Below are 56,748 nucleotides of genomic sequence, written 5' to 3' on the forward strand. Positions count from 1 at the left end.
TCGCGTCGTAACCCTCGCGCATCGCCTTGGTGGAGAAGTTGGTGTGCGCGCCCGCGCCGTTCCAGTCGCCCTTCACCGGCTTGGGGTCGAGGGTGACCGAGACATCGAAGTCCTCGGCGGTGCGGTAGAGCAGCCAGCGGGCCACCCACAGCTGGTCGGCGACCTCGATCGGCGACAGGGGGCCGACCTGGAACTCCCACTGGCCGGGCATCACCTCGGCGTTGATGCCGGAGATGGACAGGCCCGCGGCCAGGCAGTGTTCGAGGTGCTGCTCGACGATGTCACGGCCGAAGATCTCGTCCGCGCCGACACCGCAGTAGTAGCCACCCTGCGGGGCCGGGAAGCCGCTCTGCGGGAAGCCGAGCGGACGGTCGCCCTCGAAGAAGGTGTACTCCTGCTCGATGCCGAAGAGGGGAGCCTGCGCCGCGAAGCGTTCGGCAACCACCGTCAGCTCGGCACGGGTGTTGGACGCGTGCGGGGTGCCGTCGGTGTTCAGGACCTCGCACAGCACCAATACGTCGTCGCCGCCTCGGATCGGGTCCGGGCAGGAGTAGACCGGTTCGAGCACGCGGTCCGAGGCGTGGCCCTCTGCCTGGTTGGTGCTGGAACCGTCGAAGCCCCAGGTGCTCGGCTCGGCGCCGTCAGCCAGGACCTTCGTCTTCGACCGCAGCTTGGCGGTCGGCGACGTGCCGTCGATCCAGATGTACTCAGCGCGGTAACTCATGATTCTTCTTTCCGGTGATTTTCGGGACAGGGAAGATCCCGGCCCCGTCTCATGGGGTGATGGCTCTGGGGGTGCGGCAGATCGGTGGCGCGAGTTCGCCCGGGATCCGCTTCGCGGTCAGGCAGTCTGCTTCCTGGCTCTGGTGGACGCGGCCTCGCTGTCGGTCGCCCGCTTCAGGGCTTTGCCGACCTGGGTGTGGCGTCCCTTCTCCGCGTCGCTCAACGGCGTGCCACCCCAACGGTCGACGGCCGCGAGCTCGGCACCCTGCTGCAACAGGTACGCGACGACGTCGACATGCCCCTCGGACGCTGCCAGGTGGAGCGCCGTGCGCCCGTCGTAGTCGCTGGAGGAGGGCATGACTCCGGAGGCCACACAGGCCCGTACTCCGTCGAGGTCGCCCTTGCTGGCCGACCACAGCAGCCGCATCGTTCCTTCGATCGCCGACTGGTTCTTCTTCAGGCGTGGGTCACGCTTGCTCCCCTGGTCGTCGCCCACGAGGGAGTCGTACACGTGGAAGTTGTACCTGGCGACCAGTTGCTTGCAGAACTCGATGCCGCGCACGGAGTTGCCCAATGAGTCGAGCCGGGGTGACCAGATGGCGATCCCCATGACCTGGGGCACGACGAGCATGAGGGCACCCGAGACCCCGCTCTTCGCCGGCAGCCCGATGGTGAAGGCGAACTCACCGGAGTAGTCGTACATGCCGCAGGAGGACATGAGCGAGAGGCATTTCTGTACGGTGTCGGTGGAGAAGACCCGGTCACCCGTGAGCGGCACGACCCCGCCGTTGGCGAGGGTGGAAGCCACGGAGGACAGCGCGGCACCGTCGAGTTCGACGGAACAGCACTGAAAATAGAATTCCAGGGTCTGGATCAGATTCGTGCCGACCGGGAAGGCACCGTGCTCGCGCATGAAGTAGCCGAGGGCGAAATTGCGGTCAGCCGTCTGTCGCTCCGAGAGGTAGACGGCGTTGTTGAAACCGATGGGGCTGCCGCCCGCCAACTGGCGCCAGGTGTCCGCGACGTAGTCGAAGCGGTCGGCGATGTCGAGTGAGGGCTCGATGAGTGAGCAACTCATGATGGCACCAGAGTTGATCATGGGATTGTGCGGGAGTCCGTTCCCGTTCACCGACAGTTCGTTGAAGCCCAGACCGCTCGGTTCACGGCCCACGTGCCGGTGGACCACATCGGCGCCGTGTCCCTCCAGCGTGAGGCAGTAGTTGATCGGCTTGCAGACCGACTGCACGCAGAAGTTCACGCCGACGTCACCGATCGTGAAGCGTTGACCGTCCACCGTGCAGACGGCGATGGCGAATTGGTCGGGAGGTACCCGTCTCAGCTGGGGGATGTAGTCCGCAACCTTCCCCCGCTTGTCGGGCAGCAGACTCTCGTAGATCTCGGTGATGTCCGCCGTGAAGGAGGCGAAGTCCGGGATGACGAGTTCGCCGGTGATGGCCCGGGCCAGCAGAGCCTCGTTCCTGTGGCACAGTTTGGTGAATCCCGCGAGGTCCAGCAGCTGTTCGCCAGGGGCGCCCGACGCGTCCTGCCCGGCCCACAGGTGCCCGAGGCGTGGGTCGTCGGGGGTGATGCCCGCCTGACGGAGCCGGTCGATGATCTCATTCCGGCTTATGCATCCGTCTGCGTCCTTCTTGAACGACTGGAACAGCTCGCGCACCATGTCGGGATCTCCTGACGTGGGCTTCACCGAGACATGCTGAGCGGTCGCGGCGTGAGAACGGGTACCGGCGCGCCTCACTTTGTGATCGCCTCCCGTTTCGCCCATGGCGGCACCTCTTTCATTCGCATCCGTGCTCCCCGAAGCACTGCTGTGTGATCTCACCTCACAATGCCGATGATGTCCGTGCAAGCCACAGGACCACCTATGGTCAAACCCTTCGGTACGTAAGTCGCCCGCATGGTCAGCGCCTCTCGGTGACACCGAGGTTCCTTCACCGCCCACCGAACCTTCAACCTGCACGGAACCGAAGTCTTTGTCCTCATCGGTGGTGGCAGGTTGTCGCGTCACCGTGTCAATTGATCACATGGGCATCGGAGTTCGGCCGACGACCGCATTTCACCGTCCCTGGCGATCCGGGACGCGGTTCCATCCATCAGGAGAAACAGATTTGAACAGCGCAGACACCGCCTTCGTATTGATCAGCGCCGCGCTCGTCATGTTGATGACGCCCGGTCTCGCGTTCTTCTACGGCGGCATGGTGCGGGTGAAGAGCGTCCTCAACATGCTCATGATGTCCTTCGTCTCGCTCGGCATTGTCACGGTGCTCTGGGTGCTCTACGGGTACTCGCTCGCATTCGGTGACGATCTCGGGGCCGGACTGCTGGGCGGCTTCGACCACATCGGACTCAAGGGCATCGACGCCGGCACGTTGACCAATGGCAAGGACGGCATCCCGGTCTTCGCCTTCGCACTGTTCCAGCTCATGTTCGCCGTCATCACTCCGGCTTTGATAAGCGGAGCCCTTGCCGACCGAGTGAAGTTCAGTGCCTGGGCGGTCTTCATCAGCCTGTGGGTCTCGCTGGTGTATTTCCCTGTCGTCCACTGGGTGTGGCAGGCCGACGGCTGGCTGTTCAAGCTCAAGGTGATCGACTTCGCTGGTGGGGCAGCGGTCCATATCAACGCCGGCGTCGGCGCACTCGCAGCGGTGTTGGTGGTGGGCAAGCGGATCGGGTTCAGGAAGGAGCCCATGCGTCCTCACAGCCTGCCTCTGGTCATTCTGGGTGCGGGGCTGCTGTGGTTCGGGTGGTTCGGGTTCAATGCCGGTTCCGCCTTGGCGGCCAATGGCGCGGCGGCCACCATGGCTCTGAACACGCAGATCGCCGCAGGCGCCGCGATGCTCGGCTGGCTGGCTTGTGAGCGGGTCCAGCAGGGTGCGTTCACCACCCTGGGCGCTGCTTCCGGGGCGGTCGCCGGTCTGGTGGCCATCACTCCGTCGGGCGCGCACGTCAACGCCTTCGGAGCGATCCTCATCGGCGTGGTGGCGGGTGTGCTGTGCTCCTGGGCGGTAAGCCTGAAGGACAGGCTGGGCTACGACGACTCCCTGGACGTCGTCGGTGTCCACCTGGTGGGCGGCCTGGTCGGCACCCTGCTCGTGGGAGTCCTGGCCATCAATGGCGTCGGCGGCCTGGGGCAGTTGGGCAGGCAGGCGATCGGCGCGTTCTCGGTGATGGGCTTCTCCTTCGTCGTGTCCTGGATCCTTGCGAAGACCGTCGACGCCACGATCGGGTTCCGGGCCGTCGAGGAGGACGAGACCTCTGGGGTCGACCGGGCCTTCCACGCCGAGAGCGCCTACGACTTCACCCTGTTGGGCGATTCGTTGGCCGAGCACACCACGGTGCTCGTCGGCGGTACCGACGCGACGATCACGCTCGGGCGGCAGAAGACGGGTGGATGAACGAAGTTCATCCCGGCGGCGGCGCCTAGGCGTCCTCCAGCCCCCAGCTCTGGATCCGGCGCGGGTGGACCCGGATCACCTCCTCGCTGAGGTGCGGGCCCAAGTCGTGTGGTCCGGTGAGGAGTTCGGCCTCGCCGCGGATGTCGATGCCGCGGACCTTCCAGGGCTTCACGCTGACGACGTCGTCGACGACCAGCGCGATCTTCGGATTCTTCCGGAGGTTGCGCCACTTCTTCGTGGTGCCCATCGCGTACCCGCCGATCAGGATCGTCCCGTCGTCCTGCGGGAAGAACCCCACGGGGTTCGCCTGCGGCTGCCCGTGCTCGTCGACGGTGGCCATCCGGCCCAGCCGCTGCGTGCGCAGGTACGCGCGTTCGGCCTCGCTGAATTCGGTCATGACGGCAGCCGAACACGCCCGGCCGCCCGGCACATCGGCTCAGCGCCCTAGGACGCTCGCCCTGGTACGCCGCGCGGACCGTCGGTCTCGTACGCCATGCGGGTGTCATGGGTGGTGATGTGCCGTCCGTCTCCCGGTCCCGTGTGTCACCGTCACCTCCGGCGGGCCATCGGGAAGGGCGGGCGCACACATGCTCAAGGGTGGACGGGTCCTGGTGCCCCGGGGCGGACGGGTGTGCGCGGTGGCGCTGCTGGCCCTGGTGGGCACGACCGTCCCGGCCACCGCCGACTCCCTCCCGCCCACCGTCGACTCCGCGCCCGCGCACTGGACCGGCACCTGGGAGACCGCGCCCTCCGGCACCACGCCCGCCCTGCCCGGCGCCGCCGTCCGCAACGTCGTGCACACCAGCGTCGGCGGAACGGCCCTGCGCATCCGGCTGAGCAACCGGCTCGGCACCTCCCCTCTCGTGCTCGGCGCGGTCACGGTCGCCCTGCGCCGGGCGGCCGGCCCGGACGCCGTACCGGGCTCGATGCGCACCGCCACCTTCCACGGTGCCCCCACGGCCGTCGTCCCGGTCGGCAGCGACCTGGTCAGCGACCCGGTCCCGCTGGCCGTACCGGCCGCCGCCGACCTGCTCGTCACGGTGCACACCCCGGGCGACTCCGGCCCCGCGACCTTCCACCGCACCGCCCTGCAGACCAGCTACGTGGCCGCCCACGGCGACGGCCGGGCGGCCGACGAGGACGGCGCCGCCTACACGGCCACCACCGCCCACTGGTACTACGTCACCGGCGTCGACGTCGACGGTCCGGCAGCCGGCAGCGTCGTCGCGTTCGGCGACTCCCTCACCGACGGCAACGGCTCCACCCCCGACGCCAACCACCGCTGGCCCGACCTGCTCGCCGAACACCTCGGCCCGCGCCGGTACGGCGTCCTCAACGCCGGGATCTCCGGCAACCGACTGCTGCGGGACGACGTGGCGCCGAGCGCGCTGTCCCGGCTCGACGACGACGCGCTGTCCCGCTCCGGGGTGCGCCTGCTGGTCGTCCTGGAGGGCATCAACGACATCAAGGGCACCCCGGCGGCCACCGACGCGGACGCCTTCGCGGCGGCCTACCGCACGATCGTGGCCCGCGCCCACGCGCGCGGCATCCCCGTCCTCGGCGCGACCCTCACCCCGTACGGCGGTTACCCCGCCTACACGGAGACCGGGGAGGCGGTACGGCAGCGGGTCAACGCCCTCATCCGCGCGGGCGGCCTCTTCGACGCGGTCGCCGACCTCGACGCCGCCGTCCGCGACCCGGCCCGGCCCGAAAGGATCCGGGCCGCCTACGACCCCGGCGACCATCTGCACTTCAACGACGCGGGCATGCGGGCGCTGGCCGACAGCGTCGCCCTGGCCGGCTTCGGGCAGCCCGTCAGCCCCGGATGACCGCGGTGAGCCACGCCGCCGCGATCAGCAGGCAGGCGAACAGCTCGGCCAGCACACTGGACCCGCCCGAGCGCATGGTCGTCCGCAGCGCGGCCATCGCGCCCCCGTGGCTGCCCAGGCGCAGGCGTTCGTGCAGGTAGATCCCGGCCATGAAACCGGGCACCGCGCCCAGCACGGGCACCACGACGAAACCGAGGAGCGCACCGAGCCCCGCGTACACCGCCATCCGGGGCGTGGCGCCGCTCTCGCGCAGCCGGCGCGGCGGCAGCGCCCAGCGCACCACCTGGGCGAGGAACAGCACGAGGGTGGCGCCCACCAGGACGCCCCAGGCCACCGGCCGCGGATCCGTCAGCGCCCACCACAGCACCGCGGCCCACACCAGCCACGAGCCCGGCACCCCGGGCACCAGCACTCCGCACAGGCCGAGCACGATCACCAGGCCGACCAGCAGGAGTTCCCACACTCCCATCTGCCCAGCGTGCCGGAGCACGGGAGCGGGCGCAGGTCACGGACGGGTCAATCCCTGGCGTCCCTGACGTCCCGGGCCACCCAGCCCCGCTCGTAGGCGTGCCAGCCCAGTTGCAGCCGCGTCGTCACGCCGGTCAGCTCCATCAGCCGTTTCACCCGCCGCTGTACGGTCCGCAGGCCCAGGTCGAGCTGTTTGGCGACGCTCGCGTCGGTCAGCCCGGCGAGCAGCAGCGACAGGACCTCCAGGTCGGTGGTGTCGGGGCCGTCCGGCTGTTCCTCGGTCACCCCGGACGCGCCGAGCCGCAGCGGCAGCGCCTGCCGCCACACCGACTCGAACAGTCCGCACAGCAGCTCCAGCAGGCCGCTGGCGTGCACGACCAGCGCGGCCGGTCCGGCGGTGCGCGAGGTGAGCGGCACCATGGCCAGGGAGCGGTCGGCGACCACCAGCTTGGTCGGCACCTGTTCGACGACCCGGACCTGTTCGTCCCGGCCCAGCGCCGCGGTCAGCTCGGTGATCCCGTCGGGCAGGTCGAGCACCGCGCGCTCGACGACCACCCGGTAGCGGACCCCGCGCCCGGCGGCCTGCTCCTCGGCGTCGTTGTCCATGCCGGAGACGACCAGCGGGTTGCCGGTGACCAGCGCGCACACCTCGTCGCTCGCGCCGAGCTGGAGCTGCAGGAAGCGAAGCGCTGGGTGACCGCCGCCGCCCCGGTCACCACCTCGACCAGGTCGTGCACGGCGGGCTCGGCGGCGGCCGCCCGGTACTCCTCGGCGAGCAGCGCGGTGGCCAGCTCGGCCTTCTCCAGCTCGTGCCGCTGCTGGGTGAGCAGCGCGCCCAGGGCCACGCCGGGCGGGGCCGCGACCCAGCGGCCCGGGCGGGCCGAGGACTGGGCCGCGAGGCCCTGCCGCTCCAGCCGGCGCAGGGCGCGCTCGGTGTCCTGCTCGCCGAGTGTCAGGCGCCGCGCGAGATCGGGCACGTCGGCCGCGCCCACGGACACCAGTGCCCGGTACGCCGCCTCGTGCGTCTCGTCCAGCCCCAGCGCTGCCAGCATCAGCCCCTCGTCCCTCCCCGCCCCACGGTCCAAAGGCGGGCCGCGGTGGCGGAAACCGGCCACGGCGCAAACCCGCCGCGGCCCATCATCGCCGTACCACCGGTCACTCCGCCAAGGTGACGTCACCGCAGAGTTGATCACGGCGCCGGGCACGGACGGGTGCGGGGAAAGTGGTTCACGCTCTGGGTCCCTGGATGTCGCCGGGCGGTCCTCCCGTGGGGGGTGGGGCCGCCCGGCGGCCAGGACGGTGGCTTGTAAAGCCCACGCGGACCGCGCTGTTCGCGTGGTCTTGACGCGTACCGCCTTGATTCGTACGGGAGTTCACCGGATCCCTCGACGCGCCGTTCGCGGGGCGCGGGTGCGCCGGTTTTTCCGGATGCCCCGTTTTCATGCGGCCCGTGCGGTGGACAATTAGGGGCATGAGTCAGCAGGGGGGTAGGCCCACCCGTCAAGAGGACGACTGGTGGGGGGAGTTGTACGACGACTCCACCGAGGACACCGGGGCCACGGCCACGGGTGATTCGGTGGACGACCGGTTCGCCTCGGCGTCGGACACGCTGGGTGGGCGCCGGGCTGCGGGGCGGCAGCCGCGGGACGGGGACGAGGGGCCATCGCGCCCGCGCGCGCCCTGGGAACCGCCGCCCGCGCCCCCGCCGGGCCCGGCGGCCGTCCCGCCCGGCCCGAAACCCCCGGGGTTCACCGACCTCCCACGCCCCGACCGCGCCCCCACGGACACCCCCGCCCCGGAGGCCCCCGCCGCCCGGACCGCACCCGAACCGCCCCGCCACCCCCCGGCGCCCGCGCCCAGCGCCGCGGCGCCCTCCCCGGGGGATCTGGACCTGGGGGATCCCGACGCCCTCTCCCGGGACGACGGCCCCACCGACGCGCCGGCCACCGAGTTCGTCCCACCGGACCCGGACGCCCCCGCCTTCGCCCCCGCGCCGGGCGGCAGGCACGCCGCCACCCGGCTCGACCTTCCCGTCCCGCCGCCCGCCGCCACCGTCGACTACGTCGGGTCCGGGCCGCCCACCTACGACGCCGAGCCGACCGCGCTGCCGCCCGCCGACCCGGACGGACTGGACGATCTCGTGGCGGACACCGTCCTCGACGGGGCCCACTACGGGGCCTGCACCCTGCGGGCCGTGTCGGTGCGCGGGGACTCGGCGCGGTACCGGGGGGAGCCACGGCGCGACGCGCTGCTCACCGCGCGGTTCGGCACGGGGGAGCAGGCGCTGGTCCTCGTCGCGGTGGCCACCGGCGCCCGGGCCACGTCCGGGGCGCACCGGGCGGCCGCCGAGGCCTGCCGGTGGATCGGGCGGGCCGTGGGCCGCAGCCACCAGCGGCTCGCGGCGGACATCCTGGCCGCCCGGCGCGGCGATCTGAAGTCGGGGCTGCACCGGCTCACCGACCGCAGCCTCGGCAAGCTGCGGGCCAGCGCCACCGAGCAGGGCGTCGATCCGGACGAGTACGCGGCCAGCCTGCGCTGTCTGCTGCTGCCCGCCGATCCGCAGTGCCGGACCCGGGTGTTCTTCGGCGTCGGAGGGGGCGGGCTGTTCCGGCTGCGGGACGGGGAGTGGCAGGACATCGAGCCGAGCGTCAGCGCCGCCGACACCACCGGCGAGGCCGTCGTCGGGTTCGGCGCGCTGCCCGCCGAGACGCCCGAGGGCGACCGGCTCACCATGGACCTCGGCATCCCGACGCCGCCGAGCCCGTACGAACTCGCGCCGGAACCGCCCCGCGAACCCTTCCGGTTCCGGGCCTCGGTAGCCCGGCCGGGTGACGCGCTGCTGATGTGCAGCGGCGGCCTGGCCGACCCGCTGCGCGGCGAGCCCGCCCTCTGCGCCTATCTGGCCCGGCGCTGGTCGGGCGGCACTGCGCCGGGCCTGGCCGCGTTCCTCGCGGACACCCAGGTGCGGGTCAAGGGGTACGCCGACGACCGCACGGTGGCCGCGGTCTGGGAGGCGTAACCGCGACCCCTGTGAATTCATGGAATCCGCGGGGCACTGACGGACACGCCGGAGACGAAGGGGCACGCGAGAGCCATGGCCAAGCAGAACGTCGCCGAACAGTTCGTCGACATCCTCGTCCGGGCCGGGGTGCGCCGGCTGTACGGCGTCGTCGGCGACAGCCTCAACCCGGTCGTCGACGCCGTGCGCCGCAACTCCGCGATCGACTGGATCCACGTACGGCACGAGGAGACGGCCGCCTTCGCGGCCGGCGCGGAGGCCCAGATCACCGGGAAGCTCGCGGCCTGCGCCGGCTCCTGCGGCCCCGGCAACCTGCACCTCATCAACGGCCTGTACGACGCCCACCGCTCCATGGCCCCGGTACTCGCCCTCGCCTCGCACATTCCGTCCAGCGAGATCGGCCTCGGCTACTTCCAGGAGACCCATCCCGACCAGCTGTTCCGTGAGTGCAGCCACTACTGCGAGCTCATCTCCAACAGCAAGCAGATGCCCCGGCTGCTGCAGACCGCCATCCAGCACGCGATCGGACGCAGCGGGGTGAGCGTGGTGGCCCTGCCGGGCGACATCGCCTCCGAGCCCGCCCCGGAGAAGGCCGCCGAGACCGCCCTCGTCACCTCGCGGCCCACCGTGCGCCCCGGCGACGCCGAGATCGACCGGCTCGTCGAGATGATCGACCGGGCCGACAAGGTCACCCTGTTCTGCGGTAGCGGCACCGCCGGCGCCCACGCCGAGGTGATGGAGTTCGCCGGGAAGGTCAAGTCCCCGGTGGGGCACGCGCTGCGCGGCAAGGAGTGGATCCAGTACGACAACCCGTACGACGTCGGCATGAGCGGTCTGCTCGGCTACGGCGCCGCCTACGAGGCCACCCACGAGTGCGACCTGCTGATCCTGCTCGGCACCGACTTCCCGTACAACGCCTTCCTGCCCGACGACGTGGCCATCGCCCAGATCGACGTACGGCCCGAGGTGCTCGGCCGCCGCTCCCGCCTCGACCTGGCCGTGTGGGGTGATGTGCGCGAGACGCTGCGTTGTCTGATCCCGCGCCTGAAGCCCAAGGAGAACCGGCGCTTCCTCGACCGGATGCTGAAGAAGCACGCGGACGCGCTGGAAGGGGTCGTGAAGGCCTACACGCGCAAGGTCGAGAAGCACGTCCCGATCCACCCCGAGTACGTGGCTTCCGTGCTGGACGACATGGCCGACCAGGACGCCGTGTTCACCGTGGACACCGGCATGTGCAACGTCTGGGCGGCTCGCTACATCTCGCCCAACGGCCGCCGCCGCGTCATCGGTTCCTTCTCGCACGGCTCGATGGCGAACGCGCTGCCGATGGCGATCGGCGCCCAGTTCGTCGACCGGCGCCGGCAGGTCGTGTCGATGTCCGGCGACGGCGGGTTCTCCATGATGATGGGCGACTTCCTGACCGCGGTGCAGTACGACCTGCCGGTCAAGGTCGTCCTCTTCAACAACTCCTCGCTCAGCATGGTGGAGTTGGAGATGCTGGTCGCGGGACTGCCCTCGTACGGCACCACGAACGTCAACCCCGACTTCGCCGCCGTGGCCCGCGCCTGCGGCGCCTTCGGCCTCAGGGTCGAGAAGCCCAAACAGCTCGCCGGCGCCCTGCGGGACGCCTTCCGGCACCGCGGCCCGGCCCTGGTCGACGTCGTCACCGACCCCAACGCGCTGTCCATCCCCCCGAAGATCAGCGCCGAGATGGTCACCGGCTTCGCGCTCTCCGCCTCGAAGATGGTGCTGGACGGAGGTGTGGGACGCATGGTCCAGATGGCCCGTTCCAATCTGCGCAACGTGCCCCGGCCCTGACCGGAACCGCGCGGTACGGAACCGGTGGATTCCGGCCAGATTCGCGGGGCCGTAGAGCCTCTCGGGACAAGGAACCGGACGCCCTGATGCCGCGCCGGACGCGGCCGGATCGGCGGAGCGGAATCGGTAGGCCCTTGACGGGACGCCCGTGGCGGCGTACAGCGGGGCCCACGTCCGGAACCCCGGTGCGCTCGTGGTCCAGCCCGCGTGGAGCCGCGCCGCAGTCGTGGCCGAAGAGCCGGTTGTTGACTTTTCGACATGACTGCCCCGGTGTGGACGGGGCATGGATCCCCGTGAACGTGTTCGATCAGGAGGGGTACCGGCAACAGCGTGCGGGCGGGGGTCATGAAGAGGCAGGCACGAGGAGGCGGTCCCGCGACCATCGGGGCCTCCTCGGTGAAGTCAGTGGGGGAAGAGACCGACAGCGCGACGGAACGGGAACCGGCACACCCACCGCAGTTGAAGCGCCGGCTGGAGCGGGCGGACCTGCGGGAGGTGCCGGCGGCACGCAGAGCACTGCGCGAACTCCTGCGGCACTGGGGGAAACCGGGGCGCTCCGAGATCGCGGAACTGCTCACCAGCGAACTCGTCACCAACGCCCTCGTCCACACCGACCACGACGCCGTGCTGACGGCGGTCGTCGGGCCGCGTGGACTGCACGTGGAGGTACGGGACTTCGTCGCCCGCCGGCCCCGGGTGTGCGCACCGAGCCCCGACGACGACGCGCACGGCCGGGGTCTGGTGCTCGTGCAGTCGCTGGCGGACGCGTGGGGCGTACGGGCGCACGGCGTGGGGAAGTCGGTGTGGTTCGAACTCGACGCGGAAGCCGCGTGACCAAAGGGGTGGGGGCGTGACCGTCAAGGTCACGCCCCCACCCCGGATGTCGTGCGACCGGTCCTAGCCGAACTGCTGCTCCAGATCCTTGAGCTTGCGCTCCAGGGAGTCGAGTCGCGGCAGGGCCATGGTGTCGTCCTCCGCGGTCAGGTCGACGGTGATCGGGTCAGACCCTTTGCGGACGGGCTGAAGGGAGGGCCGTGAGCGTACGGGCAGTTGCTCCGGCGCGGATATGGCAGGCTCCGCGGTGACCTGACCGGAATCGCGTTCCAGCTGCATCTCCACCTGCCGGTCGCCACCCCGGCCGACGAAGCCGCGGTGCCCCCGGCTGATGGCCTTGAGCTGGGCGCGCTCGACCCGCTGCTGCTCGCGGCGACGCAGTCGCGTCTGCTCCTTCTGGCGCTGGTCCTCGCGCACCTCCTCGACCGCCTCGTCCAGGCTGCGCACGCCCTCCAGGAGCATCAGCGACCAGGCCTTGTAGGTCTCGCGGGGGGCCCGCAGCCAGCGGACGATACGGATCTGCGGCAGTGGACGCGGCACCAGCCCCTGCTCGCGCAGCGCGGCGCGGCGGGTCTGCTTCAGCGCGCGGTCGAAGAGCACGGCCGCGGACAGCGACATGCCGGAGAAGAACTGGGGCGCGCCGTCGTGGCCCATGCCCCGGGGCGCGTGCACCCAGTTGAACCAGGCCGCTGCACCCGCGAACGTCCATACGAGGATCCGGGAGCCGAGGGCCGCGTCGCCGTGGCTGGCCTCGCGCACCGCGAGGACCGAGCAGAACATGGCCGCACCGTCGAGGCCGAACGGCACCAGGTACTCCCAGCCGTTCGTGAGGCCGAGGTTCTGCTGGCCGAAGCCGACCAGGCCGTGGAAGGAGAGTGCCGCGGCGACCGCCGCACAGCAGAACAGAAGGACATAGGAGGCGGTGCCGTATATGGCCTCCTTGCGCCGACGGCGCTCCTCGCTGCGCTCCCACGAGTCGTCCGCGCTCGCGTCCTTCCCCGAGGAGCGCTTACCGCGCGCAAGCACCGCAACCGCCGCCAGCATGCCCAGGAGCAGGACGGCGCCCGGAAGCAGCCAGTTCAGCGATATGTCTCTCATCTGGGGTCCCTTGCATTGGGATAGGGCGTAACGCCCGCCATAGTGGCCCAATTCCACCGGCCCTCAGGGGGTTTCGGGGCAAGAGGCCGCCAAGGAAGTGCAAGGGGATGCCCAGGGCGACGTTCTGCTCGAACTGCCGCTTGAGGGGCGGGAGTTGAGTTCGAATAAGACTACCCGTACGGATGGTTCCGCGGAAAGTTCCCGCGACACGTGAGGAAGTTGTGAATTACCTGTCCCCGAACGGGTGTCCCAGCCGTGGACGATCCTAGTGGATGCCGGGCCGTGCTCTGTGCCATCGACGTACCTGAGGGAGCGTCAAGCAACAGTCCTGGCAGTCGATTTGGCGACACGGTCGGCCGTGCCGGTGCGCGGGCAGGTCGCACAGATGTCCGGTGGCCGCAGCGTGTAGAACATGCAGCAGCTCACCCGGTCCCGGGTGCACTCCGCCCCGCCGTGCGGACCGGCGGACTCACGGAAGGCGGCCGAGCCGACGTACGGGCTCGTCGCGCCCGGCAGCAGCAGCTCCAGCTCGCGCACGGCCCGCCGCTCCTCGGTCCCGCCGAGCAGCCGTGCGACGTACCAGAGCCCCTCGATGAGCTCGTCGGTCGCCATGCCCCACAGGGCGCGCCCGCGCCGCCGCAGGCGCGGCCCGAACCCGGCGAGCACGGGTTCCAGGTGCTCGGCCACCGCCGCCCGCACCTCGGCCCGCAGCGCCTCCTCGTCGGGCACGACGACGCCGCCCGGCAGTGCCGCCGCCGGGTCGCCCGGGAGGCAGGCGAAGGAGACGGGGCGTGCGGCCATGCGGCCGGCGGTGCGGTCGTACGAGACGTTGGTCACGGGGAACCGGGGCGCGCGGCGGTGCAGGAACCACGGCACGGTGATCAGCAGGCAGGCCGGCCAGGCGTACCGGTGCAGGCCGAAGCTCGCCAGGACGTCCGGGCGGGCCCGCTGTCCGTAGTCCCGCAGCACCTGCGCCTCGTCCCACCCCAGGAACCCGTCGAGGGCGCCGCCGCCCTCGGCGAGCGCGGCGGCGGTCACCCAGTCGTTTCCGCGCGGGACCGCGTCCTCGGGGCCCACCTCCGTGACGGTCAGTCCCGGGTGGACCTCGCTGAGGCAGGCGTACGCGGCGGAGACGGCCGAGGCGGGAGCGGGCATGGCGGAACCATCGATCAGCGATCGCGAACCAAGGAGGCAGGTAAGGCTTACCTTATCTGCTCCGTCAGGGGTGCGATCGGATATTGATTCGAAGTTTGAACTATTGCCTCGTGCGCCTAAGGTGCTTGACGGACAAGTAACAACCCGTCGTTAATGACCCGAGTGCCCACAGTCGGAGGAGGACCCCGTGAAGCAGCACGCGCACGGCTCCGCCGTGACGGGGGCACCGGACCGTACCGAGGGCGTGACCCGGGTGCCGGCGCAGCCGCGGGCCGAGGACGTGACCCGGGAGCGGGACACCTCGGTGCCCGAGGCGCGCGGCGAACACACGCACGGTGAGCGGCCCATCCCGCAGCCCCGGGTCGTCGTCCAGCGCGCCTCGGTGCGCGGGCAGATACTCGACGCGCTGCGCACCGCGCTGGTCACGGGGGAGCTGACGCCCGGCGAGGTGTACTCGGGGCCCACGCTCGGCGAGCGGTTCGGGGTCTCCGCCACGCCCGTGCGGGAGGCCATGCAGCAGCTCGCGCTGGAAGGCGCGGTCGAGGTCGTGCCGAACCGCGGGTTCCGGGTCGTCGAGCGGGGTGCGCGGGAGCTGGCCGAACTGGCCGAGGTCCGGGCCCTGATCGAGGTCCCGGTCGTGCTGCGCCTGGCCCGTACGATCCCCGCCGAGCGCTGGGCCGAACTGCGCCCCCTCGCCGAGGACACCGTCCGCGCCGCGTCCTCCGGCTGCCGCGCCACCTACGCCGAGTCGGACCGCGCCTTCCACGGCGCGGTCCTGGCCCTGTCCGGTAACGAACAGCTCGTCCACATCGCCCAGGACCTGCACCGCCGGTCCCAGGGGCCCCTGGTCGGCGGCCCGGCCCGGCCCGTCCGCATCGACCTCCTCGCGGACGCGTCGCACCACATGGCGCTGCTGGAGGCCCTGACCGCACGGGACCTGGACACGGTCCGGGCGCTGGTGGGGGAGCACTTCACCGCGGGCGTGTGACGCCTCCCCGCGCCCCTCAGGCCGTGGCCGCCCCCGGCGCCGGCGGAGCCAGCTGGCGGGCCAGCCAGGTCGGTACGCCCCCGAGCAGCCGGTACAGCCGTCGCGCCTCCTCGCGCAGCCGGGACGCCTCCGGCTCGGCCTCGGTGTCGGCGAGGGAGGCCAGCGCGGGGGCCGTACCGACCAGGTAGCCCAACTCCTCCCGGATCCGCAGGGATTCCGCGAAGCCGTGCCGCGCCTCGGCCAACTCGCCCTCCCGCAGGGCGAGTCCGGCCAGGTGGCGCCAGGTGAAGGACAGCAGCAGCGGGTCCGAGTGCGCGGTCGCGGCGGCGTGCGCCCGGCGGTAGGCGGCGCGCGCCGCCTGCGGGGAACGGGCCAGGTTCTCGGCGAGCAGACCCCGGCGGAAGTCCAGCAGGGCCCGCCCCGCCGCGCCCGGCGGAATCAGGGCGGCCGCCCTGCCGAGCGCGGCCCGCGCCTCGTCGGCCCGGTCCCGCACCCCGTGCAGCGTGGCGGCGTACGCAAGTTGCCCGCGTTCACAAGCGGCCGCGCCGCGCTCCTCGTCGGTCCGGGCCTGCGCCTCGGCCGTACGCAGCGCGTCCTCGGCCTCCTCCCAGCCCCGCTCGGTGTACAGACACCGTTCGACCAGCAGCCCGGCCCGTTGCAGCGAGGCCGCCGGGCCCTGTGGTGGGAGCAGCGCTGCCGCGTCGGCCCAGCAGGCCCGCGAGCGCAACCGCCATATTGCGGTCTGGAGAGGATCGTCACCTGCGGTCGTTCCGTTACCAGACATGGCGGGATGCGCCACGTTGCCCTCCCCGAGCACGCCATCGAGCTGTTGAGTGGTGGCGGCATTCCAACACCAATCTCCCGGCCGGGCCAAGAGGGTGGGTGAAGGATTTCACAAAGTCGTGGGGCCCGGGGGCCACTTGGCCTACAGCCGCCCCACGTCCGTGTGACCTCAGCTCATGCGCAGTGCCAGGAAGAAATCGAGCTTGTCCTCCAGCCGGGACAGGTCCCGGCCCGTCAACTGCTCGATCCGGCCGACGCGATAGCGCAGCGTGTTGACGTGCAGGTGGAGACGGGTGGCGCAGCGGGTCCAGGAGCCGTCGCAGTCCAGGAACGCCTCCAGCGTCGGGATCAGCTCGGCGCGGTGGCGGCGGTCGTAGTCGCGCAGCGGGTCCAGCAGACGGGCCGTGAAGGCGCGGCGGACGTCGTCCGGCACGAACGGCAGCAGCAGGACGTGGGACGCCAGCTCCTGATGACCGGCCGCGCACACCCGGCCCGAGCGGGCCGCGGCGACCCGGCGGGCGTGCCGGGCCTCCTCCAGGGCCCCGCGCAGCCCCTCCGCCGAGTGCACGGCCGCGCTGACGCCGAGCGTGAGCCGCCCGTCGTCGTCCAGACCGGCCGCCAGCGGGTCCCGTACGGACTCCAGGAGCGCGTCGGCGAGGATCCCGGCCTCCGAGCCGTCGTGCTCGGTCGAGACGGCCGGCAGCGGGACCAGCGCGATGGCCTCGTCGCCGGTGTGCGCGACGGCGATGCGGTCGGAGGGCTCGGGGCCGGTGGCGAGGGGATCGACCAGGATCTCCTCCAGCAGCGACTGGGCGACCGGGCCGCCCTCGACCTGTCCGCCGTCCCATTCGACGCGGGCCACGACGACCTGCCAGTGCGGGGCGGCCCCGAGACCGGGCAGCAGCACCGGCGCGGCCACCCGAAGGCGCGCGGCGATCTCGGCGGGCGCGGCACCCGTCTGCACCAGCTCCAGGACCTCCTGGGCGAGCCGCCGCCGCACCGTGCGCGAGGCGTCCCGCCGGTCCCGCTCGACCGCGATCAGCTGCGCGACGCCCTGGAGCAGGTCGAGCCGCTCCTCGGGCCAGTCACCGGCGTCCGCCTCGACGGCGAGCAGCCAGTCCGACAGCACCGTCTCGCGCACGTCCCGGGCGGCCTGCGGGGAGCGGCCGCTGCTGCGGATCGAGAAGAGCGAGTACGCCGTCCCGTCCAGCAGGAGGCGATGCGGTCCGCGCCGGCCCGAGCGGACGGCCGACAGGTGTTCGGCGGAGAGCCGGGCGCAGATCTCCGGCGGCAGGTCCGGGCCCGCGACCTTGGAGCCCGCGATGAGCCGGCCGGCGGGGGAGAGCACCCAGGCCCGCAGGTCCAGGTCGGAACCGAGCAGGTCCAGGACCACGTCCGGGCCGCCGCCGGCCGGGCCCGAGGTCATCATCCGGCGGTGCCGGTCCACCACGGCCGCCAGGTCCCCGGCCCGCTCGCCGCTGACCTGCCGTACGACGTGCTCGGTGATCGTCGCGAAGGCCACCGACTCGTGCACCGCGAACAGCGGCAGCCGGTGCCGGGCGCAGGCCAGCATCAGGTCCTCCGGCACGGCCCCGAGCTCGGCCTCACCGGCCGCGAGCGCCGCCACCCCGGCCTGCACGAGGATGCGGACGAAAGGCTCGGAGTCCGCGGCGTCCCGGCGCCAGGCCAGGCCCGTCAGCACCAGCTCGCCGCCGGAGAGGTAGCGGCTGGGGTCCCGCAGGTCGGTGGTCATGACACCACGTACGGTGCGGTCCAGCTCGTCCTCGCCGCCGAGCAGCCGCAGGCCCAGCGCATCGGTGTCCAGCAGTGCGCGCAGCCGCATCTCGTCGCCGCCGTTCCTTGTCTCGAAATCTACGATGAATCTTGGTGGGAGCCGTAGGAGGGACCCGGCGCGAGGGCACGGGAGCCGCGCGCTTCGGTTGCCAGGGCGTTTCCTGCGTTTCCACAGGAAAACGAAGAGGTTACTGATGACCTCCGTTCATACGAATCTACAAGATGCCCGCCCTGGCCAGCCAACTCCTTCATGGTTTCAGTGACTGACCCCGTCGGAGCACTGCGCTGTGTACTGACTCCACTCCGCGTTAACAGCACATGAACGAGCCGGGCCCGCCGCACACGGATTGGCTCAATCCGAAAGACCCACGAGACGAAGAAGAGAGCCGGTCATGGACTTCCTTCGCCCCGCCAGCTGGGAGGAGGCGCTCGCCGCGAAGGCCGAGCACCCCACCGCTGTGCCGATTGCGGGTGGCACCGATGTGATGGTCGAGATCAACTTCGACCACCGCCGGCCCGAGTACCTGCTCGACCTGAACCGCATCGGTGACCTCTACGAGTGGGAGGTCGGCGAGGACACCGTACGGCTCGGTGCGTCCGTCCCGTACACCCGGATCATGGAGAACCTGCGCGCCGAGCTGCCCGGCCTGGCCCTCGCCTCGCACACGGTCGCCTCCCCGCAGATCCGCAACCGCGGCGGCGTCGGCGGCAACCTCGGCACCGCCTCCCCGGCCGGCGACGCCCACCCCGCGCTGCTCGCGGCGGGCGCCGAGGTCGAGGCCGAGTCGGTGCGCGGCACCCGGCTCATCCCGATCGACGCGTTCTACACCGGCGTGAAGCGCAACGCGCTCGCCCCCGACGAGCTGATCCGCGCGGTCCGTATCAAGAAGGCCGACGGCCCGCAGCAGTACTCCAAGGTCGGCACCCGCAACGCCATGGTCATCGCGGTCTGCGCCTTCGGTCTGGCCCTGCACCCCGAGACCCGCACCGTCCGCACCGGCATCGGCTCCGCCGCCCCCACCCCCGTTCGGGCGAAGACCGCCGAGGACTTCCTGAACGCGGCGCTCGAAGAGGGCGGCTTCTGGGACAACGGAAAGATCATCACCCCGTCGGTCGCCAAGCAGTTCGCGGACCTGTGCTCCGCCGCCTGCAACCCGATCGACGACGTCCGCGGCACCGCGAGCTACCGCCGGCACGCGGTCGGCGTCATGGCCCGCCGGACGCTCACCTGGACCTGGGAGTCGTACCGCGGCACCCGCCCCGCCTCGGAGGGAGCTGCGTAATGCGCGTCAACTTCACTGTCAACGGACGCCCCCAGGAAGCCGACGACGTCTGGGAGGGCGAGTCCCTGCTCTTCGTGCTGCGCGAGCGGCTCGGGCTGCCCGGCTCCAAGAACGCCTGCGAGCAGGGCGAGTGCGGCTCCTGCACGGTTCGCCTGGACGGCGTGCCGGTGTGTTCCTGCCTCGTCGCGGCGGGCCAGGTGGAGGGCCGTGAGGTCGTCACGGTCGAGGGGCTCGCGGAGTTCGCCAAGCAGCGCTCCTGTGGGACGGGCGCCTGCGGCACCTCGCTGCAGGACGCGCAGCTGGGGGTCCCCCCGGGCGAAGCCTGGGGGAGGCAGGCCAAGGGCACCGACTCGCAGACCGGCGGGGGCCAGGAACTCTCCCCCATCCAGCAGGCGTTCATCGACGCCGGAGCCGTCCAGTGCGGCTTCTGCACCCCGGGTCTGCTGGTCGCCGCCGACGAGATGCTGGAGAACAACCCCAACCCGAGCGACGCGGACATCCGCGAGGCGCTGTCGGGCAACCTGTGCCGCTGCACGGGCTACGAGAAGATCATGGACGCGGTCCGCCTGGCGGCCGCCCGGCAGGCAGAGGCGGTCTGACCATGCCGACGAACGGCGCTCCCACCAAGATCACCCAGGGATCCCAGACCAGGGGCGGCATCGGCGAGTCCACCCTCCGCCCGGACGGCACCCTCAAGGTCACCGGCGAGTTCGCGTACTCGTCCGACATGTGGCACGAGGACATGCTCTGGGGCCAGATCCTGCGCTCCACGGTCGCGCACGCCGAGATCGTCTCGATCGACACGGGCGAGGCCCTCGCCACGCCCGGCGTGTACGCCGTCATGACGTACGACGACCTGCCGACCGACGTGAAGAACTACGGCCTGGAGATCCAGGACACCCCGGTCCTCGCGCACGGCAAGGTTCGCCACCACGGCGAGCCGGTCGCGATCGTCGCCGCCGACCACCCGGAGACCGCGCGCCGCGCCGCCGCCAAGATCAAGGTGGAGTACCGGGAGCTGCCCGTCATCACCGACGAGGCCTCCGCCACCGCCCCGGACGCGATCCTCGTCCACGAGAACCGCGACGACCACCACATCGGCCACGTCCCGCACCCCAACATCGTGCACCGCCAGCCGATCGTGCGCGGTGACGTGGCCCGGGCGGCGAGGAAGGCCGACGTCGTCGTCAAGGGCGAGTACTACTTCGGCATGCAGGACCAGGCCTTCCTCGGCCCCGAGTCCGGCCTCGCCGTGCCGGAGGAGGACGGCGGCGTCCACCTCTACATCGCCACCCAGTGGCTCCACTCGGACCTGCGGCAGATCGCCCCGGTCCTCGGCCTGCCCGAGGACAAGGTGCGCATGACGCTGGCCGGCGTCGGCGGCGCGTTCGGCGGCCGCGAGGACCTGTCGATGCAGATCCACGCCTGCCTGCTGGCCCTGCGCACCGGCAAGCCCGTCAAGATCGTCTACAACCGCTTCGAGTCCTTCTTCGGCCACGTCCACCGCCACCCGGCCCGCCTGTACTACGAGCACGGGGCGACGAAGGACGGCAAGCTCACCCACGTGAAGTGCCGCATCGTCCTGGACGGCGGCGCGTACGCCTCCGCCTCCCCGGCCGTGGTCGGCAACGCCTCCTCGCTCGGCATCGGCCCCTACGTCGTCGACGACGTCGAGATCGAGGCCATCGCCCTCTACACCAACAACCCGCCCTGCGGCGCCATGCGCGGCTTCGGCGCGGTCCAGGCGTGCTTCGCCTACGAGGCGCAGATGGACAAGGTCGCGAAGCGACTGGGTATGGACCCGGTGAAGTTCCGGCAGCTCAACGCGATGGAGCAGGGCACCATCATGCCGACCGGGCAGCCGGTCGACTCCCCGGCCCCGGTCGCCGAACTGCTGCGCCGCATCACGGCGATGCCGCTGCCGCCGGAGCGCCAGTGGGAGAGCAGCGAGGGCGCGGACGTACGGCAGCTGCCCGGCGGTCTGTCCAACACCACCCACGGCGAGGGCGTCGTCCGGGGCATCGGCTACGCGGTCGGCATCAAGAACGTCGGCTTCTCCGAGGGCTTCGACGACTACTCGACCGCGCGCGTGCGGATGGAGGTGGTCGGCGGTGAGCCGGTGGCCACCGTGCACACCGCGATGGCGGAGGTCGGCCAGGGCGGGGTCACCGTCCACGCGCAGATCGCCCGCACCGAGCTCGGTGTCACCCAGGTGACCATCCACCCGGCCAACACCGAGGTGGGCTCGGCGGGTTCGACCTCGGCCTCCCGCCAGACGTACGTCACCGGCGGCGCCGTGAAGAACTCCTGCGAGCTGGTCCGGGAGAAGGTCCTGGAGCTGGGCCGCCGCAAGTTCGGTACGTACCACCCGGCTTGGGCGACGGCCGAGCTGCTGCTCGAAGGCGGCAAGGTCGTCACCGACGGCGGCGAGGTGCTCGCCGACCTGGTGGACGTCCTCGGCGACGAGGCGGTCGAGATCGAGGCGGAGTGGCGGCACCGGCCGACCGAACCGTTCGACCTGCGCACCGGCCAGGGCCACGGCCACGTCCAGTACTCCTTCGCCGCCCACCGCGCGGTCGTCGAGGTGGACACCGAGCTCGGCCTGGTCAAGGTGATCGAGCTGGCCTGCGCCCAGGACGTCGGCAAGGCGCTCAACCCGCTGTCCGTCGTCGGCCAGATCCAGGGCGGTACGACCCAGGGCCTCGGCGTCGCGGTGATGGAGGAGATCATCGTCGACCCGAAGACGGCGAAGGTCAGGAACCCCTCCTTCACGGACTACCTGATCCCCACCATCCTCGACACGCCGACCATCCCGGTCGACGTCCTCGAACTCGCCGACGACCACGCCCCGTACGGGCTGCGCGGCATCGGCGAAGCACCCACCCTGTCGTCCACCCCGGCCGTCCTCGCGGCGATCCGGAACGCGACCGGGCTGGAGCTCAACCGCACGCCGGTACGACCGGAGCACCTCACCGGCACCGCGTGACAAGCCCTCCGGGCGGCGCACGGAACGTCACACACTCCGAGCCGCCCGGAGTACACCCCCACCTCTTCGGGCTCCGCTCCGCTCGCGGACCCCGAAGCAGCACCCCCCGTTCGTCTCGGGCCGTCCCCCGGGTCGTGCACATCCCAAATCCCGCCGAACGCCGACGGCGCCGGCGGGTGCCCCTGTGAACCTTGGGAGACGGCACCATGACCCAGCAGTCAGTGGAGCCCAGGACCACCGCCGACGACGCGGGCGCGGGAACCCGCGTCCCGGCCGGCCGGTCCTGGCTCGACCGCTACTTTCACATATCCCAGCGGGAGTCCACGATCGCGCGCGAAGTGCGCGGCGGCGTCACCACCTTCATGGCGATGGCGTACATCCTCCTGCTCAACCCCCTGATCCTGTCCGGCAAGGACGCGGCGGGAGACACGCTCGGCCAGAAGGCCCTGATCACGGCGACCGCGTTCGCGGCCGCCCTCACCACGCTGTTGATGGGCTTCGTCGGCAAGGTGCCCCTGGCCCTCGCCGCCGGCCTGTCCGTCTCCGGCGTCCTGTCCTCGCAGGTCGCCCCGCAGATGACCTGGCCGCAGGCCATGGGCATGTGCGTGATGTACGGCGTGGTCATCATGCTCCTGGTCGTCACCGGCCTGCGCGAGATGATCATGAACGCGATTCCGCTCGCGCTCAAGCACGGCATCACCATGGGCATCGGCCTGTTCATCGCCCTCATCGGTTTCTACAAGTCCGGCTTCGTGCACCAGGGCAAGGCCACCCCGGTCTCCCTCGGCCCCGCGGGCGAACTCGCGGGCTGGCCGGTCCTGCTGTTCGCGGGCACCCTGCTGCTCATCTTCCTGCTGCAGGCCCGGGGGATCCCCGGCGCCATCCTGATCGGCATCGTCAGCGGCACGATCGTCGCGGCGGTCCTGAACGCCGCCGGGGTCATCGACCCCAAGCAGTGGGCCGCCGGCGCGCCCGAACTGCACGGCGGCGCGGTCTCCATGCCCGACTTCTCGCTCTTCGGACACGTCGAGTTCGGCGGCTGGGGCAAGGTCGGCGCGATGACCGTCGGTATGATCGTCTTCACGCTGGTGCTCGCCGGGTTCTTCGACGCGATGGCCACCATCATCGGCGTCGGCACGGAGGCGAAGCTCGCCGACGACAAGGGCCGGATGCCGGGCCTGTCCAAGGCGCTGTTCATCGACGGCGCCGGCGGCGCGATCGGCGGTGTCGCGGGCGGCTCCGGCCAGACCGTGTTCATCGAGTCGGCGACGGGGGTCGGCGAGGGCGCCCGCACGGGTCTCGCCTCGGTCGTCACCGGCCTGTTCTTCGCGGCCTGCCTGTTCTTCACCCCGCTCACGGCCATCGTGCCGCAGGAGGTCGCCTCCGCCGCCCTGGTCGTCATCGGCGCCATGATGCTGATGAACGCCCGGCACGTGGACTGGGCCGACCGCGCCACCGCGATCCCGGTGTTCCTGACGGTCGTCCTGATGCCGTTCACCTACACCATCACCACGGGTGTGGCCGCCGGCGTCATCTCCTACGTGGCCATCAAGGCAGCTCAGGGCAAGGCCCGGGAAATCGGGGCCTTCATGTGGGGCCTGACAGTCATCTTCCTGGTCTATTTCTCCCTCAATCCCATTGAGAGCTGGCTGGGCGTGCACTAGCCGCTCGCGCAGGACCCTCTTCACAACCGCTGTCAAGGAGACCGAGAGATGCTGGACATCGCCGAGGAGCTCAACCGGTGGGTCGAGCGGGGACGCGACTTCGCCGTGGCCACCGTGGTGGCCGTCGGCGGCAGTGCCCCGCGTCAACCGGGCGCCGCCCTCGCGGTGGACGCCGACGGCACCGCCATCGGCTCGGTCTCCGGCGGCTGTGTGGAGGGCGCCGTGTACGAGCTGTGCCGGCAGGCGCTCCAGGACGGGGAGCCCGTCCTGGAGCGCTTCGGGTACAGCGACGAGGACGCCTTCGCCGTCGGCCTGACCTGTGGCGGCGTCATCGACATCCTCGTCACTCCGGTACGGGCGGCCGATCCCGCCCGTCCGGTGATCGCCGCCGCGCTGACCGCCGCCGCGCGAGGGGAGGCGGCGGCGGTCGCCCGGATCGTGTCCGGACCGGCCGATCTGATGGGCCGGGCGCTGCTGGTACGCGCCGACGGCTCGTACGAGGGCGGCCTCGGCGGACACCCGGAACTGGACCGCACGGTGGTCGGCGAGACGGGGGCCTTCCTCGACGCCGGCCGCACCGGCACGCTGGAGATCGGAGAGCAGGGCTCGCGCTGCGGAGCACCGCTCACCGTCCTGGTCGAGTCCTCGGTACCGCCGCCCCGGATGATCGTCTTCGGCGCGATCGACTTCGCGTCGGCACTGGTCCGCATCGGCAAGTTCCTCAACTACCGCGTCACGGTGTGCGACGCCCGCCCCGTCTTCGCGACCGGGGCCCGCTTCCCCGAGGCCGACGAGATCGTCGTCGAATGGCCCCACGAGTACCTGGCGCGTACGGACGTGGACGCCCGTACCGTCCTGTGCGTGCTCACCCACGACGCCAAGTTCGACGTACCACTGCTGCAGCTGGCACTGCGTCTTCCCGTCGCCTACGTCGGCGCGATGGGATCCCGGCGCACCCACCTGGACCGCAACGAGCGGCTGCGCGAAGTCGGCGTGAGCGAGCTGGAGCTGGCCCGGCTGCGCTCCCCGATCGGATTGGACCTCGGGGCCCGCACGCCCGAGGAGACCGCCCTGTCCATCGCCTCCGAGATCGTCGCCAACCGGCGCGGCGGCAGCGGCGTTTCCCTCACCGGCGCGCACACGCCGATCCACCACGACGCGGCGTCGCGGGCGGCGGCCCGCATCGGCTCGGTGGCGTGAGCCGGCGCCGGCGGAAGTCGGAGCGCCCGGCCCGCTCCCCCGCGAAGCCGTCCCGGTCCGGGCGCCGAAGGATGATGGAAACCCGGCGGCGGCCGTCGTACAGCGTCATGTGACGCACTCGGCCTCACTCGTCGGCCCATCGGCGCAGCCCGGCCAGATTGAGCACGATCGTGCGCCCCCGGCCGGTCGCCACCAGGCCCTCGTGCTGCATCGCCCGCAGACAGCGCACCACCGACTCCCTGGACGCCCCGGCAGCGGCGGCCAGTTCGTGCTGGTTGACCTGGACGGCTATGGCTCCCGGCGGGGTGTCGGAGGCGGACGAGCCGTGCCGTAACGCGAGCTTGACCAGCAGACTGGCCAGCCGGGCCCGGGTGGTGTGGGCGCCCTGCTCCGCGCGCAGCAGGTCGGAGTCGCGCAGCCGGGTCACCACGCTGTGCAGCACGGACAGGCACAGCCCGGCGTTCCGCTCCAGCAGCCGCAGGAACACCTCCGCGGAGATCACCACGCCCTCGACGCGCCGCATTGCGGTGACCGTCGCGCCCCGGGGCCGGCCGTCGACGCAGGAGAGCTCGCCGACCAGTTCCCCGGGGCCGCGCAGGGCCAGCAGGCTGGTGTAGCCGTTGGTCGAGTCCACGGTGGCCTTCACCAGGCCGCCGGTGAGCAGCACCACGAAGTCGGCCGGCTCGCCCTCCCGGATCAGGACGTCCCCCCGGTTCCAGCGGCGGAGGTGCCCCGCGCGGCGCAGCAGCTGGAGTTCCTCGCCGGTGAAGTGCTCCGCCGCCGCTGCTTTGCGCCGCGTCAGCCCGCGGTGGCTCGTCTCGGTCATACCCGCCCACTTTCCCCGCCCGGCCGCTGTGGTGCGCCCCGGCGCACCGCCGCACCGGGTGCCGGCCGCGCGGTTCCCCGCCGGCAACTCTCCACCGCCGCCCGCGCCGTGCCAAGGGCCGGGTGTCGGTGCCCCAGGACCGCCCCGCCTCTTCCGGCCGTCCTGCCTGTTCTTCCGTCCTCCCGGGAGGGCGCGGCGGTCCGTGTCCGCCCGGCGCCGGCAGGCCCCGGACCCGGTCGGCGACGGCCGTCTTGTCCGGCAGGAACGCCAGCGCGAGTCGCATCGTGACCAGGTCGAAGCCCGCCCGGGGCAGCCGCGCCGTCACCTCGGCGGCGTCCGCGAAGTCCAGGCGACGGGTGGACAGCCGGGGTTCCAGGTCGGCGTACCGGTCGCGGGTCGCGGCGACGGCGGCCTCGGACCAGTCGACGGCGAGGGTGCGGTGTCCGAGACCGGCGAGCACGGCCGCGTACGTCCCCAGGCCGCACCCCACGTCCAGGGCGCGGGCACCGGCCCGCGGCGGTACGGCCCCGGCGAGCGACCGCGCCTCGTGCGCGTCGACCCGGCGAAAGCCGTTCCCGGCGGCGAAGTGCCGGTCCCAGTGGTCCCGTTCGGAGGTGCCAGCCACCATCATGGCGTGCGTAGCAGCTTGTTGACCGCTCGGCCGAACACCACCCTGGCCGTCCGCTCCAGCAGCGGATCGCAGAACGCGGGCAGCGGGCGGAACCGCAGCTCCTCCCGCCACAGCACCCGGGTACGTCCCCCGGGCCCCGGCCGCACCTCCAACTCGGCCCAGCCGAGGACCGTCCGGCCGCGCTTGACCAGACGGCACAGGCCGGGCTCGCCGTCGTGCGGCGGGCGCCAGACGGTGACCTCCATCGGATCGCTGAGGGAGAGCGGGCCGAGGCCCGTACGGGCCACGAAGCGGGTGCCCTGACGGGTCGGCGGCTCGGTCGTCACGACGACCCGGGTCAGCGGGACCGTACCGGCGTGCCGCGGCCACTCCGTGAGCCGACGCCAGGCCTCGTCGATCGGCAGCGGTGCCGTGCGTTCGAGCAGGAAGATGGCCACTCGACGATCTTAGGAAACCGCAGGCCGCGATGGGGGGCCCAGTCGTCTCGGACAGGTGAACTAGCCGGTCCTTCGGCGACGGGCGTAGGCTTGACGGTGCGGCGGGATCCCGTGCGATCCGGGCGGTGCGCAGCCGCGTTCTCCTACCATTCCTCGTACGGGCGGGCACTGCGCCTGCCCCCAGGGGGAGTTGGTCGTCATGTCGTTGAAGACCTATGGCGTACTGATCACACGGGCGGTCGACACCCGGCGCGAGGGCGCCGTCGACACCCCGCACTACCAGATCCACCTCACGGACGACACGGGCACGCACTACCGTGCCTCGGTCAACGTCCTGTCGCAGCAGCGTCCCGCGGACCTGCTCTACCTCGTCGACGAGGACTTCCAACACCCGCTCACCACCCGCCTGGAGGGTCTCCCCAGCGGCTGGAACACCCTGCCCTCGGGTCCCGGCGGACCCAACCTGGACTTCGTGCGCGGGAACCTCTTCGACCCGGGCAAGATGCGCACGCTGCCGCCGGACGTGTCCGGACCCGACAACGACCTCGCCGACCTCCTCGACCACTACGTGCGGCGCGCGGTCGACGACCGGGACGCCCGCATGTACGTCTTCGGTGAGCGCTTCGGCCCCGAACCGAAGGTCAAGGACAAGGTGTTCGGCTTCCTGCCGGGCAACGGCGTCCACGACATCCACATGAACCAGGGCAACAGCGGCCGCTTCCGGGGTGACGACGGCGTCTGGCAGGACGGCGGGCTCCTCGTCCACTTCCCGGGCCAGAACCGCTGGGTGGGCATCTTCCTCGCCTTCCAGAGCCAGTCCTGGCACACGGACGACGTCACCGGGCAGCCCCTCGACGAGGTCGACGGCAGGCGTCCCGAGCAGGCCGGCGTCCAGCCCGTGCGGATCGTGGCCGCGCTGGTCAATCCGCTCGGCCCGACGCCCGAGGCGGAGAACGTCACGCTGCTCAACGCCTCGCCCGACCCGGTCGACCTGACCGGCTGGCAGCTCGTCGACCGGGTCGGCAAGCGGGCGGCGGTGCCCGCCGGCGCGCTCGCCCCCGGCGTCTGTCTGCCGGTGGCCCTGTCCAACGGCGTCCAACTCGGCAACCACGGCGGCGAGATCACCCTGCTCGACGCGGGCGGCCTGAAGGTGCACGGCGTCTCGTACACCGCCGAGCAGGCCACCCGGGAGGGCTGGACGGTGGTGTTCTGACCCCGTCCGGCCGGTCGCCGGGCTACGGCCGGTAGACCTCGCCCGGCTTCGCCTTCCCGGGTGCCGGCAGCTGAGGCACGGTCACGAAGACATGGCCGCGCGACTTCAGGGCGTCGATGATGCCGGGCACGGCGGGCACGGTGCCGTCGTAGATGTCGTGGAGCAGGATGATCCCGTCCCGGGACGCCTGCTCCAGGACGCGCCGCTTGATCAGCACGGAGTCGGTGGGCGTGTAGTCCTTCGCGGTCACGCTCCACAGCACCTCCGCGAGGCCCGGCTCACGGCTGATCCGGTGGACGGTCGCGTTCGTCCGGCCCTGGGGCGGGCGCATCAGGGTGGTCCTCGCGTATCTGCTTCTCCGATATCCGGGTCAGGATCTTGTGGTCCCAGGTGTGGCTGGCCACCTCGTGCCCCTCGGCGGCCATCCGCCGGACGAGCTCCGGGTACTTCACCATGTGCCGCTTGCCGAGCAGGAAGATGGTCGCCGGGACCTGCTTGTCCTCGAGGATGTCCAGCAGCCGGGCCGAGTGCTCGCTGGGCCCGGCGTCGAAGGTGAGCGCGATGCTCCCCCAGAGGGGGCACCCCCATTCACTCCGACTTCGCTCCCTTCGCCTCGCGGCAGTCGACGGTCCCGAACCGGGCCGCCTGCCCGGTGGCCGACGCGCGGGCGGCGCTCGGCGCGGTCGTGTCGACCTCGGCGCAGCCGGTGAGCGCGAGCGCCAGACAGGCGAGGGCGGCGATCGGGGTTCTTCTCAGGCTTCTTTCCGGGCTTCTCGGTCGGCAGAGGCATGCCGGGACTATACGTGGCGAGTATAGATGTGGTGTATAGCCGGGTGCGGGAGTCGTATCACCATGGAAGGTGAGGACCGACCTCCACCCGAGAGGACGACCCATGCTCTTCCAGGACCGCAGGCAGGCCGGACGCGAACTGGCCGAACGGCTCCGCATCCAGCAGGAGAAGGGCAACCTGCCGGACCCCGTCGTCCTGGCCCTGCCCCGGGGCGGCGTCGCGGTGGCCACGGAGGTCGCGCGGGCGCTCGGTGCCCCGCTCGACGTACTCCTCGTCCGCAAGATCGGCGCCCCGCACCACGAGGAGTTCGGCGTCGGCGCCATCGCCGGCGACGACCCCCCGCTCTACGACACCCAGACCCTCGACAGCCTCGGTCTGACCGAGGAGTCCCTCGCGCCGAAGGTGGAGCGGGAGCGCAAGGAACTGCACCGCCGCGAGGACCGCTACCGGCAGGGCCGCCCGCCGCCCGAACTCGCCGGCCGCACGGTGATCGTCGTCGACGACGGACTCGCCACCGGCTCCACCGCGCGCGCCGCCCTCCGTCACGTACGGCGCCGCTCGCCCGCGCACCTCGTCCTGGCCGTCCCGGTCGGCGCGCCCGAGTCGGTCGGCCTGCTCAGGGGCGAGGCCGACGAGGTGGTGTGCCTGCACCAGCCGCGGGCCTTCTCCGCCGTCGGCCAGTGGTACGCCGACTTCGGACAGCTGACGGACGACGACGTGCTCGACGCGCTGTACGGGCCCTGAGGCGCCGTACGGGCAGTGGGGAGGTACGGGCGTGCCGGAGATGACTGAGCAAGAGGCGCGACGGCGGTTCACCGGGGCCCGAGTCGCCCGGCTGGCCACGGTGGACGAGGCGGGCCGCCCCCATCTGGTGCCGGTGGTGTTCGCCGGGCAGGGCACCGACGGGATCGTGACCGCCGTGGACCGCAAACCGAAGACCACGACCCGGCTCAAGCGGCTGCGCAACATCGCCGCCCGGCCGGACGTGTGCCTGCTGGCGGACGCGTACGACGAGGACTGGGAGCGGCTGTGGTGGGTGCGGGCCGACGGAGCGGCCAGGGTGCTGCTGCCCGACGCCGCCGACCCGGCCGAGCGGGACGCCTGCGCGGCCGCCGTGACCGTACTGCGGGACAAGTACCCGCAGTACTGGGACGCCCCGCCGCACGGTCCGGTGATCGCGGTCACCGTCCGGCACTGGACCGGCTGGCGGGCCCAGTGCGCCGCCGTCATCGACCCTCCGGGCCTGCATCCGGCAACGGACTGACCGCGTGCACCCCACGCTCGGCGTTGGTGAGGACGACGATCGCCGCCCCCACCGCCCTACCCAGCGCCCCTTCCCCCGACCCGCCGCAGCCCCGGACCGGCGGAACCCTCCACCGGCAATAGGACCGGACCGGTCCTACACACCGTCGGGCGCTGCACGGACCATCGCCTCCGGCCCCCGGTCTGCCGACGTCCCACACCGGCTTCGCCGGCGGGAACTTCCACCGTCCCTGGGGCCGGCGAGGCTCTCCGTGTCGTCGGGTGGTGGTGCACCGTCGCTCGCTCCGACCCGCCGCAGCCCCGCACCGGTCACGCCGTCGGTTCTCTCCCCGGGGCCTGGAGGCCGTTGTGCTGTGCACGGTCCTTCGTCCCCGGCCCCCGGTCTGCCGACGTCCCACACCGGCTTCGCCGGCGGGAACTTCCACCGTCCCTGGGGCCGGCGAGGCTCTCCGTGTCGTCGGGTGGTGGTGCACCGTCGCTCGCTCCGACCCGCCGCAGCCCCGCACCGGTCACGCCGTCGGTTCTCTCCCCGGGGCCTGGAGGCCGTTGTGCTGTGCACGGTCCTTCGTCCCCGGCCCCCGGTCTGCCGACGTCCCACACCGGCTTCGCCGGCGGGAACCTCCACCGTCCCTGGGGCCGGCCAGGCCCTACGTGTCGTCGAGTGGTGGTGTGCCGAGGGTCGCGTAGTGGTGGTGGAGCGCGCGGGTGTGTTTCTCTCGGTCCTGCCAGGTCTCCATGGCGGACTGCGCGGTGATCGCGCCGAACGCGGCGAGTGCCGCCTGCCAGCTCGCCGGCTGGATGACCATGGCCCCGGTCAGCCAGCCCACGGCCTTCGGCGCCGTGAACCGGGCCATCAGCCCGCGGCCGCTGCGGCGGTTGGTCTCGTCGGCGGCGGCCCGCATCTCCTCCCGGTACAGCCGCAGCGCCTCGGCGTCCTCGCCGTCGCCCACGAGGGCGAGGGCCTTGCGCTGCCGGGCCCGGAACTCGCGGAACAGTGACTCCTCCCGGATCTCCAGCATGTGCCGGGTGTCGAGCCGCCCGCTGTTCGGCAGGGCGAGGGCGGCCAGGAGGCGCATGAAGCCCCCCTCCCGTTCGGGGAGCAGGGGAGCGAGCAGCGCGGCGGCCTCGCGGAACGCGGCCTCCTCGTCGGCGTCGGCGAAGAGCGGAACGGCCCGACCGCCGGTCAACAGCCAGGCGCGCACCGTGCGTTCGGCGAGCTCCTGCCGCGAGACCGCGCCGCCCAGCCCGGCGATGCTGGAGCCGGCCATGGCGATGCTCCGGGGGTCGGCGGTCAGTTGGCGGGGGATGAACATGACGGTTCCGGCCCGGATGAGCGGCGCGAGGTCGGCCAGGGTGCGCAGGGTGCGGACGAACAGGCCGGGCTCCAGCACCGGCCGCATGACCGTGTCCGGTGAGGACTCCTGGATGACCCGCATCTGGACGAGGGCGTGGTGCTCGTCGTCGAAGGGGTCCTCGAAGAGCACGTCGTGGGCGTAGCAGAGCGGCGCCTTCAGCTCCCGGTAGTCGGCGGAGAGCCGGCTGGGCAGCCGCTCCGCCCCGTAGAGCCGGCCGTCCATGAGGACGTTGAGCCGGCCCGCCCTCGGTACGTCGACGAGTTCGCGGCCCAGGAGCGCGGAGCGCAGATGCCCCTCGGGCATGGGGAGCGAGGCCGCCCAGCGTTCGGCGGGCACGCTGTGGATCTGATCCAGATAGACGGACATGAACGCGTCGACGCGCAGCGCGTCGATGGTGGCGAGGTCGTCGAGGCCTTTCGCCCGGGCCTCGTCGAACGTGGCCCGCCCCCAGGCCGCGAGATCGTCGATGTCCCGCGCGTAGAACGCCTCCAGGGCGCTCAGGACGGGGGTGCCGCAGGACGCCTGTGCTGTGCTCATCGATGGTCTCCCCGCCCGGAGGTCCGGACCTCGCCGCCGGCCGCCGGGACCGGCCCTACAGCCAGTCCCGGCGCTTGAAGATCAGGTACAGGGTGAGGCAGACGATCCCCATCAGGCCGATCGCGAAGGGGTAGCCGAGGGCCCAGTGCAGCTCGGGGATGTGGGAGAAGTTCATGCCGTAGATCGTCCCGACCAGGGTCGGGGCGAACAGAATGGCCGCCCACGACGAGATCTTCTTGACCTCCTCGTTCTGCTCGAAGCCCGCCTCCGCCAGCGCCCGCATCTCTGCGTTCTGCTGCTGCGTCACCAGCGTCGCGTTCACCGTGAGGATCTCGGTGAGGGCCTGCCGGAAGCCGTCCACCCGCTCGCTGATGTGGGTGACGTGGTCGGCGACGTCGCGGAGGTAGCGCTGCAGCTCCTCGTCGGTCTCGTACTTGGCGAAACCGGCCATCAGGGCGTGCAGCATGCCGACCAAGGGGCGGGTGGCGCGCTGGAACTCGACGGTCTCGCGGGAGAGTTCGTAGATACGGCGGGAGACCTCGGGGTCGCCGCGGAAGACCTCGGTCTCGATCTCGTCGACGTCGTTCTGGACGCCCGCGACGACCGGCGCGTAGCCGTCGACGACCGCGTCCAGGATCGCGTACAGGACCGCCTCCGGGCCGAGCTTGAGCAGGTCGGGGGAGTCCTCCAGGCGGCCGCGGACCGCGGAGAGGTCGGGGGCCGCGCCGTGCCGGACGGTGATGACGAAGTCCGGCCCCACGAACACGTGCAGCTCGCCGAAGTCGACCTCCTCGGGCGCGTCCAGGTAGCGGGCGGCGCGCAGCACGACGAAGAGCGTGTCGCCGTACCGCTCCAGCTTCGGCCGCTGGTGCGCCTCCAAGGCGTCCTCGACCGCGAGCGGATGCAGGTCGAACTCGGCGGCCAGGGAGAAGAGTTCCTCGTCGGTGGGGCGGGCGAGGCCGATCCACGCCATGCCGGAGGGCTGCTCGCGCAGCGCGCGGTAGGTCTCGGTGAGACCGGCGGGAGAGGAGACCCGCACCCCGTCCTGGTACAGGGCCGCCTGGACGATGCTGCCCGCCTCGGCCGGTTCCCCGCCCCGCGGCTCGGCCGGGGACGCGGAGGGCGCGGTGGAGGGCTGCGGCTGGTTCAGGGCGCGGCGCCAGACGGACTTGCGGTGGTTCTTCTCGGCGATGGCGGCACCTCCGCACGAGCCGGGTTCGACCTGATCACGCAGCAGGATATACGGGGGGTTCGGCCCGGACGCCGGCCGAGGGTCCGGGATTCGGTGAGAGTTGCGGACAGAAGGTGTCCGCGAGCGGCTCTAGTGTGCGGGTCATGACGAAGACGACGACCGCGACGGCCCCTCTGCTCGGCATCCGCGCCCTCAACCGCGCGACCCTCGCCCGGCAACTGCTGCTGACCCGCTCGCCGCTGTCCGCGAAGGCCGCGGTGGAGCACCTCGTCGGCCTCCAGGCGCAGAACGTCAAGCCCCCGTACCACGCGCTCGCCGCCCGCCTCGACGGCTTCACGCCCGAGGAGCTGTCCGCCCTCATGGCCGACCGCGCGGTCGTCCGCATCGTCACCCTGCGCTCGACCATCCACACCCACACCGCCGACGACTGCCTCACCCTGCGGCCGCTCGTCCAGCCCGCCCGGGACCGCGAACTGCACGGCTTCCGCAAGAGGCTGACCGGCGTCGACCTGGACCGGCTCGCCGCGCTCGCCCGTGAGCTGGTCGAGGCGGAGCCGCGCACCATGGCGCAGCTGCGCGCGGCCCTGAGCGTCGAGTGGCCGGACGCCGACCGGCAGGCCCTGTCGGTCGCCGCCCGCTGCAAGCTGCCCCTCGTGCAGGTCACGCCGCGCGGGCTGTGGGGCCGCAGCGGCCAGGTCGCGCTCACCACCGCCGAGCACTGGCTCGGCCGCCCCGCCGGGCCGGCGCCCACCCCGGACGCGCTGGTGCTGCGCTATCTCGCCGCGTTCGGGCCGGCGTCCGTGAAGGACATGCAGACCTGGGCCGGGCTGACCCGGCTGCGCGCGGCCTTCGAACGCCTGCGCCCGCGCCTGGTCACCTTCCGGGACCCGGCCGGCGTCGAACTCTTCGACCTCCCCGACGCCCCGCGCCCCGACCCGGACACCCCGGCCCCGCCCCGCTTCCTGCCCGAGCTCGACAACCTCCTGCTCTCGCACGCCGACCGCGCCCGGGTCGTACCGCCCGAGTACTGGGGCCGCACCTGGGCGGTCAACCAGGCCTACCGGTCCCTCCTCGTCGACGGCTTCGTGGCCGGTGTGTGGAAGCCGGAGGACGACGGGCTGGTCGTCGAGCCGTTCCACGAGCTCACCCGGTCCCAGCGGGACGAGGTCGTGGCGGAGGGGCAGCGGATGCTGGCCACGCTGCACCCCGGCGCGTCCGACGCCGTCCGGTTCGGCACGGTCGTGCCGCGGTGACGGCGGGGCGCCGAAGGAGAGGTACGGACGGCAGGCATGGATAGGGGGGCGCTGCGGGCCGCTCGTGGTGGCTCGCAACGCCCCCCTGGTCTTACCTGAGGGGTGCTCAGGAGTTTCGCTGGTTACGAGTTGACCTGCGTGGTCACCAGGTTCGAGAAGGTGGTCAGCCGGGTGTAGACACCCGGGTAACCGGCCTCCGCGCACCCCTCTCCCCAGGAAGTGATCCCTGCCAGGACGCCCCCGATGAGCAGGGGACCGCCGCTGTCGCCCTGGCAGGTGTCTACGCCGCCGGATGTGTATCCGGCGCAAACCATGTCGGTCTGGACGAAGTCCGAACCGTAGGAGCCGCGGCAGCTGGAGTCCGAGACGGTCGGCACGGTCGCCGTCCGCAGCTGGTTGGAGGAGTTGCCGCTCTCCGAGGTGGTGCCCCAGCCGAGGATGCGGGCCGTGGTGCCGGCCGTGTACACGCCCGTCTGGGAGGAGGAGACGTACGTCGCCGGGGTGTACGGCATCGACGTCGACAGGGTCAGCACGGCCACGTCGTCGCCGTTACTGGCGTCCGTGTAGTCCGGGTTGATCCAGATTTTGCTCACCCGGCTGACCGTACCGTTGGTCCCGTTGAGGTACGTCCGGCCGCCCACGACCCGGACGCCACTGGTGGACTCGCCGGCCATGCAGTGCGCGGCCGTCACGACCTTCTTCGCCGCGACCAGGGTGCCCCCGCAGAACTGGTTACCGGAGGAGTCGGTGATCTGCATCATGAACGGGTACGCGGACGTCGTGGTCGTCGTGCCGCCGACGACGGGCTGCGGGGCGGCGACGGCGGAGGGAGCGCTGAGCAGTGCGGTCGCCGCGGCGGCAGCGGTCGCCACGACCACGGCGGCGGTCTTTCTTGCGCGGTGGAGCCCGAACATGAGTCTCCTCAGTGGGGTTGGCCGGTGGGGGGACGCGCGGGTGGGGGGTGAAGCACGCACGAGGGTCGCGGGACCGACCCCCGTGTGCCCGGGCGAGCGGCACTGCCCTTACGCTAGGGCCCGGTACACCACCTCCCAATGAGGGAACCCCCTAGGGGGGCAAGGCAGGGAAAACCCTCGGTCCGGCTCAGTTAACCGGCCGTGTTCTCACTTCGCTCGGCGACCTGCCGCCAATCGGACGATGTCCACGCGCGATCGGATCCCCAGTTTCCGGTAGACCCGGGTCAGCGTCGCCTCCACCGTCTTGACGCTGATGAACAGGCGTGCGGCGATCTCCCGGTTGGTGGCGCCCTGGACGACGAGCGCGGCGACCTGACGCTCCATCGACGCGAGCCCCTCCAGGCCGTCCGGCCCGTCCTGTCCCTCGGGGCCGCCGAGCGCGGCCGCGGCGGCGGCCGGTTCCGGCTCGGGCGCCGCGAGGGCCGCGTCCACCTGGCGCAGCCACGGCACCGCCCGGCAGCGTCGGAACAGGCGGGTGGCCTCCTCGTACGGCGTCGAGTCGGCGCGGTGCGCCGCCGGGGTGCCGGTGCCGGCGCCGAGACCCGCGGCCCGGTCCGGCCGCCGGCCGCGCAGCGAGGCCTGCGCGAAGGCCGCCCGCGCCTCCTCCAGGCAGTAGCCCAGCTTGGCCAGCCGGTCCTGAGCGGAGGTCAGCTGGGCGAGGGCCGCCTCCCGGTCGCCCTCGGCCGCGCGCACCAGCGCCTCGGCCCGGTCCAGGACGGCGAGCACGCTCTCCCGGCCGAGCCGCAGCGCGTGTTCACGGGTGACGTCGATGACGTCCCGTGCCTCGGCCACCTCGCCGATGCGGACCAGGGCCTCGGCGAGGTCGCCCTGCCAGCGGCCGCGCGCCGGGTCGGTGATGCCGAGGCCGTGCTCCAGCTCGCGCACCCGGCGCAGCGAGCGCACCGTGCCCGCCGGGTCGCCGGCCACCAACTGGGCGTACCCGAGGGCGCCCAGGGCCCGGGACAGGTACATCTGGTCGCCGTCCTCCTCGGCGTGCTCGACCGCCTCGCGGGCCAGCGCCAGCGCCCGGTCCACGTCCCCGCCGGAGGCCTCGGCGAGCGAGGTGAGCATGGCGGAGGCCGTCTCGCCGATGCCCGAGTCCCGGGCCAGCCGCAGGCTTTCGCGGGCCAGTTCGAGCGCCCGGCCGCAGTGCCCGGCGCGCAGTTCGGTCTCGGCGAGCCCGCGCAGGAAGTGCACCTCGCTCTCCACCGAGCCGCGTCGGCGCACCTCGCGCAGCAGCGCGGTGACCGTCGCCCGCGCTTCGGCCAGCTGGTCGCCCATGACCAGCCAGCGGAAGCGGGCGCTGCCCGCGCCGTTGTGATGGCACGCCACCTTCGGGTCCTGAGGCTCCTTCAGCGCGCGCTTGATGGTCACGGGCGCCGCCGGATGACCCATCAGGGTCTCGGTCTGGGCCTGGAAGGCGAGGGCCAGCAGCTCGGTGCGCCGGTCGCCGCCGCGCTCGGCCAGCTCCGCCGCGTGCGCGGCCGCCTCCCGGGCCTCGGTGAAGTCGCCCTCCACGATCAGCGCCCGCCAGGCCAGCTGGTAGTGGACCAGGGCGAGCAGCCGCGGGTCGTCGCCGGCGTCGGCGAGGGCCTGCGGGAAGACGGCGTCGACCTCCGTCATGGTGTGGCCCGCCGTGTCGATCACGATGATCCAGGCCCGTACCCGGTCCGCGGGCACGGTGGCCCGGGTCAGCACCTCGCGGGCGATGTCCCGGGCGAGGTCGACCTCGCCGGCGGTGATGGCGTCCTCGGCGGCCTGCAGCCGGCGCTCGTCCGCGCCGGGCCGGCCGTCGGCGGGGGTGTGCCGGGCGGCGAGCAGGCCGAGCTGCGCGGCCACGGACGGGGCCCCGCGGTCCCGGGCCTGGGCTGCGGCCTCGGCGAGCCGGTCGGCGACCCCCGGATCGGTGCCGGTGGTGGCCAGCGCCAGGTGTCGGGCGCGCTCGATCGGGTCCGAGGCCGCGGTGGACAGCGCGGCATGCGCGCCGCGCCGCTCGTGGGCGGGCGCCTCCGCGTACAGGGCGGCCGAGATGAGGGGGTGCGCGAACCGCACGGTGGGGCTGGAGTCGTCGAGGTCGGTCGCCAGCAGCCCCAGTTCGGCCGCCTGGGCGCACTCCGCCTCCGCGTTCTCCCTCCCGGCCGAGCGCAGCAGGGCCGGCGTGGGCCGGGCGCCCGCGCTGGCCACCAGCAGGGTGCGGCGGGCCTCGACCGACAGCATGTCGAGCCGGCTCAGCACCAGGGCGCGCAGCGAGGTGGGCACGGGCAGCGGCTCGCCCGGCCGGGGCGGGGTGGGGTTCTCGGCGAGGGCGCGGCCGAGCTCCAGCGCGAAGAGGGGGTTGCCGCCGCTGGTGCGGTGGATCTCGCGGACCGTGGAGCGGGTCAGACCGGCGTAGCCGCGGTGGTCGAGCAGCGCGGAGACCTGGTTGCGGGAGAGGGGGTTGAGGCGTACGGCGACGGTGTCCGGCGGGGACGCGCTCAGGTGGCGGTCGTACTCCTGGCCCTCGGTCCGCACCGCGCACAGCAGTTGCACGGGGGTGTCGCCGAGGCGCCGGGCGGCGAAGCCGAGCAGCTCGGAGCTGGCCGGATCCAGCCACTGCAGATCGTCCGCGACGATCAGTACGGTGCCCTCGGCGGCGAGCGCGCGCAGCGCCGACAGCACGGCCAGGCGCAGCGCGAGACCGTCGCGTTGCAGGCTGGACTCGCCGCGACCGGTGAGTGCCGACTCCAGGGCGGTGCGCTGGGCGGCGGGCAGCCGGCCCGAGACCTGGTCGAGGACCAGGCCCAGGAGGTCGGCGAGCGCGAGGAAGGGAAGGTGTGATTCGGACTCGGTCGCCGAGCACCGCAACACGGTGCGGGCGGCGCCGGCGTATTCGGCCGCCAAAGCCCGCAGGACGGTCGATTTCCCTATTCCCGCGGGGCCGTGCAGGAGCACGCTGCCGCCCGAGGCGAGTTGCTCACGCGCGGCGCCGATCGGCTCGTCCCGGCCGATGACCAGGTCGGGGCGGCATCTCGCAGGCTCCTGGAAGTCCCGTCGCACGGTCACCGCTCCCCTCGTGTGTCGTGTCCGGGCCAAATTCTAGGCAACGAACCTTGAAATTCGGACGTACGGAGTGGTGAGGGAAATAACAGCGGCGCTGCACAGAGGAATTCAGAGCGCTGGAGACTGAATAGAAAGCCTTCCTTACGGCTACGGCAGCAGCCCTGACCGACGGGCCGTCGCCACCGCCGCACCGCGCGTGTGGGCGCCCAACTTGCGCATCGCCGACCGCAGATAGCCCTTGACCGTCTCCGGCCGCAGCCCCAGCCTCTCCGCCACCGCCGCATTGGTCGCGCCCTCCGCCACACAGGCCAGGACGTCCAGCTCGCGCGGCGCCAGGCTCGCCCCCTCGGCCGGCTGCGGCCCGGACAGCAGCCCGCACGCGGCGAGCAGCTCCGACCGCAGCGCCGGATCCGTGATCCGCGGCGCGAGGGCGCGCAGCGCCGTGTGCGCCTCGCGCACCTGTTCCCAGGCCGTGCCCGCGGCCGGATCGGCGACGGGTTCCGGCCGGGCCGCCGTCAGCAGGCCCCGCGCCTCGTCCCGTACGACGAGCACCTGCTCCACGTCTCGCGCGGCCGCCATCGCCGCGCTCAGCGTGCGGTCGCCGAGCGGCTGCGCGGTGCGCAGCGCGCCGTACAGCACGCCCCGCACCCGGCGTCGCACCACCACCGGCACCGCGAGCACCGAGCGGATGCCCTCCGCCGCCACCGGCGCGTCGTACTCGTGACTGATCTGCCGTGACGAGGAGTAGTCCGTCACCGCGCACGGCCGGGCCAGCGCCACCGCCTTGCCGCCGAGACCGTTGCCCGAGGTCACCGCGAGCGAGCGCAGGGACAGGGTGTTCGTGCCGCTCAGCTCACTGATCCGGATCTGCGGTCGGCCGGAGTCGACCAGGCCGCCGAAGGCGACCGGGAGCCCGGTGGTGCGCCGCAGCCGGACCAGCGCGCCCCGTATCTCCACCGCGCCCGCGGTGTCTGCTGCCACCTGTTCGCCCTTCATCGTGGCTTTTGTGCGATCCACACCCCCGTTCGGGGGTAGTGAGACCTCCGTCACGGATTACACGATGCCAGAGAGCCGCCCGGCAATGGTCCGTTAACGAGGAGGACAGATGACGACGGCTACGGAGCTCTTCAGGGGTGCGCGGGACTTCCTGCTGGAGCACCGCGAGGACTACACCACGGCCTACGAGGGCTTCGCCTGGCCCCGCCCGGAGCACTTCAACTGGGCCCTGGACTGGTTCGACGTCATCGCGGACGGCAACGACCGCACCGCCCTGCACATCGTCGAGGAGGACGGCGGCGAGATGCGGATCTCCTTCGCGGAGATGGCCGAGCGCTCCGACCGGGCCGCGAACTGGCTGCGGGCGCAGGGCGTCGCCGCCGAGGACCGGATCCTGGTCATGCTCGGCAACCAGGCCGAGCTGTGGGAGACCGCGCTGGCCGCGATGAAGCTGCGCGCCGTCGTCATCCCGGCCACCCCGCTGCTCGGCCCCGCCGACCTGCGGGACCGCGTCGAGCGCGGCCGGGTCCGGCACGTGCTGACCCGCGCGGCCGACACCGGCAAGTTCGACGAGGTGCCCGGCCGCTACACGCGCATCGCCGTCGGCGGCGCGCCCGAGGGCTGGCTGTCGTACGAGGACGCGTACGCCGCCCCCGCCGACTTCTCGCCGGACGGCGAGACCCTGGCCGACGACCCGCTGATGCTCTACTTCACCTCGGGCACCACCGCCCGCCCCAAGCTGGTCGAGCACACTCACACCTCGTACCCCATCGGGCACCTGGCCACCATGTACTGGATCGGTCTCAAGCCCGGTGACGTGCACCTCAACATCTCCTCGCCCGGCTGGGCCAAGCACGCCTGGTCCAACCTGTTCGCCCCGTGGAACGCGGAGGCGACCGTCTTCATCCACAACTACACGCGCTTCGACGCGGCCCGGCTGATGGCCGAGATGGACCGGGCAGGGGTTACCTCCTTCTGCGCGCCGCCGACCGTGTGGCGCATGCTCATCCAGGCCGACCTGACCCAGCTGCGCACCCCGCCCCGCGAGGTCGTCGCCGCCGGTGAGCCGCTCAACCCCGAGGTCATCGAGCAGGTCCGGCGGGCCTGGAGCGTCACGATCCGGGACGGATTCGGACAGACCGAGACCGCCGTGCAGGTCAGCAACAGCCCCGGGCAGCGGCTGAAGACCGGTTCGATGGGCCGGCCGAGCCCCGGCTACCGCGTCGAACTGCTCGACCCGGTGTCGGGTGCCCCCGGCGCCGACGAGGGCGAGATCGCGCTCGATCTGTCCGCGCGGCCGGTCGGCCTGATGGCCGGCTACCACGGCGACGCGGACCGTACGGCGGAGGCGATGGCGGGCGGCTACTACCGCACCGGCGACATCGGCTCCCGCGACGCCGACGGCTACATCACCTACGTCGGCCGCGCCGACGACGTCTTCAAGGCCTCCGACTACAAGATCAGCCCCTTCGAGCTGGAGAGCGCCCTGCTGGAGCACGAGGCGGTGGCCGAGGCGGCCGTCGTGCCCGCGCCGGACGAGCTGCGGCTCGCCGTGCCCAAGGCGTACGTCGTCCTCGCCGAGGGCTGGGAGCCCGGACCCGACACCGCCAAGGTGCTCTTCGAACACTCCCGGGAGGTCCTCGCCCCCTACAAGCGCGTCCGCCGCCTGGAGTTCGGCGAGCTGCCCAAGACCGTATCCGGCAAGATCCGCCGGATCGAGCTGCGCGAGGCCACGGCCGCGGGCTCGGGGAACGAGTACCGCGAGGAGGACTTCCGGTGACCGCGACGAGAGAGCTGTCGTACACGCACGGGACGAGCGCGACCGTGCTGCTCGGCGACACCATCGGGGCCAACCTGGACCGGGCGGTCGCGGCCTGGCCCGACCGGGAGGCGCTCGTCGACGTGCCGTCCGGGCGGCGCTGGACGTACGCCGAGTTCTCCGCCGACGTGGACCGGCTGGCGTACGCGCTGCTGGCGAGCGGCATCGCCAAGGGCGACCGGGTCGGCGTCTGGGCGGTCAACTGCGCCGAGTGGGTGCTCGTCCAGTACGCCACCGCCCGCATCGGCGCGATCATGGTCAACATCAACCCCGCCTACCGCACGCACGAGGTCGAGTACGTCCTCAACCAGGCGGGGATCTCGCTGCTGTTCGCCTCCCTCACCCACAGGACCAGCGACTACCGGGCGATGGTCGAGGAAGTCCGGGGCGGCTGCCCGCAGCTACGGGAGGCCGTGTACATCGGCGACCCGAGCTGGGAGGCGTTCACCGGGCGCGGGACGCCCGAGCGGCGCGCGGAACTGCTCGCGCGGGGCGCCGAGCTGTCCTGCGACGACCCCATCAACATCCAGTACACGTCGGGGACGACGGGCTTCCCGAAGGGGGCCACCCTCTCCCACCACAACATCCTCAACAACGGGTACTTCGTGGGCGAGTCGATCGCCTACGGCGAGCGGGACCGGATCTGCATCCCGGTGCCGTTCTACCACTGCTTCGGCATGGTCATGGGAAACCTGGCGGCCACCTCCCACGGCGCCTGCATGGTGATCCCGGCCCCGTCCTTCGACCCGAAGGCCACGCTGGAGGCGGTGCAGCGGGAGCGGTGCACCTCGCTGTACGGCGTCCCGACCATGTTCATCGCGGAGCTGAACCTCCCCGACTTCGCGACGTACGACCTCACCACGCTGCGCACCGGCATCATGGCGGGCTCGCCCTGCCCCATCGAGGTGATGAAGCGGGTGGTGGCAGAGATGCACATGGAGGAGGTCTCCATCTGCTACGGCATGACGGAGACGTCCCCGGTCTCCCTGCAGACGCGGATCGACGACGACCTGGAGCATCGCACCGGCACCGTCGGCCGTGTCCTGCCGCACCTGGAGGTCAAGGTCGTCGACCCCGCGACCGGAGTCACCCAACCGCGCGGCACGGCGGGCGAGTTGTGCACCCGCGGCTACAGCGTGATGCTCGGCTACTGGAACGAGCCCGACAAGACCGCCGAGGCCGTCGACGCGGGGCGCTGGATGCACACCGGGGACCTCGCGATGATGCGGGAGGACGGGTACGTCGAGATCGTCGGCCGGATCAAGGACATGATCATCCGGGGCGGCGAGAACATCTACCCGCGCGAGATCGAGGAGTTCCTCTACGCCCACCCGAAGATCAGGGACGTCCAGGTCGTCGGCGTACCGCACCAGACGTACGGCGAGGAGGTCCTCGCCTGTGTCATCCCGCACGACGCGGCCGACCCGCTGACGCTGGACGAACTGCGCGCCTACTGCACCGGCCGCCTGGCCCACTACAAGGTCCCGAGCCGACTGCAGATCCTCGACGCCTTCCCGATGACGGTGTCGGGCAAGGTGCGCAAGGTGGAACTGCGGGAGCGCTACAGCATCTAGCGGTCCTGGCGCGGGCCCCGGGCCCCCGTGGCGTTCAGGTCGTCGGCGAGGGTGTTGACGGGCTGCGGGGTGCCCGTGAGGTCCAGGACGAACAGGGGGATGCGCAGCAGGTCGGCGCGGGCGCGGGCGTCGGCGGTGTATCCGGCGAGGGAGAAGTAGACGCAGTCCGACGACTCGGCCATCGCCGTCAGCCACAGGCACTCCACGTCGCGCAGTGAGGCCGGGCGGATCGTGGGGTCCACCTGGGCCAGGATCCCGCGCGCGGCGAGGCCGATGCCGGACGGCGGCCGCTGGTCGGCCCGGCGGATGCCCGCGTAGCCGAGCCAGCGCAGATAGAGCGCGGCGGCGGTGACCGCGTCCCGGGCGGTACGGATGGTTATCGGGTGAAAGACGGCCCGCCGACGCCCGGGAGCGGCGGCCGACGCGGGGCCGGTGTCCCGGTCGGCGGGCGAGGTGTGCGGCTCGGTGTCCCCGTCCGCCGGCGAGGTGCCCGGGCCGGTGCCGCCGTCCGTCCCCAGGACCGGAATCCGCAGGAGCGTGCCGCAGTCGCAGCCCAGTTCCGGCTGGGGCCATTCGTCCCGGCGGCCGCAGGAGCGGCAGCGCACCGTGACCCAGTCCTGGTCCCAGACGCGATGGGTGACGGCCGTCGGCGGCGCCCTGTGGTCGAGCGGTGGCGCCACGGGCGCGCCGCACGCGCAGGGATACGACGGCGCGATGTAGACGTGCTCGCGCCGACAGGCCGGACAGCGCACCGGCACGCACTCGGACATGGCCCACCCCAGGGCTTCGCGTCGGGACAGCGGTCCCATCGTGCTCCTGCCGGACCCCTCTTGTCCCTGTCTTGTCGAGGCCCGCCGAAGTCCGGCCGAGTCCAGCCGACTCTTGACGCCCCCCGGGCACCCCCCTACATTGATTCCAGATAGTAGAAGTTACTTTCCGCAATACGGAAGTACTCGCCGCGGGGCGCGACGGGAGTACGCATCCGACAGCCGAAGCAGGAGTACTCGATGGCTCGTATGACCGCCGCCCGCGCGGCAGTTGAGATCCTCAGGCGCGAGGGCGTCAGCAACGCGTTCGGTGTGCCGGGCGCGGCGATCAACCCCTTCTACGCGGCGCTCAAGGCGTCCGGCGGCATCCACCACACCCTCGCCCGCCATGTCGAGGGCGCCTCGCACATGGCCGAGGGCTACACGCGCACCCACCCGGGCAACATCGGCGTCTGCATCGGCACCTCCGGCCCCGCCGGCACCGACATGATCACCGGCCTGTACTCGGCCATCGGCGACTCGATCCCCATCCTGTGCATCACCGGCCAGGCCCCGACCGCGGTGATCCACAAAGAGGACTTCCAGGCCGTCGACATCGCCTCCATCGCCAAGCCGGTGACGAAGATGGCGGTCACCGTCCTGGAGGCCGCCCAGGTCCCCGGCGTCTTCCAGCAGGCCTTCCACCTGATGCGCTCCGGCCGCCCCGGCCCGGTCCTCATCGACCTGCCGATCGACGTCCAGCTCACCGAGATCGAGTTCGACCCGGAGACGTACGAGCCGCTCCCGGTCTACAAGCCGGCCGCGAGCCGCGCGCAGATCGCGAAGGCGCTGCGGATGCTCAACGAGTCCGAGCGCCCGCTGATCGTCGCCGGCGGCGGGGTCATCAACGCCGACGCCGCGGAACTCCTCGTCGAGTTCGCCGAGTTGACCGGCACCCCGGTGGTCCCGACCCTGATGGGCCGGGGCGTCCTGCCCGACGACCACGAGCTGAACGCCGGCATGGTCGGCCTGCAGACCTCGCACCGCTACGGCAACGCGACCTTCCTGGAGTCCGACTTCGTCCTCGGCATCGGCAACCGCTGGGCCAACCGCCACACCGGCAAGCTGGACGTGTACACGGCCGGCCGGACCTTCGTCCACGTCGACATCGAGCCCACTCAGATCGGCAAGATCTTCGCGCCGGACTACGGCATCGCCTCCGACGCCAGGGCGGCCCTGGAACTGTTCGTCGAGGCGGCACGGGAGCTGAAGGCCGCGGGCGGGCTGCCCGACCGCTCCGCATGGGCCGCCGCGGCGCAGGAGAAGAAGGCGACGCTCCAGCGCCGTACGCACTTCGACGACATCCCGATCAAACCGCAGCGCGTCTACGAGGAGATGAACAAGGCCTTCGGGCCCGAGACCCGGTACGTCTCCACCATCGGCCTCTCGCAGATCGCCGGCGCCCAGATGCTGCACGTCTTCAAGCCCCGGCACTGGATCAACTGCGGCCAGGCGGGACCGCTGGGCTGGACGATCCCGGCCGCGCTCGGCGTCGCCAAGGCGGACCCGCAGGCGCAGGTCGTCGCCCTCTCCGGCGACTACGACTTCCAGTTCATGATCGAGGAACTGGCGGTCGGCGCGCAGCACAAGATCCCCTACGTCCACGTCCTCGTCAACAACTCCTACCTGGGCCTGATCCGCCAGGCGCAGCGGGCGTTCGACATCGACTTCCAGGTCAAGCTGGAGTTCGAGAACATCAACTCGCCGGAGCTCGGGGTCTACGGCGTCGACCACGTCAAGGTCGCCGAGGGCCTGGGCTGCAAGGCGATCCGGGTCACCGACCCGAACGAACTGGGCGCCGCCTTCGAGCAGGCCAAGAAGCTCGCCGCCCAGTTCCAGGTCCCGGTCGTCGTCGAGGCGATCCTGGAGCGGGTCACCAACATCTCGATGTCGACCACCAACGACATCTCCAACGTGGTCGAGTTCGAGGAACTGGCCTCCGAGCCCGGCCACGCGCCGACATCGATCAAGACACTGAAAGTGTGACCGCCTGAGCGCTTGACCGCTTGAGCGCCTGACAGTCCGATCCGGCCGGTGTGCGGCGAGGGGCGGTCCAGCCCGGGGGAGATGGACCGCCCCTCTCGCTTGTCCGGGACGGGGTCTTGCCCGGGGTGGCTCCGTGCGTGGCCCCCTTTGCCTCGTCCGGCGGCTCCGGCATGCTCGGGGCCATGCGGATGACGGTTGCCACGGCGCTCGGTGATGTCGCGGTGCGCTGCGCCGGGCCGGCGGGGGCGCCCGGGTTGTTGCTGCTGCACGCCAACCCCGGTGACGGGCGGGACTACGACGCGGTGCTGCCCGCGCTCGCCGATCACCACCGTACCTATGTGGTCGACTGGCCCGGATACGGCGACTCGACCGTCTCCGATCCCGAGCTGGTGACCCCGGAGGGGCTGGTGGAGGTGGCCGGGCGGGTGCTGGGCGCGCTGGAGGGGGAGGGCGCGGTCACCGTCGTCGGCAACAGCGTGGGCGGGTACGTTGCCTGCCGGCTCGCCGAGGGGCCGTACGCGGAGCGGGTCGCCGGGCTGGTGCTGGTCGATCCGGCCGGGTTCAGCGCGAGCAACACCCTCACCCGCTGGTTCTGCCGCGAGGTGATGGGGCGCCCGGCGGTGGCCCGGCGGCTCGTCGTCCCGCTGGCCCGCGCCTATCTGGGCGCGCTGCGGACACCGAGTGCCCGCGCCACCTACCGGCTGGTGCGCCGGCTGCCCGGCGAGCGGGACCGGCTGGCGGTGCACTGCGCGCTGTGGCGGGGGTTCGCGGAACCCGGGTTCGGGCCGGCCGATCCGGCCGCCATCGACGTACCCGTGCTGCTGATGTGGGGGCGGCGCGACCCGGTCGTCCCCGCCTTCCTGGACGGCCGACGGGCCCGGCGCGCGCTGCCCCGGCACACGGTGAGCGTGCTGCTGCCGACGGCCCACGAGCCGTACAACGAGCGGCCGGACCTGTTCCTGCGGCACACGCTCGCGTTCCTGAAGGACCCGCGGACCTTCACACCGACCCGCAGCTGAAGCCTCCGCCGCCGCCCGAGCCTTCGGAGGACCCGCGCAGCACGCGCTCCGTGCTCCCGCCACGTCCGATCAGGCCCGCTTCCCCGGCGAAGCGCGGCGCGAGGGCGGTCAGGGCCCGGTCGCCGTGGAGGGCGACCAGGAGCAGGGTGTCCCGCGCCGACAGGCCGGACCGGCGGGCGGGCAGCGGGTGCCGGGCGCGCAGTTCCTTCAGGGTGCGGCGGGCGGCGCCGGTGCGGCCGGGCGGGAAGGTGCGGAGCAGACCGGCCGCCGTGAGGTCGTCGACCAGCCGGGCGAGCGCGGTGCGTACGCCCTGCCGGCCGAGCAACTGCCGCATGCCGGCGGGCCGGTAGAGGGCGGAGTGCACGGCCCGGGCCAGGGGCGGAAGGTTGTCGTCGTCGACCGGGCCCGTGGTGCGCATCGTGCCCCCGCGGCCCGCGCCGACGGCACCGCGCAGATGCAGATCGAGGACGGCGACGGTCACGGCGGCTCGGGGGCCGCCCCGGATCCGTGCGATCTCGTGCGGCTCCGGCTCCGTCTCCGGCCGGAACGCCGCCCCGTCGCTCGTGCTCATGACGCACCACCCCCACCCCTGGCGTGGGCCCGCCGCCCCCATGCCGACGGGCTCCGCGTGACCGGAATGTGCCCGCTGGACGGGGTGGTCGAAGCCTCCGCGGCCGTGTTTCAGAGGTTGATTTGAGGGTGGGGCTCCGTCGGCTCGTGCGTCGCGCACGGCCGGCCTGCGTGGCCTGCTCCTACACCTCGTCCTCGGACAGCCCCGGCCAGTCGTCCGGGCCGCCGCCCTGCCATTCGATGAGGTCGCTCTCCTCGACCTCGACGCGGTCCAGGTCCGCCATGCGCAGGATCTCGACGACGTCGTCCAGATGGGAGGCGATGCCGAGGGTCACGTCGCCCTCGGTGACCCGCCGGGAGCCGTCCAGGGCCGGGGCGTGCACCACGATGTGCGGATACCGCGTGGGTGGATGTGTCATGCCTCAAGGCTCCTGCGGACGGTGCGGATCCGCACCCCCAGGGAGCCTTGGCCGTCCGACGGCGCGAGGCTGGGCGCGACAGGACGTTCGCGCCGCCGGACGGGGTCTGTGAAAGGTGTGGCCGGGACCGCGGCGGATGCGACGGACCAAGGCGCCCTCCCCTCTGGTCGAGGAGGGTGCCCGGGTCCTTCACCACCGCACTGGCTCGCACGCCGCCGCGGTCCTCGCCCTGCCCGTACCGTGTCCGGGTCCGTGGTGGCCACCCCTCATCCGGGCCGCCCGGTCGGACGCGATACGGGAGCTCAGTCCTCGCGCAGGGCGCGGACCGCTTCCTCCACCCGCTTGCGGTACTCCGGGTCGGCGGCGTGGAAGTGCGCGAGGTTCTTCTCGATCACGTCGTCGCGGGAGACCTGCGCGAGGCCGCCGGCGATGTTCGCGACGAGACGGGACCGCTCCTGCGCGGACATCAGGCGGTACAGCTCGCCCGCCTGGTAGAAGTCGTCGTCCTTGGTGTGCTGCGGGGTCTCGTGGGTGCCGGTGTGGCCCGAGACCGCGAGCGGGGCCGACAGCGGGCGGCCGGTCTGCGCCGGGCCGTCGTACGAGTTCGGCTCGTAGTTCTTGGCGTGGCGGCCCTGGGAGTTGGACGCCATGAAGCCGTCGCGGCCGTAGTTGTTCGCGACCGTGGCCCTCGGGGCGTTGACGGCCAGCTGGGTGTGGTTGACGCCCAGGCGGTAGCGGTGCGCGTCCGCGTAGGCGAACAGGCGGCCCTGGAGCATCTTGTCGGGGGAGGGGCCGATGCCCGGAACGAAGTTGTTCGGGGAGAACGCGGCCTGCTCGACCTCGGCGAAGACGTTGTCCGGGTTGCGGTCGAGGACCAGTCGGCCCACGCGGCGCAGCGGGTGGTCCTTGTGCGGCCAGACCTTGGTCAGGTCGAACGGGTTGAAGCGGTAGTCCGCCGCCTCGGCCGCCGGCATGATCTGGACGTACAGCGTCCAGGACGGGTTCACGCCCCGCTCGATCGCCTGGAGCAGGTCCGTCTGGTGCGAGGCGGGGTCCTTGCCCGCGAGCTCGGCGGCCTGCTCGGAGGACAGGGAGCGGATGCCCTGGTTCGTCTTGAAGTGGTACTTGACGAAGAAGGCCTCGCCCTCGGCGTTCGTCCACTGGTAGGTGTGCGAGCCGTAGCCGTTCATGTGGCGGTACGACGCCGGGATGCCGCGGTCGCCCATCAGCCAGGTCACCTGGTGCGTGGCCTCGGGGGCGTGCGCCCAGAAGTCCCAGACGTTGTCGGGCTCCTGGCGGCCGGTGAACGGGTCGCGCTTCTGCGAGTGGATGAAGTCCGGGAACTTGATCGGGTCCTTGATGAAGAAGACCGGGGTGTTGTTCCCGACGAGGTCGTAATTGCCCTCTTCCGTATAGAACTTGACCGCGAAGCCGCGGGGGTCGCGCACCGCGTCCGCGCCGCCCAGGCTGTCCGCCACGGTCGAGAAGCGCAGGAACACCTCGGTGCGCCTGCCGATCGTGCTCAGGAAGTCGGCGTACGTGAAGCCGGTGACGTCGTCGGTCACCTCGAAGTAGCCGTACGCGCCGGAGCCGCGGGCGTGCACCACGCGCTCCGGGATGCGCTCGCGGTTGAAGCGCGCCAGTTTCTCCAGGAGGTGCTGGTCCTGGAGCAGGAGGGGGCCGCCGATGCCGGCGGAGGCGGAGTTCTGGTTGTCTGCGACCGGGGCGCCGGACTCCGTGGTGAGAGTTCGCGCCGTGAGCACGCGCTTCGACATCGTGGACCTTCCGTACGAGAGGGCAGCGGGGTCTTCGGAATGGGACTTCCGCTTTGTGGAGCTTCCGCTGGCTGGAGCCTAGGTTTGGGGCGAAGGGGACGTCAACAGTTTGTTGAACGAGATTCCGGGCGGCGCCGACGCCTGGGCGCGACAGGACAGTTGTCGGCGGCGGCACCGCCCGGAAGCTGTGGGGTCGGCTCAGACCTGGGCGCCGGAGAGGCGCTCCACGGCCCGCAGCAGGGCCGAGTGGTCCAGGCCGCCGTCGCCCTGGGCGCGCAGGCTCGCCACCAGCTGGGCGACCACGGCGCCGACCGGCAGGGCCGCGCCGACGCCTCGGGCGGCGTCCGTGACGATGCCCATGTCCTTGTGGTGCAGGTCGATCCGGAAGCCCGGCTTGAAGTCGCGGTTCAGGAAGTTGTCCTTCTTGCGCGTCAGCACGGTCGAGCCGGCCAGGCCCCCGCCCAGGACCTCCAGCGCCGCCCTGAGGTCCACGCCCGACTTCTCCAGGAAGACCACGGCCTCGGCGCAGGCCTGGATGTTCACGGCCACGATCAGCTGGTTGGCGGCCTTCACCGTCTGACCCGAGCCGTGCGGACCGCACAGCACGATGGTCTTGCCGAGCGCCTCGAAGATCGGCTCGGCCTCGTCGAAGTCGGCCTGGCCGCCGCCGACCATGATCGACAGTACGGCCTCGACGGCGCCGGCCTCGCCGCCGGACACCGGGGCGTCCAGGACCCGGATGCCCTTGTCCGCGGCCGCCCTCGCCAGGTCGACCGAGGTCTGCGGGGTGATCGAGGACATGTCGATCAGCAGGGCGCCGGACCGCGCGTTCTCCAGGATCCCGCCGGGGCCGTAGGCGATGGCCTCGACCTGCGGGGAGGCGGGCACCATCATGATGATCACGTCGGCGTCCCGCACGGCCTCTGCGATCGAGCCGGCCGCGGTGCCGCCGGCGGCCGTCAGGCGGTCCAGCTTGTCCTGCTCCAGGGTGTAGCCGGTGACCTCGTAACCCGCCTTGATCAGGTTCTCGGACATGGGGGAGCCCATGATGCCGAGACCTATCCAGGCGATCTTGGGGAGGTTGCTCATCTCGGGGTGCCTCTCGTGCGAGTGGTGGGTCAGCGGGCGGCGCGGGCTTCGCGGGGCAGCCAGTCGAAGGCCTCCGCGCTCGGGCGGTCGCCCGGCTTGTACTCCAGGCCCACCCAGCCGTCGTATCCGTTCTTCGTCAGCAGGCCGAGCAGGTCGCCCAGCGGGAGCGAACCGGTGCCCGGGGCGCCCCGGCCGGGGTTGTCGGCGATCTGCACGTGGCCGGTCTTCGGGGTGAAGCGCTCGATGGCCGCCGGCAGGTCCTCGCCGTTCATGGAGAGGTGGTAGAGGTCCATGAGGAAGCGGGCGTTGCCGAGGCCGGACGCCTCGTCGACCCGGTCCACGACCTCGACCGCGGCGGGGGCGCTCACCAGCGGGTACAGCGGTGACTCCGGCCGGTTCAGCGCCTCGATCAGCAGGATCGCGCCGATCCGGTCGGCGGCCCGGGCCGCGAGGACCAGGTTCTCCAGGGCGAGCGCGTCCTGTTCGGCCGGGTCGACGCCCTCGACGCGGTTGCCGTACAGCGCGTTGAGCGCCGTGCAGCCCAGGGACCCGGCGAAGTCCGCGGCCACGTCGACGTTGGCGCGGAACCGCTCCGACTCCTCGCCCGGGATCGACAGGGCGCCCCGGTCCGGGCCCGGGAGCCGTCCGGCGTAGAAGTTCAGGCCCGTGAGCCGTACGCCCGCGTCGTCGATCGCCTTCTTGAGGGCGTCGAGCTCCGAGCGCTCGGGCGTGGGCGAGTCGATCCAGGGCCACCACAGCTCGACCGCGGTGAAGCCGGCCGCGGCGGCGGCCGCGGGGCGCTCCAGGAGCGGGAGTTCCGTGAAGAGGATCGACAGGTTGACGTTGAAGCGCTGGTCTGCGAATCCCATCGGGGCCGCGCTCCCTTCCGTTCTTCGATTTCCGTATTATGGAAGTTTGTTTCTGCTTAATGGAAGATTGCAGGCCTGGCCGGGGGCTTGTCAAGAGGGCACGGAGCAAACGGCGCGGCCGCGGACAGCACGCCGCCCCGTTCCCGGCGGACGCGGGAACGGGGCGGCGGGGATACGTCTGTGCAGGTGAACGCCGGTGTCGTGGTGGCGACGGGTGGCTGTGCCGCGCGGCGGCGGGCGCCTACGCCGCGAGGAAGCGCGTGATGCGAAGCCGCATCCCCGCGCTGCCCAGCCCGTGGGCGATGGCGTGCTGGCGCGGGGTGCCGTAGCCGCGCACCTCGTCCCGGGCCACCCCCAGGGACAGCAGCCGGTGCGGCCGGTCGACGAGCGCCTCGGCCACCTCCGCGGCCGAGGTGCCCGCCAGGTACGGCTCGGCCAGTACGACGTTCGCCTCCGGCTGGTCGGCGAGCACCGCGCGCAGGGTCGCGGCGTCGAAGGGGCGCACGGTCGCGGCGTACAGGACCGTCACGTCCAGGCCCTCGGTGGCCGCGAGGACGGAGTCGGCGAGCGGGCCCACCGCGAGCACCGTGGCCGCGCCGCCCCGGCGCAGCACGTGAAAGCCCGGCCGGCCGCCCGGAGCCAGGGGGCGCGCGTTGGACTGGTTGGACAGGCGCAGGTAGACCGGGTCGTCGCCGCGGACCGCGGTGCGCAGCTGGGCCTCGGCCTCGTCGGGGTGGCCCGGCACATGGATGGTCCACCCCGGCAGCGTGGACAGCAGGGCGACATCACCGGGGGACTGGTGGGTGCGTCCGCCGCCCGCGATGTCGTACGAGGCACCCGCGCTCACCAGGATCGCGCCGACGCCCTGATGGTTGAGGTCCAGCTTGATCTGCTCGAAGGGCCGCTCGATCAGGAACGGCGCGAAGCTGTGCGCGATCGGGCGCATGCCGGCCAGCGCGAGCCCGCCCGCCACGCCGATCAGCAGCTGCTCCCTGATGCCCAGGTTGATCACCCGGTCCGGGTGCGCGGCCCGCGCCTCGTCGAAGAGCCGGGCGCTCAGGTCGGCGGTCACCACCGACAGCCGCTCATGGCTGCCGAGCAGGTCGGTGGTGACCTCGGCGAAGCGCTCGCGCATGGCTCCGGGCATGGGGTCCTCCGTATCGGGACCGACCCAAGTCGGCCGGGGGCGACCTGAGTTGGGCGGGTCGACGGTTCAGTGGTGGTCGAACGGTTCGTCCACGTCGGCGACGACCACCGTCGGCCGCCCGGACTCCGGCGCGTTCATGGCAGCGGCCAGCGCGGCGTGATCGTGGCCGTCGACCCGCGCGGTGGCCCAGCCCTCGACGGCGAAGCGGGCCTCCAGACCGCCCGGCCAGCCCTGGGTCGCCGAGTGGTTGTCGATCACCACGACGCGCAGCCGGTCCAGGCCGGCCCGCGCCGCGTAGGCGATCGCCTCGTGGTTGGAGCCCTCGTCCAGCTCGCCGTCGCCCAGGAGCACCCAGACCCGCGGCTCGTCCAGGCCCCGGGCGCGCAGGCCGAGGGCGGTGCCGACGGCGAGCGGCAGCCCGTGGCCGAGCGAGCCGCTGGAGATCTCCACGCCGGGCACCAGCATCCGGTCGGGGTGGTGGCCCAGGCGCGAGCGGAAGGAGCCGAAGGTGTCCAGCTCGTCGGGGTCGAGGAAGCCCTTGGCGGCCAGCACCGCGTAGTACGCCATCGGGCCGTGGCCCTTGGAGAGGTAGAACCGGTCGCGGTCCTCGGCCAGGTCGGGTGTCACCCGCAGCACCCGGTCGTAGAGCACCCACAGCACGTCGAGCGTCGAACTCGCGGCCAGGGCGTGCTTCTCGTCCCCGGTCATGCGCGCCATCAGGGCGGGCAGGTCCGCGAAGCGGTACGGGGCGCGCACCGGGCGCGTGGCGGTCGTCATGACGGGGCTCCCGGCGGTCAGGCGGCTTCGGCGAGCGCGGTGGACGGTGCGGCGGAGTCGGACCCGGACCCGGCTTCCGACTCGGGCCCGGATCCGGGCCCGGACTCGGCGGGCCGCGGCCGGTGCCGTTCGGCGTCCCGGGCGAGCGGCACGACCGCCGCGGCGCACACCAGCACCGCGCCCGCCACCGCGGCCCAGCCCCAGCCGCCCCAGGACATCGTGGCGGCCGCCACCACGCCCGGCCCCAGCACGCTCTGGAGGATCATGTGCAGATGGAAGGTCCCGAGGTACTCGCCCTGGGCCTCCTCGGGGGCCAGACCGTGCGCCAACCCCCAGCCGGAGGCGGCCTGTTGCAGCTCCGCGACGGTCAGCAGCAGCATGGCGACGCCCAGCGCCACCGACGCGGTGACGGCGCCGCCGACCGTCGCGGCGGCCGCGACGGCGCAGGCCGCGGCCAGCCACAGTCCGGAGCGCCGGGCCAGCCGCGCGGCCCCGGCCACCGTGTCCGCGCCCCGGCTCGCCGCCACCTGGAACGCGATGACGAAGACCGTGTTGGCGATCATCAGCAGCGGGATCAGCCCGTGCGGCGCGTCCGTGCGCTCCACCGTCCACAGCGGCAGGACCACCAGGATGATCGACGCGTGCAGCGCGAGCGGCGCGGACAGCGCCGTGACCCCGACGAACCGCAGGTCCCGCAGGGCGCCGAAGCGCCGGGTCCGGCCGGCCGCCGCCGACCGCCGCCCAGGGGGCAGCCGCGCCACGAGCAGGGCGGCGCCCAGCCACAGCACGCTGCTCGCCCACGGCAGGGCGCGGACGAAGAAGCCGCCGCCGAACAGCGCGAGCGCCGCCACGCCGCTGCCCACGCTGAACCCGATGTTGAACATGGTGCGCAGGATCGCCCGCACCTGGACCCGTTCCTCCGGTTCGACCACCGCCGAGACGAAGGCGCCGAAGCTCGGCCCGACGCCGTACTCCACGAAGCCGATGGAGACGATGAGCGCGTAGAACGCCGTCGTCGAGTGCACCGTGGGATACAGCGCGAAGCCCACCGCCTGCAGCACGAAGACCACCGCGAGCATGCGCCGGGCGCCCACCCGGTCGGCCAGCATGCCCAGCAGCAGGGAGGCCACGAAACCCGACAGCGCCGCCGCCGAACTCCCCAGCGCCACCTGCCCGGCCGACAGCCCGGTCACCGTGGTGAAGTACACGACGCTGCCGCTGAGGAAGACGCCGCGCCCCACCGCGTACGCGAGGTTGACGGCGGACAGCAGCCGCTGCGGACCCGGCCGTGGGATCAGCGCGTCCCTGGCGTGCTGCAGTGCGGGCATCTCACCACGCTCCTTCGGCTCCGATTCGCTGGAGACCGTACGAGGACCGGAAACAGCCGTGGCGGAAAGGGACTTGAGAGCCGCTGGAGACGCGGACGGGCACGCCGTCGAGGCCCGCCGGACCCGCCTCCGACCGTGCGGGAAACGCTCCTACCCTTGCGGGCCATGAGGCATCGGAGACTGGGCAGGACCGGGCTGCGGGTCAGCGAGATCACCTTCGGCAACTGGATCAACGTCACGGAGGGTTCGGCCGAAGAGGTCGCGCGCACGGCGCTCGAAGCGGGCATCACCACCTTCGACACCGCCGACGTCTACGCCGGGACGCTCGCCGAGACGATCCTGGGCCGCGTCCTCGCCGCGGCGCGGCGCGAGTCCGTGGTCATCAGCACCAAGGTGTGCGCGCCGGTCGGGCCCGGCCCCAACGACCGCGGCCTGTCCCGCAAGCACGTCATGGAGGCCGCCCACGGCTCCCTGCGCCGGCTCGGCACCGACTACATCGACCTGTACCAGGCCCACCGCTACGACGAGGACACCCCGCTGGAGGAGACCCTGCGGGCCTTCGACGACCTCGTACGCCAGGGCAAGGTCCTCTACGTCGGCGTCTCGGAGTGGACCGCGGACCAGATCTCCCGCGCCCTGAAGCTCGCCGGGGAGATGGGCCTCGACCGGATCGTCGCCAACCAGCCGCAGTACAACATGCTGTGGCGGGTCATCGAGGCCGAGATCGTCCCGCTGTGCGCCCGCGAGGGCATCGGCCAGCTCGTCTGGTCGCCGCTCGCCCAGGGGCTGCTGACCGGCAAGTACCGACCCGGAGCGGCGCCGCCGGCCGGCTCGCGCGCCCACGGCCCGGCCCGCTCGCAGTTCTCCGTCGGGGCGCTGACCGAGGACGTGCTCGCCCGGATCGCCCGGCTCGGCGCCGTCGCCGACGACCTGGGCGTCACCATGCCGCAGCTGGCGGTCGCCTGGGTGCTGCGCAACCCCGCCGTCTCCACCGCGATCGTCGGCGCCACCGAGCCCCGCCAGATCGTCGAGACCGCCGCGGCCTCGGAGACCGTCCTGGACGACGAAGCGGCGGCGCGCATCGACGAGATCCTCGAACCGATCGTCGAACGCGACCCGGCCCGGACCCCGGCGCATCCCACCGACTACCGCAAGTAGGGTGCCCGTCGGCTCGCACAGCGCATCGGTCCACCCCCGGCAAGGAGCACCGTCCCGTGACCTCCGCACCCACCTCCGTACGACTGGTCGAACCGGCCGACGCGTCCGCGCTCGCCGCCCATCTGGACCGTGACGCCGAGGAGTTGGCCCGCTGGCAGCCCGCCCGCCCGGACGGTTTCGCCACCGAGGCGCATCAGACGACGCGGATCGCGGCACTGCTGGCGGGCCATCGCGACGGAACCGGCTGGCCGGGCGTGGTACTGGCCGGCACCGAGGTGATCGGACAGGTCACGGTCGCCACCATCCTGCGCGGCCCGCTGCAGAAGGGGTTCCTCGGCTACTGGATCGCCGGCCCGCACCAGGGCCACGGCCACGCCCGCCGCGCGGTGGCGCTCACGCTACGGGTCATGGCCGAGGAACTGGGCCTGCACCGGGCCGAGGCGCACACCCGCACCGACAACCTGGCCTCGCACGCCGTGCTGCGGGCCAACGGGTTCACGTCCTGGGGCATCGCGCACCGGCACATTCGGCTCGGCGGCGTCTGGCACGACGAGATCTTCTGGGAACGCCACCTCACCGAGGAATGAGCTCCCGCGCGTCGGCGCCCGCCCCCAGCGCCGCCCGGACGGCCGCGAGGCCGTCCAGCCGCTTGCGGTCCCAGACGTCCCGCCGCTCGTCCGCCAGCTCGGGCTCCAGCACCTCGACCGACGCGTCCGCGAGTTCCGCCCGCCACCGCTTCAGCAGCAGGGAGGGACGCCGGTCACGGAAGTGCAGGGCGTGCGCCACCCGCAGCGCGGACTCCGCCCGGTCCGGTGTCAGCAGCCCCTCGCGGGTCCGGGCCGCCAGCAGCC

The 56,748-nt window shown here is 72.2% G+C and carries 47 protein-coding genes and 3 pseudogenes (1 of these 50 only partly in view); 22 read left to right on the top strand and 28 right to left on the bottom strand.

Annotation, left to right across the window (positions count from 1 at the left end; genetic code table 11):
* Positions 1-724 (bottom strand): glutamine synthetase (gene glnII, locus ACWGKT_RS36545; RefSeq protein WP_356151590.1); only part of this gene is annotated, 724 nt, incomplete at its 3' end.
* 117 nt (positions 725-841) lie between these two features.
* Positions 842-2,401 carry a glutaminase A gene (gene glsA, locus ACWGKT_RS36550; RefSeq protein WP_453277027.1) on the bottom strand — a complete coding sequence of 520 codons (1,560 nt, stop codon included), beginning with the start codon at positions 2,399-2,401 and terminating at the stop codon, positions 842-844.
* Positions 2,402-2,849: 448 nt separating this feature from the next.
* On the opposite strand from glsA, the gene ACWGKT_RS36555 reads away from it, so the two are divergent.
* On the top strand, positions 2,850-4,136 hold the full coding sequence (locus ACWGKT_RS36555; RefSeq protein ID WP_453277028.1) for an ammonium transporter: 1,287 nt from the start codon (positions 2,850-2,852) through the stop codon (positions 4,134-4,136).
* Positions 4,137-4,161: 25 nt separating this feature from the next.
* Here the strand turns inward: ACWGKT_RS36555 and ACWGKT_RS36560 are convergent, their stop codons facing one another.
* Complete coding sequence (locus ACWGKT_RS36560; protein ID WP_356151596.1) at positions 4,162-4,533, bottom strand: PPOX class F420-dependent oxidoreductase; 372 nt, start codon at positions 4,531-4,533, stop codon at positions 4,162-4,164.
* A 190-nt stretch (positions 4,534-4,723) separates the two neighbouring features.
* Between ACWGKT_RS36560 and ACWGKT_RS36565 the strand changes: the two genes are divergently transcribed.
* The gene (locus ACWGKT_RS36565) at positions 4,724-5,965 is read left to right on the top strand and encodes an SGNH/GDSL hydrolase family protein (protein ID WP_356151598.1); all 1,242 of its coding nucleotides are present in this window, start codon (positions 4,724-4,726) and stop codon (positions 5,963-5,965) included.
* Here the strand turns inward: ACWGKT_RS36565 and ACWGKT_RS36570 are convergent.
* Both ACWGKT_RS36570 and ACWGKT_RS36575 read right to left on the bottom strand, forming a co-directional pair.
* Positions 5,952-6,434 (bottom strand): DUF456 domain-containing protein, encoded by a 483-nt coding sequence (locus tag ACWGKT_RS36570; protein WP_356151600.1) that lies wholly within the window; start codon positions 6,432-6,434, stop codon positions 5,952-5,954. The genes ACWGKT_RS36565 and ACWGKT_RS36570 overlap by 14 nt on opposite strands.
* A gap of 47 nt (positions 6,435-6,481) precedes the next feature.
* Positions 6,482-7,485 (bottom strand): annotated as a pseudogene (locus ACWGKT_RS36575) (helix-turn-helix domain-containing protein).
* A 419-nt stretch (positions 7,486-7,904) separates the two neighbouring features.
* Here ACWGKT_RS36575 and ACWGKT_RS36580 point away from each other — a divergent pair.
* The 3 genes from ACWGKT_RS36580 to ACWGKT_RS36590 all read left to right on the top strand — a co-directional run bounded on the left by ACWGKT_RS36580 (position 7,905) and on the right by ACWGKT_RS36590 (position 12,104).
* Positions 7,905-9,452, top strand: coding sequence for a protein phosphatase 2C domain-containing protein (locus tag ACWGKT_RS36580; RefSeq protein ID WP_453277029.1), 1,548 nt, complete (start codon positions 7,905-7,907; stop codon positions 9,450-9,452).
* Between the two features lie 75 nt (positions 9,453-9,527).
* The gene (locus ACWGKT_RS36585; protein WP_453277030.1) at positions 9,528-11,270 is read left to right on the top strand and encodes a pyruvate dehydrogenase; all 1,743 of its coding nucleotides are present in this window, start codon (positions 9,528-9,530) and stop codon (positions 11,268-11,270) included.
* 405 nt (positions 11,271-11,675) lie between these two features.
* Positions 11,676-12,104, top strand: coding sequence for an ATP-binding protein (locus ACWGKT_RS36590; protein WP_356151608.1), 429 nt, complete (start codon positions 11,676-11,678; stop codon positions 12,102-12,104).
* Positions 12,105-12,167: 63 nt separating this feature from the next.
* On the opposite strand, the gene ACWGKT_RS36595 is transcribed toward ACWGKT_RS36590, so the two are convergent.
* Together ACWGKT_RS36595 and ACWGKT_RS36600 are read right to left on the bottom strand one after the other, a co-directional pair.
* Positions 12,168-13,202, bottom strand: a complete 1,035-nt coding sequence (locus ACWGKT_RS36595) for a DUF2637 domain-containing protein (protein ID WP_453277031.1) — start codon at positions 13,200-13,202, stop codon at positions 12,168-12,170.
* Between the two features lie 315 nt (positions 13,203-13,517).
* Positions 13,518-14,357: a (2Fe-2S)-binding protein gene (locus ACWGKT_RS36600; RefSeq protein ID WP_453277032.1), complete on the bottom strand. Its 840-nt coding sequence runs from the start codon at positions 14,355-14,357 to the stop codon at positions 13,518-13,520.
* Between the two features lie 187 nt (positions 14,358-14,544).
* Here ACWGKT_RS36600 and ACWGKT_RS36605 point away from each other — a divergent pair, with 187 nt between their 5' ends.
* Positions 14,545-15,345, top strand: a complete 801-nt coding sequence (locus ACWGKT_RS36605) for a GntR family transcriptional regulator (RefSeq protein WP_453277033.1) — start codon at positions 14,545-14,547, stop codon at positions 15,343-15,345.
* Between the two features lie 16 nt (positions 15,346-15,361).
* Here the strand turns inward: ACWGKT_RS36605 and ACWGKT_RS36610 are convergent, their stop codons facing one another.
* Positions 15,362-16,144, bottom strand: a complete 783-nt coding sequence (locus tag ACWGKT_RS36610) for a hypothetical protein (protein WP_453277034.1) — start codon at positions 16,142-16,144, stop codon at positions 15,362-15,364.
* 153 nt (positions 16,145-16,297) lie between these two features.
* Complete coding sequence (locus ACWGKT_RS36615) at positions 16,298-17,971, bottom strand: PucR family transcriptional regulator (RefSeq protein WP_235458426.1); 1,674 nt, start codon at positions 17,969-17,971, stop codon at positions 16,298-16,300.
* 343 nt (positions 17,972-18,314) lie between these two features.
* Between ACWGKT_RS36615 and ACWGKT_RS36620 the strand changes: the two genes are divergently transcribed.
* The 5 genes from ACWGKT_RS36620 to ACWGKT_RS36640 all read left to right on the top strand — a co-directional run bounded on the left by ACWGKT_RS36620 (position 18,315) and on the right by ACWGKT_RS36640 (position 25,055).
* Complete coding sequence (locus tag ACWGKT_RS36620; RefSeq protein WP_356151620.1) at positions 18,315-19,205, top strand: FAD binding domain-containing protein; 891 nt, start codon at positions 18,315-18,317, stop codon at positions 19,203-19,205.
* Positions 19,205-19,804, top strand: coding sequence for a (2Fe-2S)-binding protein (locus tag ACWGKT_RS36625; RefSeq protein ID WP_453277035.1), 600 nt, complete (start codon positions 19,205-19,207; stop codon positions 19,802-19,804). Before ACWGKT_RS36620 ends, ACWGKT_RS36625 begins: the two co-directional genes overlap by 1 nt.
* A gap of 2 nt (positions 19,805-19,806) precedes the next feature.
* A complete protein-coding gene (locus tag ACWGKT_RS36630) occupies positions 19,807-22,191 on the top strand; it encodes a xanthine dehydrogenase family protein molybdopterin-binding subunit (RefSeq protein ID WP_453277036.1) in 2,385 nt (794 codons plus the stop codon).
* Positions 22,192-22,397: 206 nt separating this feature from the next.
* Positions 22,398-23,855: an NCS2 family permease gene (locus ACWGKT_RS36635; RefSeq protein WP_453277037.1), complete on the top strand. Its 1,458-nt coding sequence runs from the start codon at positions 22,398-22,400 to the stop codon at positions 23,853-23,855.
* Between the two features lie 48 nt (positions 23,856-23,903).
* Positions 23,904-25,055, top strand: a complete 1,152-nt coding sequence (locus ACWGKT_RS36640) for an XdhC family protein (RefSeq protein WP_453277038.1) — start codon at positions 23,904-23,906, stop codon at positions 25,053-25,055.
* Between the two features lie 124 nt (positions 25,056-25,179).
* Here the strand turns inward: ACWGKT_RS36640 and ACWGKT_RS36645 are convergent, their stop codons facing one another.
* The 3 genes and pseudogenes from ACWGKT_RS36645 to ACWGKT_RS36655 form a co-directional block, all read right to left on the bottom strand.
* Positions 25,180-25,881, bottom strand: a complete 702-nt coding sequence (locus tag ACWGKT_RS36645) for a Crp/Fnr family transcriptional regulator (RefSeq protein WP_356151630.1) — start codon at positions 25,879-25,881, stop codon at positions 25,180-25,182.
* Between the two features lie 214 nt (positions 25,882-26,095).
* Positions 26,096-26,512, bottom strand: a pseudogene (locus tag ACWGKT_RS36650) (class I SAM-dependent methyltransferase); the annotation flags it as partial.
* Entirely contained in the window at positions 26,509-26,949 is a 441-nt protein-coding gene (locus tag ACWGKT_RS36655) for an SRPBCC family protein (protein ID WP_453277039.1), read from the bottom strand. The pseudogene ACWGKT_RS36650 and the gene ACWGKT_RS36655, both read right to left, overlap by 4 nt.
* Positions 26,950-27,148: 199 nt before the next feature.
* On the opposite strand from ACWGKT_RS36655, the gene ACWGKT_RS36660 reads away from it, so the two are divergent.
* The gene (locus tag ACWGKT_RS36660) at positions 27,149-28,162 is read left to right on the top strand and encodes a DUF2278 family protein (RefSeq protein WP_453277040.1); all 1,014 of its coding nucleotides are present in this window, start codon (positions 27,149-27,151) and stop codon (positions 28,160-28,162) included.
* 22 nt (positions 28,163-28,184) lie between these two features.
* Here ACWGKT_RS36660 and ACWGKT_RS36665 read toward each other — a convergent pair.
* Positions 28,185-28,918: pseudogene (locus tag ACWGKT_RS36665) on the bottom strand (polysaccharide deacetylase family protein).
* Positions 28,919-29,054: 136 nt separating this feature from the next.
* Here ACWGKT_RS36665 and ACWGKT_RS36670 point away from each other — a divergent pair.
* Complete coding sequence (locus tag ACWGKT_RS36670; protein ID WP_356151638.1) at positions 29,055-29,696, top strand: phosphoribosyltransferase; 642 nt, start codon at positions 29,055-29,057, stop codon at positions 29,694-29,696.
* A gap of 31 nt (positions 29,697-29,727) precedes the next feature.
* Positions 29,728-30,216 (top strand): TIGR03668 family PPOX class F420-dependent oxidoreductase, encoded by a 489-nt coding sequence (locus ACWGKT_RS36675; RefSeq protein WP_356151640.1) that lies wholly within the window; start codon positions 29,728-29,730, stop codon positions 30,214-30,216.
* 646 nt (positions 30,217-30,862) lie between these two features.
* Here ACWGKT_RS36675 and ACWGKT_RS36680 read toward each other — a convergent pair.
* A complete protein-coding gene (locus tag ACWGKT_RS36680) occupies positions 30,863-32,107 on the bottom strand; it encodes a hypothetical protein (RefSeq protein ID WP_453277041.1) in 1,245 nt (414 codons plus the stop codon).
* A 55-nt stretch (positions 32,108-32,162) separates the two neighbouring features.
* The gene (locus ACWGKT_RS36685; protein ID WP_453277080.1) at positions 32,163-33,176 is read right to left on the bottom strand and encodes a magnesium and cobalt transport protein CorA; all 1,014 of its coding nucleotides are present in this window, start codon (positions 33,174-33,176) and stop codon (positions 32,163-32,165) included.
* Between ACWGKT_RS36685 and ACWGKT_RS36690 the strand changes: the two genes are divergently transcribed.
* Together ACWGKT_RS36690 and ACWGKT_RS36695 are read left to right on the top strand one after the other, a co-directional pair.
* Positions 33,118-33,333: a hypothetical protein gene (locus tag ACWGKT_RS36690; RefSeq protein WP_453277042.1), complete on the top strand. Its 216-nt coding sequence runs from the start codon at positions 33,118-33,120 to the stop codon at positions 33,331-33,333. The genes ACWGKT_RS36685 and ACWGKT_RS36690 overlap by 59 nt on opposite strands.
* Positions 33,334-33,442: 109 nt before the next feature.
* The gene (locus tag ACWGKT_RS36695) at positions 33,443-34,552 is read left to right on the top strand and encodes a winged helix DNA-binding domain-containing protein (protein ID WP_453277043.1); all 1,110 of its coding nucleotides are present in this window, start codon (positions 33,443-33,445) and stop codon (positions 34,550-34,552) included.
* A 122-nt stretch (positions 34,553-34,674) separates the two neighbouring features.
* On the opposite strand, the gene ACWGKT_RS36700 is transcribed toward ACWGKT_RS36695, so the two are convergent.
* The 3 genes from ACWGKT_RS36700 to ACWGKT_RS36710 all read right to left on the bottom strand — a co-directional run bounded on the left by ACWGKT_RS36700 (position 34,675) and on the right by ACWGKT_RS36710 (position 39,561).
* Positions 34,675-35,466: a S1 family peptidase gene (locus ACWGKT_RS36700; protein WP_453277044.1), complete on the bottom strand. Its 792-nt coding sequence runs from the start codon at positions 35,464-35,466 to the stop codon at positions 34,675-34,677.
* A 207-nt stretch (positions 35,467-35,673) separates the two neighbouring features.
* Positions 35,674-38,568, bottom strand: coding sequence for an AAA family ATPase (locus tag ACWGKT_RS36705; RefSeq protein WP_453277045.1), 2,895 nt, complete (start codon positions 38,566-38,568; stop codon positions 35,674-35,676).
* Between the two features lie 144 nt (positions 38,569-38,712).
* Positions 38,713-39,561 carry a response regulator transcription factor gene (locus ACWGKT_RS36710; protein ID WP_453277046.1) on the bottom strand — a complete coding sequence of 283 codons (849 nt, stop codon included), beginning with the start codon at positions 39,559-39,561 and terminating at the stop codon, positions 38,713-38,715.
* Between the two features lie 109 nt (positions 39,562-39,670).
* Between ACWGKT_RS36710 and ACWGKT_RS36715 the strand changes: the two genes are divergently transcribed.
* Both ACWGKT_RS36715 and ACWGKT_RS36720 read left to right on the top strand, forming a co-directional pair.
* The gene (locus ACWGKT_RS36715) at positions 39,671-41,341 is read left to right on the top strand and encodes an AMP-binding protein (protein WP_453277047.1); all 1,671 of its coding nucleotides are present in this window, start codon (positions 39,671-39,673) and stop codon (positions 41,339-41,341) included.
* Complete coding sequence (locus ACWGKT_RS36720) at positions 41,338-42,954, top strand: AMP-binding protein (protein ID WP_453277048.1); 1,617 nt, start codon at positions 41,338-41,340, stop codon at positions 42,952-42,954. The genes ACWGKT_RS36715 and ACWGKT_RS36720 overlap by 4 nt, the downstream gene beginning before the upstream one ends.
* Here ACWGKT_RS36720 and ACWGKT_RS36725 read toward each other — a convergent pair.
* Positions 42,951-43,763, bottom strand: a complete 813-nt coding sequence (locus tag ACWGKT_RS36725) for a hypothetical protein (RefSeq protein WP_453277049.1) — start codon at positions 43,761-43,763, stop codon at positions 42,951-42,953. The two genes, ACWGKT_RS36720 and ACWGKT_RS36725, sit on opposite strands and share 4 nt — an antisense overlap.
* A gap of 198 nt (positions 43,764-43,961) precedes the next feature.
* Between ACWGKT_RS36725 and gcl the strand changes: the two genes are divergently transcribed.
* Together gcl and ACWGKT_RS36735 are read left to right on the top strand one after the other, a co-directional pair.
* Positions 43,962-45,746: a glyoxylate carboligase gene (gene gcl / locus ACWGKT_RS36730; RefSeq protein WP_453277050.1), complete on the top strand. Its 1,785-nt coding sequence runs from the start codon at positions 43,962-43,964 to the stop codon at positions 45,744-45,746.
* Between the two features lie 182 nt (positions 45,747-45,928).
* On the top strand, positions 45,929-46,765 hold the full coding sequence (locus ACWGKT_RS36735) for an alpha/beta fold hydrolase (RefSeq protein WP_453277051.1): 837 nt from the start codon (positions 45,929-45,931) through the stop codon (positions 46,763-46,765).
* On the opposite strand, the gene ACWGKT_RS36740 is transcribed toward ACWGKT_RS36735, so the two are convergent.
* The 8 genes from ACWGKT_RS36740 to ACWGKT_RS36775 all read right to left on the bottom strand — a co-directional run bounded on the left by ACWGKT_RS36740 (position 46,746) and on the right by ACWGKT_RS36775 (position 54,739).
* Positions 46,746-47,336 carry a TIGR04222 domain-containing membrane protein gene (locus ACWGKT_RS36740; protein WP_453277052.1) on the bottom strand — a complete coding sequence of 197 codons (591 nt, stop codon included), beginning with the start codon at positions 47,334-47,336 and terminating at the stop codon, positions 46,746-46,748. The two genes, ACWGKT_RS36735 and ACWGKT_RS36740, sit on opposite strands and share 20 nt — an antisense overlap.
* Positions 47,337-47,517: 181 nt before the next feature.
* Complete coding sequence (locus ACWGKT_RS36745; RefSeq protein ID WP_235456056.1) at positions 47,518-47,754, bottom strand: hypothetical protein; 237 nt, start codon at positions 47,752-47,754, stop codon at positions 47,518-47,520.
* Positions 47,755-48,056: 302 nt separating this feature from the next.
* Positions 48,057-49,529 carry a catalase gene (locus ACWGKT_RS36750; protein WP_453277053.1) on the bottom strand — a complete coding sequence of 491 codons (1,473 nt, stop codon included), beginning with the start codon at positions 49,527-49,529 and terminating at the stop codon, positions 48,057-48,059.
* A gap of 198 nt (positions 49,530-49,727) precedes the next feature.
* The gene (locus ACWGKT_RS36755) at positions 49,728-50,618 is read right to left on the bottom strand and encodes a 2-hydroxy-3-oxopropionate reductase (RefSeq protein ID WP_453277054.1); all 891 of its coding nucleotides are present in this window, start codon (positions 50,616-50,618) and stop codon (positions 49,728-49,730) included.
* A gap of 29 nt (positions 50,619-50,647) precedes the next feature.
* A complete protein-coding gene (locus ACWGKT_RS36760) occupies positions 50,648-51,487 on the bottom strand; it encodes a TIM barrel protein (RefSeq protein ID WP_453277055.1) in 840 nt (279 codons plus the stop codon).
* A 241-nt stretch (positions 51,488-51,728) separates the two neighbouring features.
* Positions 51,729-52,634 carry a transketolase family protein gene (locus ACWGKT_RS36765; RefSeq protein ID WP_453277056.1) on the bottom strand — a complete coding sequence of 302 codons (906 nt, stop codon included), beginning with the start codon at positions 52,632-52,634 and terminating at the stop codon, positions 51,729-51,731.
* Positions 52,635-52,700: 66 nt separating this feature from the next.
* A complete protein-coding gene (locus tag ACWGKT_RS36770) occupies positions 52,701-53,411 on the bottom strand; it encodes a thiamine pyrophosphate-dependent enzyme (protein ID WP_453277057.1) in 711 nt (236 codons plus the stop codon).
* Positions 53,412-53,428: 17 nt separating this feature from the next.
* On the bottom strand, positions 53,429-54,739 hold the full coding sequence (locus tag ACWGKT_RS36775) for an MFS transporter (RefSeq protein ID WP_453277058.1): 1,311 nt from the start codon (positions 54,737-54,739) through the stop codon (positions 53,429-53,431).
* A gap of 165 nt (positions 54,740-54,904) precedes the next feature.
* Between ACWGKT_RS36775 and ACWGKT_RS36780 the strand changes: the two genes are divergently transcribed.
* Positions 54,905-55,897, top strand: coding sequence for an aldo/keto reductase family protein (locus ACWGKT_RS36780; RefSeq protein ID WP_453277059.1), 993 nt, complete (start codon positions 54,905-54,907; stop codon positions 55,895-55,897).
* Positions 55,898-55,953: 56 nt separating this feature from the next.
* Positions 55,954-56,484: a GNAT family N-acetyltransferase gene (locus tag ACWGKT_RS36785; protein ID WP_453277060.1), complete on the top strand. Its 531-nt coding sequence runs from the start codon at positions 55,954-55,956 to the stop codon at positions 56,482-56,484.
* On the opposite strand, the gene ACWGKT_RS36790 is transcribed toward ACWGKT_RS36785, so the two are convergent.
* Positions 56,471-56,748, bottom strand: the 3' end of a protein-coding gene (locus ACWGKT_RS36790; RefSeq protein WP_453277061.1) for a TfuA-like protein. Its footprint extends 532 nt past the window's final position; the window shows 278 of its 810 coding nt (coding positions 533-810); the start codon falls outside the window, past its right edge; the stop codon is at positions 56,471-56,473. The genes ACWGKT_RS36785 and ACWGKT_RS36790 overlap by 14 nt on opposite strands.

Source organism: Streptomyces sp. NPDC054794 (assembly GCF_053611585.1).

Coding starts and splice junctions, on each gene's coding strand:
- glsA (WP_453277027.1), bottom strand. CDS start 2,401: ATGGTGCGCGAGCTGTTCCAGTCGTTCAAGAAGGACGCAGACGGATGC.
- ACWGKT_RS36560 (WP_356151596.1), bottom strand. CDS start 4,533: ATGACCGAATTCAGCGAGGCCGAACGCGCGTACCTGCGCACGCAGCGG.
- ACWGKT_RS36565 (WP_356151598.1), top strand. CDS start 4,724: ATGCTCAAGGGTGGACGGGTCCTGGTGCCCCGGGGCGGACGGGTGTGC.
- ACWGKT_RS36570 (WP_356151600.1), bottom strand. CDS start 6,434: ATGGGAGTGTGGGAACTCCTGCTGGTCGGCCTGGTGATCGTGCTCGGC.
- ACWGKT_RS36580 (WP_453277029.1), top strand. CDS start 7,905: ATGAGTCAGCAGGGGGGTAGGCCCACCCGTCAAGAGGACGACTGGTGG.
- ACWGKT_RS36585 (WP_453277030.1), top strand. CDS start 9,528: ATGGCCAAGCAGAACGTCGCCGAACAGTTCGTCGACATCCTCGTCCGG.
- ACWGKT_RS36595 (WP_453277031.1), bottom strand. CDS start 13,202: ATGAGAGACATATCGCTGAACTGGCTGCTTCCGGGCGCCGTCCTGCTC.
- ACWGKT_RS36600 (WP_453277032.1), bottom strand. CDS start 14,357: ATGCCCGCTCCCGCCTCGGCCGTCTCCGCCGCGTACGCCTGCCTCAGC.
- ACWGKT_RS36615 (WP_235458426.1), bottom strand. CDS start 17,971: ATGCGGCTGCGCGCACTGCTGGACACCGATGCGCTGGGCCTGCGGCTG.
- ACWGKT_RS36620 (WP_356151620.1), top strand. CDS start 18,315: ATGGACTTCCTTCGCCCCGCCAGCTGGGAGGAGGCGCTCGCCGCGAAG.
- ACWGKT_RS36625 (WP_453277035.1), top strand. CDS start 19,205: ATGCGCGTCAACTTCACTGTCAACGGACGCCCCCAGGAAGCCGACGAC.
- ACWGKT_RS36630 (WP_453277036.1), top strand. CDS start 19,807: ATGCCGACGAACGGCGCTCCCACCAAGATCACCCAGGGATCCCAGACC.
- ACWGKT_RS36635 (WP_453277037.1), top strand. CDS start 22,398: ATGACCCAGCAGTCAGTGGAGCCCAGGACCACCGCCGACGACGCGGGC.
- ACWGKT_RS36640 (WP_453277038.1), top strand. CDS start 23,904: ATGCTGGACATCGCCGAGGAGCTCAACCGGTGGGTCGAGCGGGGACGC.
- ACWGKT_RS36645 (WP_356151630.1), bottom strand. CDS start 25,881: ATGACCGAGACGAGCCACCGCGGGCTGACGCGGCGCAAAGCAGCGGCG.
- ACWGKT_RS36660 (WP_453277040.1), top strand. CDS start 27,149: ATGTCGTTGAAGACCTATGGCGTACTGATCACACGGGCGGTCGACACC.
- ACWGKT_RS36670 (WP_356151638.1), top strand. CDS start 29,055: ATGCTCTTCCAGGACCGCAGGCAGGCCGGACGCGAACTGGCCGAACGG.
- ACWGKT_RS36680 (WP_453277041.1), bottom strand. CDS start 32,107: ATGAGCACAGCACAGGCGTCCTGCGGCACCCCCGTCCTGAGCGCCCTG.
- ACWGKT_RS36695 (WP_453277043.1), top strand. CDS start 33,443: ATGACGAAGACGACGACCGCGACGGCCCCTCTGCTCGGCATCCGCGCC.
- ACWGKT_RS36700 (WP_453277044.1), bottom strand. CDS start 35,466: ATGTTCGGGCTCCACCGCGCAAGAAAGACCGCCGCCGTGGTCGTGGCG.
- ACWGKT_RS36710 (WP_453277046.1), bottom strand. CDS start 39,561: ATGAAGGGCGAACAGGTGGCAGCAGACACCGCGGGCGCGGTGGAGATA.
- ACWGKT_RS36715 (WP_453277047.1), top strand. CDS start 39,671: ATGACGACGGCTACGGAGCTCTTCAGGGGTGCGCGGGACTTCCTGCTG.
- ACWGKT_RS36725 (WP_453277049.1), bottom strand. CDS start 43,763: ATGGGACCGCTGTCCCGACGCGAAGCCCTGGGGTGGGCCATGTCCGAG.
- gcl (WP_453277050.1), top strand. CDS start 43,962: ATGGCTCGTATGACCGCCGCCCGCGCGGCAGTTGAGATCCTCAGGCGC.
- ACWGKT_RS36735 (WP_453277051.1), top strand. CDS start 45,929: ATGCGGATGACGGTTGCCACGGCGCTCGGTGATGTCGCGGTGCGCTGC.
- ACWGKT_RS36740 (WP_453277052.1), bottom strand. CDS start 47,336: ATGAGCACGAGCGACGGGGCGGCGTTCCGGCCGGAGACGGAGCCGGAG.
- ACWGKT_RS36745 (WP_235456056.1), bottom strand. CDS start 47,754: ATGACACATCCACCCACGCGGTATCCGCACATCGTGGTGCACGCCCCG.
- ACWGKT_RS36750 (WP_453277053.1), bottom strand. CDS start 49,529: ATGTCGAAGCGCGTGCTCACGGCGCGAACTCTCACCACGGAGTCCGGC.
- ACWGKT_RS36755 (WP_453277054.1), bottom strand. CDS start 50,618: ATGAGCAACCTCCCCAAGATCGCCTGGATAGGTCTCGGCATCATGGGC.
- ACWGKT_RS36760 (WP_453277055.1), bottom strand. CDS start 51,487: ATGGGATTCGCAGACCAGCGCTTCAACGTCAACCTGTCGATCCTCTTC.
- ACWGKT_RS36765 (WP_453277056.1), bottom strand. CDS start 52,634: ATGCCCGGAGCCATGCGCGAGCGCTTCGCCGAGGTCACCACCGACCTG.
- ACWGKT_RS36770 (WP_453277057.1), bottom strand. CDS start 53,411: ATGACGACCGCCACGCGCCCGGTGCGCGCCCCGTACCGCTTCGCGGAC.
- ACWGKT_RS36775 (WP_453277058.1), bottom strand. CDS start 54,739: ATGCCCGCACTGCAGCACGCCAGGGACGCGCTGATCCCACGGCCGGGT.
- ACWGKT_RS36780 (WP_453277059.1), top strand. CDS start 54,905: ATGAGGCATCGGAGACTGGGCAGGACCGGGCTGCGGGTCAGCGAGATC.